This window comes from Bradyrhizobium sp. HKCCYLRH3073 (genome assembly GCF_051167995.1).
In the GTDB taxonomy this organism is placed as follows: domain Bacteria; phylum Pseudomonadota; class Alphaproteobacteria; order Rhizobiales; family Xanthobacteraceae; genus Bradyrhizobium.
The window spans coordinates 1-56,976 of the sequence record NZ_JBNPUD010000007.1 but is presented as its reverse complement, the minus strand read 5'-3'; the positions used below and the strand labels follow the sequence as shown (position 1 = coordinate 56,976).

Below are 56,976 nucleotides of genomic sequence, written 5' to 3'. Positions count from 1 at the left end.
CATGGGCCTGTCGGATCCGACCGGGCATTTCGAGGCCGTGCTGTTCTCGGAGGGGCTTGCACAATATCGCGACGTGCTCGAGCCCGGCGCGGCCGTGCTGCTGCAGCTCGGCGCCGAGCTGCAGGGCGAGGATGTCCGCGCGCGCGTGCTGCATGCCGAACCGCTCGATGATGCCGCCGCCAAGACGCAGCGCGGCCTGCGCATCTTCCTGCGCGACACCAAGCCGCTCGACTCCATCGTCAAGCGCCTGCAGGGGCCGGAAGGCACCGCGGCCAATGGCAATGGAGCGATCGCCAAGGGTGCGGCGCCCCCCTTGGCGCCCCGCACGGCAGCAGGCGAGGGCGAGGTATCGCTGGTGATGATGCTGGACCTCGAAACCGAGGTCGAGATGAAGCTGCCGGGGCGCTTCAAGGTTTCGCCACAAATCGCAGGTGCCATCAAGGCGGTGACCGGCGTGGTCGACGTGCAGCAGCTCTAAAGGCGATCGTTCCGCTGGAGCGGCTGCGTCCGGCGATCTTGCCGGTCGAACGGGGACGAGGAACAAAAAAGCTGCGCGTGGGCTGTACGGACATGCCTCCGTTCAACCGCGGTTCAGCCATTCTCCCGCTGAATCCGCGGCGGGTGCCTCGAAGGGGCTTGAACCATGCGCTTGGCCAAGATCACCGCGAAGATCGTCCTGAGTGTTTCGCTCTGCCTGCTCGCCTGGGCGGCCCTGCCGCGGCCTGCCGCAGCGCAGCAGCCCGGTGCCGAAAAGCGTATCGCCTTGGTGATCGGCAACGGGGCCTATGCCAAGGGCCCGCTGGCGTCGGCGGCCAACGATGCCGGCCTGATCGCGCAGACGCTGCAGGCCGCGGGCTTCGACGTGGTCGGCGCGCGCGATCTCGATGCAGACACGTTGCGCAAGAGCTTTCGTGATTTCATTCACAAGGCCCAGTCAGCCGACAACAACACCGTCGCGATGGTCTATCTCGCCGGCTACGGCATGCAGCTCGCCGGCGAGAACTACTTTCTTCCCGTCGACGCCAACATCGGCAGTGACGTCGACATTCCGACCGAGGGGCTGCGCCTCAGCGACTACATCCGCCAGCTTGCGGCGACGCCGGTGAAGGCCAGCGTCGTGGTGCTCGATGCCGCCCGCCAGCAGCCCTTCATCGCCAGCGGTCCGGCGATCGCCGGCGGCCTGGCGCTGGTCGAGCCCGATGCCAACATGCTGATCGCGTTCAATGCCGCGCCGGGCACGATCGCGCCGAACGAGACCGGCGCCTACGGCGTCTACGCGCGCTCGCTCGCCGAGATGATCCGCACCGGCGGGCTGTCGCTGCCGGAGGTGTTCGACCGGCTGCGGCTGCGCGTCAATGAGGAGACCAAGGGCGCGCAGGTGCCCTGGGACGCGCAGAAGATCCAGGCTGCCTTCACCTTCTTCGAGCGGGCGCCCGACGCCCCCGCCACGTCGGATTCGCCGGAGCAGAGCGCGGCGCTGCGCTCGCGCCCGATCCGCGAGCTGCCGGTGCAGGAGGCCTATGCCGCCGCGCTCGAGCGCGACACGCTGCAGGGCTATGAGGACTTCATCGCCGCCTATCCGAGCGACCCGCTGGCGCGGCGCGTGCGCGCCCTCGTCGCCGCACGCCGCGAGGCGCTGACCTGGCGGCGGACGTTCCGCACCGACAGTCCGGAAGCCTATTGGTCCTACCTGAAGCGCTATCCCTATGGCGCGCATGCCGAGGACGCCCGGCGGCGGCTGGCGATGTTGTCCGCGCCGCCCGCGCCGCCGCCGACCTTCGCGATGATCGACTATGACGTGCCGCCGCCGCCGCTCGACGAGGTGATCTATGTCGAGCGCCCGGTGCTGATGTTCTCGGATCCCGAATTCGATTTCGTGCCGCCGCCCCCGCCGCCGGTCTACATCCTGCCGCCGCCTCCGCCGGATTTCGTGGAGCTGCCGCCGCCATTCGCCCCGGCGGGCCTGTTCATCCTGCCGCGGCCGGTGTTCGTGCCGATCCCGGTCTATGTCCGGCCGCCGGCCTTCGTTGCGCCGCCGCCGAACAACATCATCTACCAGAACATCCACAACACGACCGTCATCAACACCGTGATCAATCGTCCGGCGCCGCCGGCCGGACCGATCACTGCAGGCCCCGCGGCGGTGCCGACGCCGGCCGTGGCGGTGGCACCGGCCCTGCCGCCGGCTGTCGTGCAGCGCGCCACGCTGATCCAGCAGGGCAAGGTCCCGCCGCCGGGAGGACCGCTCGCCAATCCCGCACTCCGGCCCGGTGCGGCACCGGCCATTCAGGCCAACGCTCCGCCGGGTGGACCCTCGCCCGCCATGACAGGACCAGGGCAGGGGCATGCCAACGTCAATCCGCTGCCGGTGCCCGGTCGCGGTGGTCCGCCGGTGCCACCATCGGTTCAGACTCCTGGTCTGCGCCAGCCGGCACCGGCATCGCCCTCTGGCGCGCTGCCACCGCCCGCGCGCCAGGATCTGCGCGCGAACCGCACGCCGCCGGGCGCCGTCATGCCGCAGCCGGCAAGGCCATCGGCGATGCCGTCCCGTCCGGTCATGCCGTCAGCCGCTCCGCGCGGGCCTGAGGTGAGCCCGCGCGTTCAGCAGGCGACGCCACCGCAGATCCAGCGCCGCCCGCCGCCACCACCGGCGACGGCGCGTCTGAGTCCGCCGCCGGCGCCGCCACGACCGCCGGTTGCACCGATGGTTCGGGCGGCTCCGCCACCTCGGCCGGCGCCACCGCCGCCGCAAGTCATGCGTCCGTCCGCTCCGCCACCGATGGCGCGCCCTGCGCCTCCGCCGCAGATGGCGCGTCCCAGTCCGCCGCCGATGGCCGCCGTGGCCCGGCCGGCGCCGCCACCGCCGCCGATGGCACGGCCCGCGGCGCCGCCGCCACGTCCGGCGGCCCCGCCGCCGCCGGGCAAGAGATGTCCGCCGAACGTTCCGCATTGCTGAGCCGCCGCGCGTTGGCCTGACGCCGGCGCGGTTGCAACATCGGCCTGTTTTCGATATGGGCGGACCGCCGGACTGATCGATCGTGGGCGCAAGACGTCGACGGCCGACGACGTGTTGCGGGGGCTTCAGTGAAATCAGCGTTTGTCGGGACCTTGCGCACGCTGTCTTGGCGAAGCTCAATTTGGCGAAGCTCAATCATGGCCGCCCTTTGCAGCGTCGGTATCGCCGGCCTGCCTTCGCCAAGCGATGCGCAGGGGCTGCCGGGCGCCGAAGCCGTCTATGCCTCGGCGCCGCCGCGCCTGCTCCAGATCCGCACGCTCGTGGCCGATGCCGGCCGCCAGACCTCGACAGGATCCGGCTTTCTGGTCTCGGCCGACGGGCTCGCGGTCACGAACTATCACGTCGTCTCGGATGCAGCGCTCGAGCCGAAGACGTACCGGCTCGAATATACCGGAGCGGATGGCACGCAGGGCGGCGTCACGTTGCTTGCCGTCGACCTGCCCAACGATCTCGCGCTCGTTCGCGTCGACAAGCAGAACGCGCCGTTCTTCTCGTTCGACAAGGCCGCGCTCGACGGCAGCCTGCCGAAAGGCGAGCGGCTGTATTCGCTCGGCAACCCGCTCGACCTCGGCTTCACCATCATCGAGGGCACCTATAACGGCCTCGTCGAGCACAGCTACAACGATCACATCCATTTCACCGGCGCGCTCAATCCCGGCATGAGCGGCGGTCCGGCGGTCAATGCGCAAGGCCAGGTGGTCGGCGTCAACGTCGCCACGCGCCGCGGCGGCCAGCTCATCAGCTTCCTGGTGCCCGCGCGCTTTGCGGCCGCGCTGCTGGCGCGCGGCCAGGATGCCAGGCCGGCGGCGGCCGATCTGCGCAAGGACGTGATCGCGCAGCTTACGAGCTGGCGTGGAGCGCTCTACAAGTCGCTGGGCGAGGAGGGCTTCCGCGACCGCGTGTTCGGGTCCTATCAGGCGCCGGAGACGCGCGCGGGGTGGTTCGAATGCTGGGCGAGCACCAATGCCAGCGCGTCGCCGAAGCCGCGCGCCAGCATCAATTCGACCAGTTGCAAGGCCGAGGCCAGCGTCTATGTCGCCTCCGACCTCAACACCGGCGTGGTCGAGGTCAGCCACTCCTACGCGAAATCGATCGACCTCAATCAATTCCAGTTCGCGACCGTGCTGACGCAGCTCGCGCAGCCACGACTCACCCAGGGCGGCTCGTTCCGCAAATGGTACACGCCGCAGCATTGCCATGCCGATTTCGTCGGCGTGACGCCGGCGGCCGCTCATCCGCCGCTGCGCGTGCTGTGGTGCGCGCAGGGCTATCGCGAGTTCGACGGCCTCTATGATGTCGTGCTGGTCGCGGTGACGCAGGATCATGCCGACGAGGCGCTGGTGTCGCGGCTGAACCTGCAGGCGATCGCTTATGACGACGCCTTGCGCCTCGGCAAGAGCTTCCTCGAACGCCTGCAGGTCGCACGATGATCTGGATCGAGATCCTCTCCAAGCATCGCGACGTCGCCGGCCGCTTCCGTGTCGATGCCGCCGAGATCAGCATCGGCCGCGGCTACGACAATCACGTCATTCTCGACGATCCCTATGTCGCCGCGCGCCATGTGCGAATTTTCCGCGACGGCGAGGGGCGCCTGGTCGCCGAGGATCTCGGCAGCGCCAACGGCCTCTTTCTCGATCGCGGCAAGAGCCGGAAGCCGCAGCTCGTTCTCGACGGCACCAAGCCGATCCGGATCGGCCAGACGCTGCTTCGGATCCGCGACGCCGGCCATGCCGTCGAGCCGGAGCGGCTCGCGGGCTCCGAACGCGGGGCGCTGCCGATCATCGCCGCGATCGCCCTCGGCGTCGTCCTGCTCGCAATCAACGCGGTGATGACCTGGTTTGCGCAGACCTCCGAGGCGCATCTGTCCGATTATCTCGTGCCGACCGTCACGATGATCGGGGTGGTCGTCGCATGGGTTGGCGTCTGGGCGCTGCTGGCGCGGTTGTTTTCCGGCCGCTCGCATTTTCTGCGCCACCTCCTGATCGCGCAGGCGGGTCTGATCGCGTTCTGGGTCTACAGCGAGTTCGCCCAGATTGCCTCGTTCGCCCTGACCTGGACCGCTGTCTTCACCTACGGCTACCTCGTCTCGTGGATCGTTCTCGCCGCGACCTGCTTGCTGCATCTGCGTGAGGTCGGACGCAGCCATATGCTCGCCAAGGGCGTGGTGGTCGGCCTTCTGCTGGTGGTCGCGATCGCGATCCAGACCGTGCAGCGGTCGGAGGCGCTGGCGAATTCCGGCCGTCCCAATGTGAGCCACGTGCTGATGCCGCCGTCCCTGCGCCTGGTTCCGGTGCAGGACGAGCAGACCTTCTTCGAAGACGCCGCGCGGCTGAGGGCGAAGCTCGATGCGGACCGCGCCGCGCTGGCGCCGGCCGGTGTGGAGCGCTGATCACAGTTCCATTGTCTTTGCTCCCCGAGATTGAAAGTTCCCTGGTTCCCGTCATAGCCTTGAAGCCCGGGTTTCTACGGGGAGGGGGCGATGAACAGGCGAGCGCTGCTGGGACTGGGAGCGGCATTTCTGGTATCAGGATGCCTGACAGGCAAGGAAGGCACCGAATACGCCGTGGTGTCACAGAAGATCGGGGCGCCGCGTCCCGGGCAGTCCCGCATCATCATCATGAGCTTGAAGGATGCCTGGCTGGACAGGACCACGTGCGACGCCAAGGTCGACGGCGTCGCGCTGAGCCGCCTGATCCCCGGGACCTATGTCTACATCGACCGGCCGGCCGGTCCGCACCACCTCGTCGCCACCCAGACCCTGTTCCCGGGCGACTCGGTGCTCGATTTCAACACCGAACCGGGGCGGACCTATTTCTTCTCGATCAGGCCCAGCGACCGGTCCAGGGCGATGCAGGGCGGCGGCATGGCGTTCGGTCTGCTCGGCATGGGCGTGATGGCCGCGGCCTCGTCCGGCGCCGACAACAAGGGCCCGGTCGACTTCGTTCCGCTCCAGGAGGGCCAGGCCCGGATGGTGATGGCCGAGCTTCTGCAGGCGGAATGAGCCCATTTTCCTTGCGTTGCGCCAAAATCCGGCTATATAGCGCGCCATCTCACACGGAAACTTGGCTCTCTTAGAGGGCGTCCGGTGGCAAGCCGGGCCTTGACGGCCCGTTTTTGCTCACGCGTTTCCGGAGGAATCAACCGGAGAATATCCAATGGCGCTGCCTGAATTCACGATGCGCCAGCTGCTCGAAGCTGGCGTTCACTTTGGTCACCAGTCTCACCGCTGGAATCCGAAAATGGCCGATTTCATTTTCGGAGCCCGCAACAACATCCACATCATCGACCTCGCCCAGACCGTGCCGATGCTGCACACGGCGCTGCAGGCCGTCAGCGACACCGTCGCCAAGGGCGGCCGCATCCTGTTCGTCGGCACCAAGCGTCAGGCACAGGACAACGTGGCCGACGCAGCCAAGCGCTGCGCCCAGTACTTCGTCAATTCGCGCTGGCTCGGCGGCACGCTGACCAACTGGAAGACGATCTCGGCCTCGATCAAGCGCCTGCGCCATCTCGACGAGGTGCTGTCCTCGGGCGAAGCCAACTCCTACACCAAGAAGGAGCGCCTGACCCTGCAGCGCGAGCGCGACAAGCTCGACCGCTCGCTCGGCGGCATCAAGGACATGGGCGGTCTGCCCGACATGATCTTCGTGATCGACACCAACAAGGAAGACATCGCGATCCAGGAGGCCCAGCGCCTCAAGATCCCGGTGGCCGCGATCGTCGACACCAATTGCGACCCGAAGGGCATCACCTATGTCGTGCCCGGCAATGACGACGCCGGCCGCGCCATTTCGCTGTACTGCGACCTGATCGCGCGCGCCGCCATTGACGGCATCTCGCGCGCGCAGGGCGAGCTCGGGATCGATGTCGGCGCCTCGGCGGCTCCGCTCGAGGAGGATCTTCCGGCTGCGTCCGCTTCGACGTTCCAGGGGTTGCCTGGTCCGCGCGGCACGGCCGACGACCTCAAGAAGCTCACCGGCGTGTCCGGTGCGATCGAGAAGAAGCTCAACGACCTCGGCATCTTCCACTACTGGCAGCTCGCCGAGCTCAACCACGACACCGCGCACCAGATCGGCGAAGAGGTCGGTCTTCCGAGCCGGGCCGATGCCTGGGTCGCGCAGGCCAAGTCGCTCGCCGACGCGTAAGACGACACAACACCATTCTGGCCGGCGTCGCACGCCGGCCATCGCGACTGAGATAGGTTTTCCTGGCAGCGGGCGGCGGCGAGCCATCCGCTGCGTCGCGCTTTGGACAGGCAAAAGGACGTTCAACAATGGCGAATATCACCGCAGCGATGGTGAAGGACCTGCGCGAGTCGACCGGCGCGGGCATGATGGACTGCAAGGCCGCGCTCACCGAGAACGGCGGCGACATGCAGGCCGCGCAGGATTGGCTGCGCAAGAAGGGCCTGTCGAAGGCCGCCAAGAAGGCCGGCCGCGTTGCGGCTGAAGGCCTGATCGGCGCGCTGACCTCGGGCAAGAAGGGCGTGGTCGTGGAGGTCAACTCCGAGACCGACTTCGTCGCGCGCAACGAGCACTTCCAGGGCCTGGTCAAGATGATCGCCCAGGTCGCGCTCGACGTCGGCGCCGACGTGGAGAAGATCAAGGCCGCCAAGGTCGGCAGCATCACGGTCGAGGCCGCGATTGCCGATTCGATCGCAACCATCGGTGAGAACCAGACGCTGCGCCGCGCGGCCTCGCTCGAAGTGAGCGAAGGCGTCGTGTCGAGCTACGTCCATGGCGCCGTCATCGAAGGCGCCGGCAAGCTCGGCGTCATCGTCGCGCTGGAGTCGCCCGGCAAGACCGACGAGCTCGCCGTGCTCGGCCGTCAGCTCGCGATGCATGTCGCCGCGGCCAACCCGCAGGCGATCGATGCGGCGGGTCTCGATCCCGAGCTCGTCAAGCGCGAGAAGGACGTGCTCGCCGACAAGTATCGTCAGCAGGGCAAGCCGGAGAACGTGATCGAGAAGATCGTCGAGTCCGGCCTGAAGACCTACTACAAGGAAGTCACCCTGCTCGAGCAGGCCTTCATCCACGACAGCGGCAAGTCGGTCGCGCAGGCGCTGAAGGAAGCCGAAGGCAAGGTCGGCGGTCCGATCAAGGTCGCCGGTTTCGTCCGCTATGCCCTCGGTGAGGGCATCGAGAAGGAAGAGACCGACTTCGCGGCCGAAGTCGCCGCTGCGAGCGGCAAGAAGTAACGACTGGGCACAGTCACGATCCGGCGCGGCGTTCGCGCCGGATATCAACGCGCGGGATAGGAGAGCATTGGCACATGGCTGAGCCGGTCTATCGTCGCGTCGTGGTGAAGCTGTCCGGCGAGTATCTCGCGGGCCCTCATTCCTTCGGCATCGACCAGCCGACCGTCGATCGGATCGCCGACGACCTCATCGCAGCGCAGAAGCTCGGCATCGAGATCGCCGTCGTGGTCGGCGGCGGCAACATGGTGCGCGGCGTCGAGGTGTCGTCGCAGGGCGTGTCGCGTCCGACCGGCGACACCATGGGCATGCTCGCCACCGTCATGAACTGCCTGGCGCTGGAAGCCGCCATCCAGCGCAAGGGCACCCCGGCGCAGGCGCTCTCGGCGTTCGTCATGCCGGAAGTGTGCGAGCTGTTCACGCGCGCTGCGGCGCACAAGTCGCTGGCCGAGGGACGTATCGTCGTGCTCGGGGGCGGCACCGGCAATCCCTATTTCACGACTGACACCACGGCGGTCTTGCGGGCCGCCGAGATCGGCGCCCAGGCCGTGCTGAAGGCTACGAACGTCGACGGCGTCTACAGCGCCGATCCCAAGAAGGATCCGGCCGCCAAGCGCTTCGACCGGCTGACGCATTCGCAGGCCATCGAAGGCGGCTACAAGGTCATGGACGCGACCGCATTCGCCCTTGCCCGGGAAACATCGCTGCCTATCATTGTGTTCTCCATTGCCGAACCGGGCTCGATCGGCGCGATGTTGCGGGGCGAAGGGCGCGGTACCATCGTCGCGGGGTGAGCCGCGGCGCCGCTGGCGGCCGGTGTTGGACCGGCTTCGAGCCTGCGGTAGAAGCGTAAGCGAGACAGGAATTCGTCCGGGAGTCGCCCAAGTCCGACCGCAGGCCTTTCGAGGCCCGGCAGAGCCGGCCGCAGGCCCCCCGGATTGCAGAAAGGAAAGCGTGATGAGCATGGGCAATTTCGACCTCAACGAACTGAAGCGCCGCATGCAGGGCGCGACCCAGGCGCTGAAGCACGAGCTCGGCGGCCTGCGCACCGGCCGCGCCTCGGCATCGATGGTGGAGCCGGTCCAGGTCGAGGCCTACGGCTCGCACATGCCGCTCAACCAGCTCGCGACCGTCTCCGTGCCCGAGCCGCGGCTGCTCTCGGTGCAGGTCTGGGACCGCTCCATGGTCAAGGCCGTCGAGAAGGCGATCGTCGATTCCAACCTCGGCCTGTCGCCCGCGACCGAAGGCCAGGTGATCCGGCTGCGCATTCCCGAGCTCAACCAGGAGCGGCGCAAGGAGCTGGTCAAGGTCGCGCACAAATATGCGGAAGCTGCCCGTGTCGCCGTGCGTCACGTGCGCCGCGACGGTCTCGATACGCTGAAGAAGCTCGAGAAGAATCACGAGATGTCCGAGGACGATCAGGAGCGCTTCGCCGGCGACGTGCAGAAGGCGACCGACAGCGTGATCTCCGAGATCGACCAGTTGCTGGCGGCGAAGGAAAAGGAAATCCTCACCGTCTGAAGGATGCGCTTGATGTCGAAAGCCGCGGCCCCGGTGACGGAGGCGCCGGACCGGTCCGACGCACCGGCCCATGTTGCCATCATCATGGATGGCAATGGCCGCTGGGCTGCGGCCCGCGGGCTGCCGCGCGCGGAAGGGCATCGCCGCGGCGTCGAGGCGTTGCGCCGCGTGGTGCGTGCCTCGCATGAGCTCGGCATCCGCTATCTCACCATCTTCTCGTTCTCGTCCGAGAACTGGTCGCGTCCGGCCAGCGAGATCGGCGACCTGTTCGGCCTGTTGCGCCGCTTCATCCGCAACGATCTCGCGACCCTGCATCGCGACGGCGTGCGTGTCAGGGTGATCGGCGAGCGCGACGGGCTCGAGCCCGACATCTGCGCGCTTCTCAGCGAAGCCGAGGATCTCACCCGGGGCAACACCAAGCTGACGCTGGTGGTTGCCTTCAACTACGGCTCGCGCCAGGAGATCGCGCGCGCGGCGCAGCGGCTGGCGCGCGAGGTCGCCGAGGGTCGGCGCGATCCGGCGTCGATCGATGCCGATGCCATTGGCGCCCATCTCGATGCGCCCGACATTCCCGATCCCGACCTCATCATCCGCACCAGCGGCGAGCAGCGGCTGTCGAACTTCCTGATGTGGCAGGCCGCCTATAGCGAGCTGGTGTTCGTGCCGATCCATTGGCCCGACTTCGATAAGGCGGCGCTTGAGGGTGCGATCGCCGAGTTCGGCCGGCGTGAACGCCGCTTCGGCGGCCTCGCGGCGAAAACCGCCTCGTGACCAAACCGGATACCGCAGCCGTGGGAGACGCCGCCAACGCCGCGCAGCGCAACGAGGGTGCGCAACCCACAAAGGCTGCGGCCAGCAATCTAGTGATGCGGGTGGCGGCAGCGCTGGTGCTGGTGCCGCTGGCGCTTGGCGCCGCCTATGCCGGCGGCATGTTCTGGACCGCACTGGTCACGGTGGTCGCGGTCGGCCTGTATCTCGAATGGTTGATGGTGGTAGGCGAGATCCGCACCGCCAGCGTCGGCACGGCCGGGGCCCTGGCCATCGGCATTGCCGGCGTCTGCTGCGCCTATGGCTTGATCGACTTCGCCGTCGTCGTGCTCGGGCTCGGTCTGGTCGCCGCTACGGCGCTTGCTGCGGGGCGTCGCACCTGGGTGGCCGCCGGCTTCGCCTATGCGTCGGCGGCCGAGCTCGGCTCGGTGCTGGTGCGCTTCGATGCCGCCGAGGGATGGCACGCGCTGGTGCTGGTGTTTCTCGTCGTCTGGGCCAGCGATATCGGCGGCTATGTTGCCGGCCGCAGCATCGGCGGGCCGAAGCTCGCGCCGCGGATCAGCCCGAACAAGACCTGGGCCGGCGCAGTCGGCGGCTTCGTCGCCAGCCTCGTCGCCGCGGCCGCCTGGTCGATGGCCGGCGCCGGCGGACTGGTGACGACGCTCATGCTGGCCGCGACGCTGTCGGTGGTCTCGCAGCTCGGCGACCTCGCCGAATCTGCGGTGAAGCGGCACTTCGGGGTCAAGGACTCCAGTCACATCATTCCCGGCCATGGCGGCCTGTTGGATCGCCTGGACGGCTATGTCGCGGCCATCGTCGTCGCCGCATTGCTCGGTTTGCTGCGCGGCGGCCTCGATGGGGTCGGCCGCGGTCTTCTGGTTTGGTGACCGTCGGCGCAGCCGACCGGTCGATAATGTTTGGTGAGAACATGAGCGCAGTGCCATTGCGGAACAACAAGGCCGGTGTCGCGGAGATGCGCAGCGTCACCGTGCTCGGCGCCACCGGCTCGATCGGCGATTCGACCATGGACCTCGTGCGCGGCGCGCCGGAGCGCTACCGCGTCGAGGCGCTGACCGGCAACAGCAACGTCCAGGGCCTGGTGAAGCTGGCCCGAGAGTTCAACCCGCGCTTCGTGGCGGTGGCCGATCCGGCGGGCCTCGACGAGCTGCGCGACGCGCTGGCCGGCACCGGGATCGCATGCGGAGCAGGGGAGAGCGCCATCATCGAGGCGGCAGCCCGTCCCGCCGACTGGGTCATGGCCGCCGTCTCCGGCGCCGCCGGCCTCAAGCCGGCGCTCGCCGCAGTGGACCGCGGCGCGACCGTGGCGCTCGCCAACAAGGAATGCCTGGTCTGTGCCGGCGATTTCTTCATGGAGCGGGCCGCCCGGGCCGGCGCTTGCATCCTGCCGGCCGATTCGGAGCACAACGCGCTGTTCCAGGCGCTGTCCTCGGGCAATCGCGAGGAGCTGGTGCGGGTGATCATCACCGCCTCCGGCGGCCCGTTCCGCACCTGGGCGCCGGCCGATATCGAGCAGGCGACCTTGGCCCAGGCGCTGAAGCATCCGAACTGGAGCATGGGCCAGAAGATCACGATCGATTCGGCCTCGATGATGAACAAGGGCCTCGAGGTGATCGAGGCGTCCTACCTGTTCGCGCTGGCGCCAGACGAGATCGACGTGCTGGTGCATCCACAGTCGATCGTCCACGGCATGGTCGAGTTCTCGGACCGGTCAGTGGTGGCGCAGCTCGGCGCGCCGGACATGCGGATCCCGATCGCCCATTGCCTCGGCTGGCCGGAGCGCATCAAGGGTCCGTCGGCCCGACTCGATCTCGCCAAGATCGGCACGCTGACCTTCGAGGCCCCGGACTTCGAGCGGTTCCCCGGTCTGCGGCTGGCCTATGATTCGCTGCGCACCGGGCGCGGCGCGACGACGGTGTTCAATGCCGCCAACGAGGTCGCCGTCGCGGCCTTCATCGGCGGCCACATCCGCTTTGGTGCGATCGCCCGCCTGGTCGAGGCGACCCTCGAGAGCTGGACGCGTTCAGGTAATTTGGCACCTCTGACGTCCGCGGACGACGCCATCGCCATTGACCATGATGCGCGAAAAAGGGCCGCCGGCCTCTTGCCTCAAATCGCCGCAAAAGCATCTTAACGGGTTGGATGGGCCGCTGGCCCGTCGGGAAGGTCATCGATGTCCGAATTTTTCCACCATATCTTCAATACCTTGAGCCACGGCCTTCTCGGCTACATCGTCCCGTTCCTGTTCGTGCTGACGATCGTGGTGTTTTTCCACGAGCTCGGCCATTTCCTGATCGCGCGCTGGGCCGGCGTGAAGGTGTTGACGTTTTCGCTCGGATTTGGCCCAGAACTGATCGGTTTCAACGACCGACACAACACCCGCTGGAAGATCTCGGCGATCCCGCTCGGCGGCTACGTGAAGTTCTTCGGCGACGAATCCGAGGCCTCGACGCCGTCGGCCGAGGCGCTTGCGAAGATGACGGCCGAGGAGCGCGCCGACAGCTTCCACCACAAGACCGTCGGCCAGCGCGCCGCGATCGTCGCGGCCGGCCCGATCGCCAACTTCATCCTGGCGGTCATCATCTTCGCCGGCATGGCGCTGTATTTCGGCAAGCCGAACACGACCCCGCGGGTCGATGCGGTGCAGCCGGACAGCGTCGCGGCCGCCGCCGGCTTCAAGGACGGTGACGTCATTGCCGCCATCGACGGCCGGGCGATCGAGACCTTCGCCGACATGCAGCGCGTCGTCTCGGTCAGCGCCGGCACGGAATTGTCCTTCCTGGTCAAGCGGGACGGCACGGAACTCACCCTCAAGGCGACGCCAGCGCTCAAGGAGGTCAAGGACCTGTTCGGCAACAGCCACCGGATCGGCGTGCTCGGCATCCAGTACAACGCCAAGCCGGACGAATCGCGGTCGATCCCGGTCGGGTTCCTCGAATCGATCAAGATCGGCTTCGAGCAGGTCTGGTTCATCATCTCCACGACCTTCAAGTTCATCGCCTCGCTGTTCGCGGGTGCCGGGAGTGCCGGCGACGTCGGCGGTCCGATCCGAATCGCTCAACTCTCGGGACAGGCGGCCAGCCTCGGCTTCCAGTTCGTTGTGCAACTGTGCGCGACGCTGTCGGTCTCGATCGGGCTGCTGAACCTGTTCCCGGTTCCGCTGCTCGATGGCGGACACCTGTTGTTCTACGGGGTCGAGGCCGTCCGCGGCCGGCCGCTGTCGGAGCGGGCGCAGGAGATGGGGTTCCGAATCGGCCTCGGGCTGGTCCTCATGCTCATGGTCTTTGCAACCTATAACGATATCCTTCACCTCGCCGGGTCCTGAGCGCGGCTTTTTTACGACGTGGCCGTTAGGCAACGTTTTGAAACGAATTTGAAAATTCAGAGAGATCCGGCGTTTGCCGTCGGGTCCAAATTGGCTACAAGCGAACGACAAATGGGAATCTGTCGGGTTCGTAGGGGTACGGAACCGGCAACGGAATATAAGGGCGCGTAGCGCATGAAGTTCGGATTGCGGGTGCGGGGGGGCTTGGCGGCCGCCTTTATCATGTTCGCCGGACCGGTGGCTTTGCCGCTGGCGAGCGTGGTTCTTTCGTCGCCAGCTGCGGCGCAGACGGTCAACTCGATCGAAGTGGTCGGCAACCGCCGTGTCGAGCTGGAGACCATCCGCTCGTACTTCAAGCCGGGCCCCGGCGGGACGCTCGACGCCGGCCGGGTCGATGACGGCCTCAAGGCGCTGATCGAGACCGGCCTGTTCTCGGACGTGAAGATCAACCGCCAGGGTGGGCGGCTGATCGTGACCGTCGTCGAGAACCCGGTGATCGGCCGCGTCGCCTTCGAAGGCAACAAGAAGGTCAAGGACGAGCAGCTCCAGGCGGAAGTGCAGTCGAAGCCGCGCGGCACGCTCTCGCGCCCGATGGTGCAGTCCGACGCCCAGCGCATTGCGGAGATCTACCGCCGTTCGGGCCGTTACGACGTGCGCGTCACGCCGGAGATGATCGAGCAGCCGAACAACCGCGTCGACCTGATCTTCACGATCGAGGAAGGCGCCAAGACCGGCGTGAAGTCGATCGAGTTCGTCGGCAACAACGCCTTCTCGTCCTATCGCCTCAAGGACGTCATCAAGACCCGCGAGACCAACCTCCTGAGCTTCCTGGGCTCGGGCGACGTCTACGATCCGGACCGTGTCGAGGCCGATCGCGACCTGATTCGCCGCTTCTACCTGAAGAACGGTTATGCCGACGTGCAGGTCGTGGCCGCGCTCAGCGAGTACGATCCGGAGCGCAAGGGCTTCCTCGTGACCTTCAAGATCGAGGAAGGCCAGCAGTACCGGGTCGGTTCGGTCGACTTCCAGTCGTCGATCGCGACGCTCGACGGCAACACGCTGCGCGGCTATTCGCGCGTCAGCGTCGGCTCGCTCTATAATGTCGAGAACATCGAGAAATCGGTCGAGGAGATGCAGATCGAGGCCTCGCGGCGCGGCTACGCGTTCGCGGTGGTCCGCCCGCGCGGTGATCGCAACTTCGAGGCCCACACCGTGTCCGTCGTGTTCGCCATCGACGAGGGCCCGCGCACCTATATCGAGCGCATCAACATTCGCGGCAACACCCGCACCCGCGACTACGTCATTCGCCGCGAGTTCGACATCTCCGAGGGCGACGCCTACAACCGCGCCCTGGTGGACCGTGCCGAGCGCCGCCTGAAGAACCTCGACTTCTTCAAGGACGTAAAGATCGTCACCGAGCCGGGCTCGTCGAGCGACCGGGTGGTCCTGAACGTCAACCTCGAGGAGAAGTCGACCGGCGACTTCTCGATCTCCGGCGGCTATTCGACCACGGACGGCGCGCTGGCCGAGGTCTCGATCTCCGAGCGCAACTTCCTCGGCCGCGGCCTGTTCGCCAAGGCGTCGGTGACCTACGGCCAGTTCGCCCGCGGCTACTCGCTGTCGTTCGTCGAGCCCTATCTGCTCGACTACCGGGTTGCGCTGGGCCTGGACCTGTATCAGCGCCAGCAGCTCGCCAACAACTTCATCTCCTACGGCACCAAGACGCTCGGCTTCAGCCCGCGCCTCGGCTTCCAGCTGCGTGAAGACCTGTCGCTGCAGCTGCGCTACTCGATCTACCGCCAGGAGATCACGCTGCCGCAGACGCTCTCGAACTGTAACAACGGCGGTGGCGGCAGCCCATTGCCCTTCAATCCGACGCCGGCGTTCATCAACGCCAATCCGGGTAATGCACAAGCGCAAGCGATTTCTGCGGCAACCGGTGGTCTCGGGTGCTTCTCCGACGGCGAAGCTTCGCTGCCGGTTCGCCAGGAGCTGGCGGGGGGGGCAACGCTGACCTCGGCGCTCGGCTACACGCTGAACTACAACACGCTCGACAATACCAAGAACCCGACCGACGGCCTGCTGGTCGACTTCAAGCAGGACTTCGCGGGCGTTGGCGGCGACGTGTCGTACCTGAAGACCGCGTTCGATGCGAAGTACTTCACCCCGCTGGTGTCGGACATCGTCAGCATCGTCCATCTCCAGGGCGGCATCCTGAACAAGGTCGGCAACACGCAGTTGCGCATGCTCGATCACTTCCAGATGGGTCCGAACCTGGTTCGTGGTTTCGCTCCGAACGGCATCGGTCCGCGTGACATCAATCCGTTCGGTACCCAGGATGCGCTGGGCGGCACCAAGTACTGGGGCGCTTCGCTCGAATTGCAGATGCCGTTCTGGTTCCTGCCCAAGGAGACGGGCCTGAAGGGCGCTGTTTACGCCGATGCGGGCGGTCTGTGGGGGTATCAGGGGACGACGGGCTGGGCGCTGACAGGTGAAACCAACCAGGCTGGCTGCACCCCGCCTAAGCGTAATCCGAACAATGCCGGCACCTGCCTCGGCCTGCAGTTCAACGACCAGAATACGGTCCGGACCTCGGTCGGTGTGGGTCTGGTGTGGGCGTCGCCGTTCGGTCCGCTGCGCTTCGACTACGCGATCCCGCTCACCAAGGGCCAGTTCGACCGGACGCAGGAATTCCGGTTCGGCGGCGGTACCTCGTTCTGAGCCTGGGCCGATCGAATCCGGGTTGGCGTCGACCAACCCCGCCGGTGTAAGAGATGGGAGCTCGGTTCCGGGACACCGGAGCCGGGCTCTGACTTTTTGTCCTGAGAGTACGACTTGTCCCGAGAGTACGACGGAATGGCCCAGCCGACCTTCTTCCACTCGCCGCCGCCCACGACGCTGGCGGCGATCGCAGCCGCCGCCAAGGCCACCCTGGTCGACCCATCCCGCGGCGAGCAGGTGATCAAGGGACTGGCGTCGCTCGACGAGGCCGGCCCGATGCATCTGGCGTTCTTCGACAACCTCAAATACGCCGACCAGCTCGCCGGGACCAAAGCGGGCGCCTGCCTGGTCAGTCCGCGATTCGAGGCGCGCGTGCCGTCCCATGTCGCTGTGGTCAGGGCCAATCAGCCGTTCCGCGCCTTCGTGCAGCTTGCGCGCGAGTTCCATGCCGACGCACTGCGGCCGCAACCCTGGTTCGGCGACGATGGACTCTCGCCCCAAGCCATCATCGATCCCACTGCGCGGCTGGAGGACGGCGTCGTCGTCGAGCCGCTGGCGGTGATCGGCGCCCATGTCGAGATCGGCTCGGGCACGATCGTTGGTGCGGGTGCGGTGATCGGCCCCCACGTCAAGATCGGTCGCGACTGCAATGTCGGCGCCCGCACCGTCATTCAGTGTGCGCTGATCGGCAATGACGTCCTGATCCATCCCGGCTGCAGCATCGGCCAGGACGGCTACGGCTTCATCTTCTTCGGCGCGGATGGGCACACCAAGGTGCCGCAGACCGGGCGGGTGCTGATCCAGAACCACGTCGAGGTCGGCGCCGGCACGACGATCGATCGTGGCAGCCTGCGCGACACGGTCATCGGCGAGGGCACCAAGATCGACAACCAGGTGCAGATTGGCCACAATGTCACAATCGGGCGGCATTGCCTGCTGGCGGCCCAGATCGGGCTGGCAGGCAGCCTCACGATCGGCGACAACGTCGCGCTTGGAGCGAAAGTCGGTATCAACAATCACCTGACGATCGGCGATGGTGCCCAAGTGACCGCGATGAGCGGCGTCAAGGACGACATTCCGCCGAACGGCCGGTGGGGCGGCTTCTTCGCCAAGCCGACCAAGCAGTGGTTCCGCGAGATCGTCGCCGTGGAACGGCTGGTGCGCGATCAGACGGCGGCGAACAGGGACGAGGGGCGGGAGTGATGGACGAGTCACCCATCAGGTTTGCGGACATCGATATCAACGAGATTCTGAAGACGCTGCCGCACCGTAACCCGTTTCTCCTGATCGACCGCGTGAAGAACATCCGGGCCGACTACAGCGGCATCGGCGTCAAGAACGTCTCGTTCAACGAGCCGTGCTTCCAGGGCCATTTCCCGGAACGGCCGGTCTATCCGGGCGTGCTGATGATCGAGGGCATGGCGCAGACGGCGGGCGTGATCGGCATCAAGTCGGTCGAGGGCACGGAAAAGCCGCGCGCGGTGTATTTCCTCACCATCGACAAGTGCAAGTTCCGGAAGCCCGTGCTGCCCGGCCAGACCATCGAGTACCACATGCGCTCGATTGGCCGGCGCAAGACGATGTGGTGGTTCCACGGCGATGCCAAGGTCGACGGCGTCGTCGTCGCCGAGGCCGATGTCGGCGCGATGCTGACCGACTGACGGACTGGTAGAAAGTTGATTGCGTCGAAATGAGCAAGATTGATCCCACCGCACGCGTCGAGGATGGCGCCGTCATCGGTGAGGGCACCGTGATCGGTCCTTACTGCATCGTCGGCCCCAACGTCGTGATCGGGGCCAACTGCAAGCTGATCAGCCACGTCCAGATCATGGGCCACACCACGCTCGGCGATGACAACGTGATCTCGCCCTTTGTTGTGCTCGGCGGCGCGCCGCAGGATCTCAGCTATCGCGGCGAGCCGCATCGGCTCGAGATCGGCTCCGGCTGCACCTTCCGCGAAGGCGTGACGATGAACATCGGCACCACCAAGGGCGGCGGTCTCACCAAGGTCGGCAATGCCGGCTTCTTCATGAACAACGCCCATGTCGCCCACGATTGCGTGGTCGGCGACAACGTCATCTTCGCAACCTCGGCCACACTTGGCGGCCATGTCGAGGTCGGCGATTCCGTCTACATCGGCGGCCTGTCCGCGGTGCATCAGTTCACCCGCATCGGCCACGGCGTGATGGTCGGTGGCGTCTGCGGCGTACGCGGCGATATCATTCCGTATGGCCTCGCCAACGGCCAGTATGCCGCGCTCGAAGGTCTCAACGTCATTGGCATGAAGCGCCGCAAGTTCACCCGTGAGCGCCTCGCCACGGTGCGGGCGTTCTATCAGAAACTGTTCCACGGCCCCGGCGTGTTCGCCGAGCGGCTGGCGGCCGTGCGGCCAATGGCCGGCGAGGATCCCGCCATCGCCGAGATCCTCGCCTTCATCGATGGCGGCCGACATCGCGCCTTGTGCCTGCCCGAGATCGGCAGGCCGGCCATCGAGCCGTAGCGCCATGGCGCCCGCCGCCGACACCTCTCCGCCGATCGGCATGATCGCCGCGGGCGGGGTGCTGCCTTTCGCGGTCGCCGACGCCATCGTCGCGCGCGGCCAGACGCCGGTGCTGTTCGCCCTGAAGGGCATCTGCGATCCAAAGCCGCTGGCGCGCTTCCGGCATCACTGGATCGGCCTCGGGCAGCTCGGCAATGCCCTGAAGCTGCTGAAGGCCGAGGGCGTCCGCGATCTCATGTTCATCGGCAATCTCGTTCGTCCGGCCGTGTCGGAGATCCGCTTCGACTGGGGCACGCTGCGCGAGCTGCCCTACATCTGGTCCGCCTTTCGCGGCGGTGACGATCATCTGCTGTCCGGCGTCGGCCGCATCTTCGAGCGCCACGGCTTTCACATGATCGGCGTCAAGGACGTCGCCCCCAATCTGCTCGTGCCCGAAGGGCGGCTGACCCGGAGCGGGCCCACCGATCTGGTGACCGGAGACATCGCCAAAGGAATGTCCGTGCTCCGCGCCATGGCGCCGTTCGATGTCGGGCAGGCGGTGGTCGTGATCGACGGCCACGTCGTTGCGCTCGAGGATATCGAGGGCACCGACGGGCTGCTGGCCCGCGTGGCGCGGCTGCGTGCCGATCGCCGCATTCGTGCTGCCGCCGGGCGCGGCGTGCTGGTGAAGGCGCCCAAGGCCGGCCAGGATCTCCGCTACGACCTGCCGACCATCGGACCGCGCACCGTCGAGGGGCTTTCAGCCGCGGGTCTCGCCGGAGTCGCCGTGGCTGCCGCCTATACCCTGCTCGCCGATCCCCAGGAGACGGTGGCTGCCGCCGACCGGGCAGGCGTGTTCATCACGGGTGTCACGGCGTGACGTTCCGGCCTCCGGCAGGCCCGGCGATGCGCAGGATCTGCCTGGTCGCGACCGAAGAGTCCGGTGATCGCCTCGGCGCCAGCCTGATGAAGGTGCTGCGCCAGCGGCTCGGCGACGGCGTCGAGTTCTCCGGCGTCGGCGGTCGCGGCATGACACGCGAGGGGCTCGCCTCGCTGTTTCCGATCGAGGAGCTCTCGATCGTCGGTTTCGCGGCGGTGCTGAAGCAGCTGCCGAAGATCCTGCGCCTGATCCGCGGCACGGTGGACGCGATCGTTGCAGCTCAGCCCGACGTGCTCGTCATCATCGACAGCCCGGATTTCACCCAGCGGGTGGCGAAGAAGGTTCATGCCCGCGACGCCACGATTCCGATCGTGAACTACGTCGCCCCCACCGTGTGGGCGTGGCGGCCGGGCCGTGCCAGGGCGATGCGCGGCTATGTCGACCATGTGCTGGGGCTGCTGCCGTTCGAGCCGGAGGCGTTCCGCAGGCTCGGCGGCCCGCCTTGCACCTATGTCGGCCATCCCTTGATCGAGCAGCTTGCAACGCTCCGGCCGAATGCGGCTGAGCAGCAACGTCGCGACGGCAAGCCGCCGGTTCTTCTCGTGCTGCCCGGGAGCCGGCGCAGCGAGGTCGCCCGTCACATCGCCGTGTTCGGTGAGACGCTCGCGCGGTTGCGCGCGCAGGACGTCGCGTTCGAGGCCGTGGTGCCGACCACGCCACATCTCGAAGCCGCGGTCAGGGCAGGGGTGGCGAACTGGGAGGTCGCGCCGCAGATCGTCACCGCCGAGGCCGAGAAGCGGGCCGCTTTCAGGAGCGCCCATGCGGCGCTCGCCAAATCCGGCACGGTCACGCTGGAGCTCGCGATCTCCGGAGTGCCGATGGTCACGGCCTATCGCGTCGGCGAGGTCGAAGCCTTCATCTTGCGACGTCTCATCAAGGTCCAATCCGTCATCCTCGCCAATCTCGTGCTCGGCGACAACGTCATCCCGGAATTCCTGCAGGAAGCCTGCACCGCCGACAATCTCGCGCCCGTGCTGGCGGATCTGCTGAGCAACGGCCCGATCCGCGCGCGTCAGGTCGAGGCGTTCAATCGCCTCGACGCCATCATGTCGACCGGCGCATCGTCACCGAGCATGCGCGCCGCCGACATCGTGCTGGAGACGATGCGCGGGGGACGGCCAGGGAACTAATCAGGTCGAGTCCGAGCTACAGTCTAAGCGCCGCGAGAGGTGTAAAACGATGGTCGACCAAGACGATCTCCCCTGGGAGGGACAATGCGCCGATGCCGCGTACACGTTCGCATTGCGATGCGCGGAATTATCTGCGCGAAACCCTCACAGTTTGCCTGCGCCGCTGAACGAGATCATCGGCACCTTGATGACAGAGCTATGGGACCGGAATTTCAGCCAAACTGACATCCGTGTGGCCTTCGACGCAGCCGTGCGAGGTATGCCGCGTTACGCCGCGGGATCAGAGCGACGCAGCCCGACGTCCACAAGGTTGGCGACCGACGATTGGCGTGCCGCCGACGGATAGGCGATGAGTCCAGCGACTCGCCGACAGAACGCGCCGCGCGACGGTGGGCCTGCTGCCGCCTTGCGGCGACCGCTTTGCCCACCTACGGCGGCTTGCCGAGTCGCTCACTTCAACTGCTCCACAAGAAAGCTGGTCGTTCGTGTGAGCGCGTCCGTTGCCTTGGACACTTTTAACGGGCTGTCGCGGCTCAATCGGCAGTCGGCCTTTGTTCCGCGGCTCGAAGCTCTAAGAGTGCACCATTCGCACGAGGTCTTTTCCGAGCTGTTCCAAGCTCAGAAACAAATTTGAGGCTTCGGCCAAAAAAACGAAAAGGAATGCATGCACCAGATACATGCGGTTGCCGAGCGTAACGAGCATACGTTCGATGACGACGCGCGGATATGAAGGCCTGGTGAAAAGCACGACGAATGCTACGCCAAGGACCAGCGAGCCGATCACGTCGCTTGGATAGTGAAACGCAAAGGCGACCCTGGATAGCGCAACGACGACGGTCGCCCAAAGAAAGCAAAGCCATCCAGCCCATCTGTTCTCGATGAACACCACCGTCGCGAGGCCGAAGAACAACGTCGCGGTGTCGCTGGGAAACGAACTCTGGCGGTCCCAGCTCCAGGGTACGGCGACGGAGTTCACATGAAGCGCCGGGTCCAGGAGAGGACGCGTGTGGACAAAGACGTGAAACTGGAGCCAGACAGACAGCATCGTCGCCAAGCAGACTCCGAACAGTCCTGCCAGCATACGACTCCGGCGCTTTGCACAATCGTCCACGAACCACAGCGCGACAAGCGAGCCGAATATCGGAATTCCTCTGAACAGGGAATTGGTCGCAAGCTCATAGAGACCGGCATGCGTTCCGGCGAGCGCGTTTATTCCAAGCAACAGGTCCTGATCCAAATTGCCAGTCATCTCCTTAGCCAAGTCTAAATATAACTGCGGGACAGCCATCACTCGCAGACTGCGTCAATCGGCAGCAAGCAGAACATGCGATTTTGGTTAACCCTGCCGCCCGCGGCGTCGTCGTATGCCCGGTCCCCACATGATCATGTCTCCGGCATCAGCCCGAGACGGTCCTCGTCGAGAGGCTACGCCGTGGCGCCGTCCCCCCGTCTTGCTGATCGGTTCGCCGATCGACGGTTGGGACTGCCGCGTTGCCGATCTTTGCGACGCATCCCAAGCTTCGGCGCAAGAGCATCCAGCCGTAACGAAAAAGGCCCATCCAGCGTGCTGGACGGGCCTTTGGTGATTTGATGTCTCGCGGCGGGCGCGATCAGCCGCGCTTGTCCATCTCGACGTAGCTGCGCGTGGTCACGCCGGTGTAGAGCTGGCGCGGACGGCCGATCTTCTGTTGCGGATCCTCGATCATCTCGCTCCACTGGCTGATCCAGCCGACGGTGCGGGCGACCGCGAACAGCACGGTGAACATGGAGACCGGGAAGCCCATCGCCTTCAGCGTGATGCCCGAGTAGAAATCGACGTTCGGGTACAGCTTGCGGTCGATGAAGTACTGATCGCTGAGCGCGATCTTCTCCAGCTCCAGCGCGACCTTGAGCATCTGATCGTCGGCGTGGCCCGTCTCCTTGAGCACCGCGTGACACATCTTCTGCATGATCTTGGCGCGCGGATCGTAGTTCTTGTAGACGCGATGGCCGAAGCCCATCAGGCGCACGTCGCTGTTCTTGTCCTTCACCTTGGCGATGAATTCCGGAATCTTGTCGACGGTGCCGATCTCGGCCAGCATGTTCAGCGCAGCCTCGTTGGCGCCGCCATGCGCCGGGCCCCACAGGCAGGCGATGCCGGCGGCGATGCAGGCGAACGGGTTGGCGCCCGACGAGCCGGCGATGCGCACCGTGGAGGTCGAGGCGTTCTGCTCGTGATCGGCGTGCAGGATGAAGATCTTGTCGAGCGCGTCGGCGAGCACCGGGTTCGGCTTGTACTCCTCGCACGGCACGGCGAAGCACATGTTCAGGAAGTTCTCGGCGAAGGACAGCGAGTTCTTCGGATAAACGAAGGGCTGGCCGATGGTGTATTTGTAGGCCATCGCCGCCAGCGTCGGGATCTTCGCGATCATCCGCATCGACGCGATCATGCGCTGCTTCGGATCGTTGATGTCGGTGGAGTCGTGGTAGAACGCGGCGAGCGCGCCGACCGAAGCGACCATGACCGCCATCGGATGCGCGTCGCGGCGGAAGCCGTGGAAGAAGCGCGACATCTGCTCGTGCACCATCGTGTGGTGGGTCACGCGATAGTCGAAATCCTGCTTCTGGGCCTTGGTGGGGAGCTCCCCGTACAGCAGCAGATAGCAGGTCTCCAGGAAGTCGCCCTTCTCGGCGAGCTGCTCGATCGGATATCCGCGGTATTCGAGGACGCCGGCGTCGCCGTCGATATAGGTGATCTTGGACTGGCAGCTGCCGGTCGAGGTGAAGCCGGGGTCATAGGTGAACATCCCGGTCTGGGCGTAGAGCTTGCCGATGTCGATGACGTCGGGACCCACGGTGCCGCTCAGGATCGGAAGATCGAAATTCTTGTTGCCGACGGTGAGCGTCGCGGTCTTGCTTGCGGATTTTGCGTCCATCGTTTGTCCCCGATGAGATCGTTAGGCTTGGCCCTTGTTCTTTGTGAGAGATGGCAGGGCGGGTGGACTTTATCTAGTGCGGCGGCTTTGACATTCGCGTCACTGTCGCTGCCAACAGCTTAAGAAGGTCAAATCCGAAACCGTACTGGAATCTTATGCTTACTAGTGTCCTTCGGCCCAAACATCGCTCAACGAGCCCGCCGCAACGTGTGAAGAATGTCCGAGCCGGGAAAACCAGTGGGTGCCGCGCAAATGCGTATCGTATTGCCCTGTGCGCTGCAAGATGGGGGTCCATGAGACCTTATGAGGTGGTCTGGTCCTCCAGGCGGCCCAAGGATTCATCACGCCCCAGGATCGCCAGAACGTCGAAAATGCCGGGTGAGGTGGTTCGGCCGGTCAGCGCCGCGCGCAGCGGCTGCGCCACCGCGCCCAGCTTGAGATTGTTGGCCTCGGCAAACGCACGCAGCGCGGCTTCCGTGGCCGGTCCGCTCCAGGACTCGACAGCGGCCAGCGCCTCATGCAGCCGGCCGATCAAGGCGCGGCTGTCCGGCGTCAGCAGGGCGGCGGCCTTGGCGTCGATCGGAAGCGGCCGGTCGGCAAAGATGAAGGCGGCGCCGTCGATCAGCTCCAGCAAGGTCTTGGCGCGCTCCTTGAGGCTCGGCATCGCCAAAGTGAGCTGCGCCCGCGTGGCGTCGTTGAGCTTCGTCTTCAGCGCCGCGCCGTTCGGCACATAGTTCAGTACGTCCTCGAATTGCCGCACCAGCGCCGCATCGTCGCTGTGACGGATGTAGTGGCCGTTGAGGTTCTCGAGCTTGGCGAAATCGAAGCGCGCTGCCGAGCGGCCGATCGCCGGCAGGTCGAAAGCTTCGATCATCTCCTCGGTGGAGAAGATCTCCTGGTCGCCATGGCTCCAGCCGAGCCGTACCAGGTAATTGCGCAGCGCCGACGGCAGATATCCCATCGCGCGGTAAGCGTCGACGCCGAGCGCGCCGTGGCGCTTCGACAGCTTCGAGCCGTCGGGCCCGTGAATCAGCGGGATGTGCGACATCGACGGCACCGTCCAGCCGAGCGCATCGTAGATCTGCTTCTGGCGCGCGGCGTTGATCAGATGGTCGTCGCCGCGGATGATGTGGGTGACGCCCATGTCGTGGTCGTCGACGACCACCGCCAGCATGTAGGTCGGATTGCCATCGCCTCGCAGCAGCACGAGGTCGTCGAGGTTCTCGTTCTGCCAGACCACGCGGCCCTGCACCTGATCCTCGATCACGGTCTCGCCGGTCAGGGGCGCCCGCAGCCGGATCGTCGGCTTGACGCCTTCGGGCGCCTCCTTCGGATCGCGGTCGCGCCACAGCCCGTCATAGAGCCGGGTGCGCCCTTCCGCGCGCGCCTTCTCGCGCATTGCCGTCAGCTCCTCGGCGGTGGCATAGCAGCGATACGCCATGCCGCTGGCGAGCAGTTGCTCGGCGACCTCGCGATGGCGCGCGGCGCGGCTATATTGGTAGATGACCTCGCCGTCCCAACCGAGCTCGAGCCATTTCAGCCCGTCGAGGATGGCGTCGATCGCCGCCGTCGTCGAGCGCTCGCGGTCGGTGTCCTCGATTCTGAGCAGCATCTTGCCGCCGCGGCCCCGCGCATACAGCCAGTTGAACAGGGCCGTCCGGGCACCTCCGATGTGGAGAAAGCCGGTCGGAGAGGGGGCAAAGCGTGTGACGATCGGGGAGGTCATGGGCGGCAGCACGAAATCCAGGCAGGGGCTATGAAGGGCGGGGGGTGTATAGCAGGCCTATCGCATAACTAAAGCCTTCCTTGGGGGAGGCGGATTTGGCAGATAGGCTGCCAAATTCCGGAGCAGGATATTCTTGATGACCACGACGACAGACACGGCGGCGACGGCAGAGGCAGGGCGCGACTTCATCCGCGACATCGTCCAGGCCGATCTCGACAGCGGCAGGCACAAGACGGTCGTCACCCGGTTCCCCCCGGAGCCGAACGGCTATCTGCATATCGGCCATGCCAAGTCGATCGGTCTCAACTTCGGCATTGCCCAGGAGTTCGGCGGCCGCTGCAATCTGCGCTTCGACGACACCAATCCGACCAAGGAAGAGCAGGAATACATCGATTCCATCCAGGCTGACGTGCGCTGGCTCGGCTATGACTGGGGCGACAACCTGTTCTTCGCCTCGGACTATTTCGAGCGGCTCTACGACTGGGCCGAGGGCCTGATCAAGGCCGGGCTCGCTTATGTCGACGACCAGACGCAGGAGGAGATCCGGCTGTCGCGCGGCACGCTCACCGAGCCCGGCAGGAACAGCCCGTTCCGCGACCGCTCGGTCGAGGAGAATCTCGACCTGTTCCGGCGCATGAAGGCCGGCGAATTCCCAAACGGCGCGCGCGTGCTGCGCGCCAAGATCGACATGGCCGCCGGCAACATCAACCTGCGCGACCCCGTGCTGTACCGGATCCTGCACGCCCATCACCCGCGCACCGGCGACGCCTGGAAGATCTATCCGAGCTATGATTACGCGCACGGCCAGTCTGACGCGATCGAGGGCGTGACGCACTCGATCTGCACGCTCGAATTCGAGGATCACCGACCGCTCTACGACTGGTTCCTCGACAAGCTGCCGGTGCCGTCGCATCCGCACCAGTACGAGTTCGCGCGCCTCAACCTCACCTACACGCTGCTGTCCAAGCGCGTGCTGACGCGGCTGGTGCAGGACGGCCACGTCTCCGGCTGGAACGATCCGCGCATGCCGACGGTGGCGGGCCTCAAGCGGCGCGGCGTGCCGCCGGCTGCGGTGCGTGAGTTCATCAAGCGCATCGGCATCGCCAAGGCCAACAGCATCGTCGATGTCGGCATGCTCGAATTCTGCATCCGCGAGGAGCTAAACCGCACGGCACAGCGGCGCATGGCGGTGCTGCGGCCCTTGAAGGTGGTGATCGAGAACTATCCGGAAGGCCAGGTCGAGGAGCTGGAGGCGATCAACCATCCCGACGATCCCGCAGCCGGCACGCGCAAGATCTCCTTCGGCCGCGAGCTCTATATCGAGCAGGACGACTTCATGGAGAACCCGCCGAAGAAGTTCTTCCGCCTGTCGCCCGGCAACGAGGTGCGGCTGCGCTACGCCTATTTCATCAAGTGCCGCGAGGTCATCAAGGACGATGCCGGCGAGATCGTCGAGCTGCGCTGCACCTACGATCCCGCGACCAAGGGCGGCAACGCGCCGGACGGGCGCAAGGTCAAGGCGACGATGCACTGGCTGCCGGCCGCGCAGTCGCTGAAAGCCGAAATCCGCCTCTACAATCAGCTGTTCGCCAATCCGAGTCCGAACGCCGCCGACTTCACCGCCGATCTCAATCCGAACTCGCTGGAGGTCCTGACCGACGCGCGCATCGAGCCGGCGATCGCGGCGAGCAATTCGGATGCGCCGATGCAGTTCGAGCGCCAGGGCTACTTTGTGCGCGATCCGGACTCGACGCCCGACAAGCTCGTGTTCAATCGTACCATCGGCCTGCGCGACACGTTTGCGAAGGAGGTCGCCAAGGGCTGAGGCGAGCGGAAGCCGCGGGACGCTTGCAGCTCAGCTGATCGCGTCCTGGCCGGCGTTCGTCAGGGTCGGTACACCGTCGGTGAGCTCGACGAGCCCGCGCTCGGCGAGGAGCGAGAGGTCTTCCTCGGCGACTGGGGACAGCGTGAGCCGGTGGGCCTTGATGTCCCGGAGAGTCCAGCGGAGGTGGATCGCCCTCTCGAGCGCGAGATCGGCGAAGGGGTCGTCAATACCTTTAGCGTCCATACCCCAATAAGCGCGTGCGATGCGAAAAGTTCCAAGCCAGGTGCGCGTGCAGAAAGCCAGGATTCCCGTTTCGTTCTGCTAGGCGGCCTCGCGCAGCTTCCGATAGCCTTCCCGCCCGGTCGGGTCACGGGTGGTGTTGGCAATGGCGGAGCCGGTCAGGCCGCCAGCAGGACGTCCAGGAGGGCGGCGCGGGATCGCGGGCGTGATGGCCGACGTCTGGCCGCCGCGGGGCGCGCTGGCCGGCGGCTGGCCCGCGATCCGGCCCGGCGCGTCATCGGCGTTCGCCGCGCGCCTCAAGATCTGGGCGGCCGAGGAGGCCGGCGCGGGGCGGCTGCTGCCCTGGGTGCCGGTGGCATTCGGGGCCGGCATCGCGCTGTATTTCACCGCCGATCACGAGCCTGTGCTCTGGATCGCCGCCATCACGGCGGCGCTGCTCTGCCTCGTCGCCATCATGATGCGGCGGCATCGGCTGTTTCCGGCGGCCGTGATGATCGCGGCGGCGGCGTGCGGCTTTGCCACCGCGACCCTCAAGACCGCGCGGGTGGCGCATCCGGTGCTGGCGCGGCCGCTGTATTCGGTGGCGCTGTCCGGCTTCGTCGAGGCGCGCGACATCCGCGAGCGCAGCGACCGCATCGTGCTGCGCGTCACCGCGATGGAGAGCCCGCGCAACGCGATCACGCTGGCGCGGGTGCGGCTCGCGGTGCGCAAGGGCACGGCGCCCGAGGTCGGCAGCTTCGTGCAGCTCAAGGCGCGGCTGCTGCCGCCGATGGCCCCGGTGCGGCCGGGATCCTACGACTTCGCGCGCGACATGTTCTTCCAGGGCATCGGCGCCTCCGGCTTCGTGATGGGCGCGATCACGACGGCGCCGCCGCCGCAGGCCGCCGGCTTCGGCCTGGGCTATGCGGCGGCCATGCAGGGCCTGCGCGATGCGATCGATGCGCGCATCCGCGGCCGGCTGTCGGGTGACGAGCGGGCGATTGCCACCGCGCTGCTGACCGGCCGGCGCGACGCCATCACGCCCGATGTCAACGACGCGATGTTCATCTCCGGCCTCGGCCATGTGCTGTCGATCTCCGGCTATCACATGGCGGTCGTCGCCGGCGTCGTGTTCTTCGCCGTGCGCGCGCTGCTGGCGCTGATCCCCGGCCTTACCGTCAGCCTCCCGATCAAGAAATGGGCGGCGGCCGCGGCGCTGGTCGCGGCGGCGTTCTATCTGTTGCTCTCAGGCGCGGAGGTCGCGACCCAGAGGTCGTTCTTCATGACGGCCGTGGTGCTGATCGCGGTCATGGTCGACCGCCGCGCCGTCACTTTCCGCACGCTCGCGGTCGCGGCGATGATCGTGCTGATCGCAGCCCCCGAGGCGCTGGTGCATCCGAGCTTCCAGATGTCGTTCGCGGCAACGCTCGGCCTGGTCGCGCTGGTGCAGTTCGGCCTGCCCAGGCTGTTCGCGACGCCGGACAGCTCCACGACGCAGCGCGTCGCGCTGTGGGGCGGGCGCGAGCTTGCGATGCTGCTGCTGGCCTCGCTGATCGCGGGGCTCGCGACCACGCCCTATGCCGCCTTCCATTTCCATCGCGTGACGCCCTATGGCGTGCTCGCCAATCTCGCGGCGATGCCGGTGGTCTCGGCGCTGGTGATGCCGGCCGGCCTGATGGGCTTGCTGGCGGCGCCGTTCGGCCTGGATGGCGTCTGGTGGTCGCTGATGGGCCTCGGCATCGACTGGATGATCGCGGTGACGCGCTGGGTGGCGGCGCTGCCGGGCGCGGTCGGGCGCATCCCGGCCTTCGGCATCGGCCCGCTGATCCTGGCCAGCCTGGGCGTCATCCTGATCGGCCTGCTGCGCACACCGCTGCGCTGGTTGGGCGCCATGGGGCTTTTGGCCGCCACCGCCTGGGCGGCCGCGACGCCGCTGCCCGACGTCCTGGTCGCCGGCGATGGGCGCGCGGTGGCGGTGCGCGGCCGTGACGGACGCCTGCATGTGATGCGCGCCGGCAAGGATGTGTTCGCCACCAAGGAGTGGCTCGCGGCCGACGCCGATGCCCGGCTGCCGGCGGACGCCTCGCTCGCCGATGGCGTCTCCTGCGACGAGGCGGGCTGCGTGGTCGCGATGGCCGACGGCCGCTTCGCCGCCATGACCTTGCGCGCTGAGGCGCTCGCCGACGATTGCGCCCGTGTCGCGCTGATCGTCACCGCGCGCGCCGCGCCGTCATCCTGCGCGGCGGCCGTGATCGATCGCGAGCGGCTGCGGCAGCAGGGCGCCTTGTTGCTGGTGCAGCAGGGCATAGGCTTCGCCGTGACGCCGGCGCGTGCCGGCGGCACCGACCGCCCATGGTGGCCGGCACCCGCCGAGGCCGGCGCGTTCGACACGACGCTGACGCCGCGTGCGCCGGCCGCGCCGCTTCAGGACGCGACGCCGCCGGAGACCGAGCAGAGCGAGCAGGATTGAGTGCCGGGCAGCTCGAACGTGCCGAGATGATACTCGGTGTCGTCTGGTCCATCGAACAGCGATGGACCTTCGACCAGCGTGAACGCGGCGCCCGGATAGCGTTGCCAGATGGCGACGTCATCAGCCGTGACCGTCAGCCATCCGAACGCAAGCATGTAGCGGCCGGGCTCGGTGATCCGTCCGGCCTTGTTCCAATCGATCTTGTTGACCACGGCGGCAAGCTCCCCCGGCAAACAATGCCGGCCGAGGGATGTCGTTCCTATCCGATGCGATGCCGGACGTTCGCCCGAGAGGACTTTGCGCTTGCAGAACCCAAGTTGACCAAGTCTCCCACCGTCGAAAGCGCGCTCACGACCGACAGAAATGCCGACGCGCAGGCCCTCAGGTGATGCTGATGCGGCGAATCGGTGTGGCATGCGACGTCGGCACGTCCTCGCCGATGTCCGGGCGACGCTCTGCCGGCTGCTTGCTGACCGGCAATTGCAGCACGGTGACGCGCTGGCCCTCGCAGAGCTGGGTCACCAGCACGTGGCGGCCGTCGGCGAACTCGATCGCGTCGTGATGGCGATCGGGAATGTGGGTCTCGATGCTGTTGAACTTTGCGACGCGCTCGCGGATCGTCCGGGTCCAGAGCCAGCGGCTGTCGTAGCGGACGTCCTCGGCGAAGGCCAACTCGGTGCCGGGCATCATGCAGACTGCGACGGTCGGCTCGCTCTCCAGGGCGAAGCCGCGGGTGGCGGTGCCACGGAAGGTCATCGAGATCAACGTCTCGCCGACCTTGGCGGGACGGGACGCAACCGCATGGAGGCTGTAGTCACACATCGGATCGCTCCTCGTTGAGAGATAGCCGACCCACGCTCCCCCCGGACAGGCGCAGGCCTCTATCAGAGTGGACATCGATGGTGATGTTAGCGCGCGCTTCGCGGCAATTCTGCGCTGATCTGCATCGCGTGTGCCCGCGGCCGATCACAAGCGTTTGAGCATGCCGCGCTGCACATCATGAAGTGCATTCGCGTGTGGCGTATTTTGCTGGCTGCTTCCAGCTTGGCTGGCTTCTCGCTCGGCGGCGACAGCGCGTGCGCCCGCCGCCGATCGACCGATCCCATTCGCGATCAGTACTTGCGGTACAGCCCGACCAGCTTGCCTTGGATCTTCACCCGGTTCGGCGGCAGGATGCGCACCTCGTAGGCGGTGTTGGCCGGCTCGAGCGCGATCGATGCGCCGCGGCGGCGGAAGCGCTTCAAGGTCGCTTCCTCATCGTCGATCAGCGCCACCACGATGTCGCCGGTGTCGGCGGTCTCGTTGCGCTGGATCAGCGCCATGTCACCGTCGAGGATGCCGGCATCGACCATCGAGTCGCCGCGCACCTCGAGCGCATAGTGATCGCCGTTGCCGAGCATGTCGGCAGGCACGCTGATGGTGTGGCTGCGCGTCTGCAGCGCCTCGATCGGGGTACCGGCGGCGATGCGGCCCATCACCGGCACCGCGACAGGGCGCTCGCCATCGTCTAGCGCGGGAGTGCTGGTGCGCACCTTGCCGAGATTGCCTTCGATCACCGACGGCGTGAAGCCGCGACGGTTGCCCGCGGCCTGCGACAGCTCGGGCAGCTTGATCACCTCGATCGCGCGGGCGCGATTCGGCAGCCGGCGGATGAAGCCACGCTCCTCGAGCGCCGTGATCAGGCGATGAATGCCGGACTTCGAACGCAGATCGAGCGCATCCTTCATCTCGTCGAAGGACGGCGGCACGCCGGCTTCCTTGAGCCGCTCGTTGATGAACCGCAGAAGTTCGTACTGTTTGCGCGTCAGCATTTCGACCTGGTCCCCGGTTTGTTGTTGTCCGAGTCCAGGAGCTGCGCCTTGAGCACAAGCCGGCTGAGAGCGCCCTGGAGTCGGACCGTCATCGCGTCGCCCGCAACATACTAAAAACAAATCATGAACGGACACTATATGTTCGATGTGTGTTCCGCAATCCTAAAAATATGATGAACGGACCGGGCTTTACCGGGGAAGCGGCTCAGTTCGGCAGGCGCAGGATCTCGCACGGGCTGCCGGCAGGCGCCTTCGGCGCAAACGCCGGCCGGATCACCAGCGCCTGCGACAGCGCGAGGTTCCCGAGCAGCGACGAATCCTGCTGGCTCACTGGGGTGGCTACCAGCGTGCCGTCGGCGCGCTCCTCGAGCTGCGCCCGCAGATAGTCCTCGCGCGAATCGTTCGCCCCCAACTCGCGGCCGAGCAGGGCGGTCTCGCGCGGCATCACGGCCTCGTCGCGGCCGAGCAGGCGCCGAATCAGCGGCACCATGAACAGGATGGCGCAGACATAGGACGACACCGGATTGCCGGGCAGTCCGATCACCCTGATGTCGCCGAGCCGTCCGTGCATCATCGGCTTGCCCGGCCGCATCGCGATCTTCCAGAACGCCATTTCGACGCCCTCGGCCTCCAGCGCCTGCTTGACCAGGTCGTGATCGCCGACCGAGGCGCCGCCGGTCGTGATCAGGACGTCGGCCTCTGCCGCGCGGGCGCGCCGGATTCCAGCGACCGTCGCCGCCATCGTATCCGCGGCGATGCCGAGATCGATCGGCGTCGCGCCCTCGCTGCGCACCAGCGCCCGCAGCGCGTAGCCGTTGGAATAGACGATCTGCCCCGGGCCGGGCGTCGAGCCCGGCATCACCAGCTCGTCGCCGGTGGCGAGCAGCGCCACCTTCGGCCGCCGCCGCACCGGCAGCGCCGGATGATTCATGCTGGCCGCCAGGGACAGGTCGCGGTCGCTGAGCCGGCGCCCGGCCTTCAGCAGCACCATGCCCTGGTGGAAGTCGACGCCGGCCGGCCGGATGTGCCGGCCTGTGATCGCGGCCTCGGTGATCACGACATGGCCGTCCTCGGCGATCGTGTCCTCCTGGATCACCACCGCGTCGGCGCCTGCGGGGACAACGCCGCCGGTGAAGATCCGCGCCGCCTCGCCGGGCCCGACCACGCGATCGAACGGCCGTCCCGCCGCGACCTCGCCGATCACCTTCAGCCGCGCCTTGGCCTTGGCTGCGTCGGCCGCGCGCACCGCATAGCCATCCATCGCCGACATCGCCTCGGGCGGCTGCGTCCGCAGCGCCGCGAGGTCGCGGGCCAGGATGCGGTGATAGGCCTCGTCCAGCCCGACCATTTCCTCAGCCAGCGGCTCGGTGCCGGCGAGCACCGCGGACAACGCATCGGAGACCGGCATCAGGGCCATGGGATTACCTTCGGACGAAGACGGGCAGATCGACTGAATCGCCTTCTAACCGAACGCGCACGGGGTGGCCAAGAGCCTAAGCCGCTCCCGGCTTTCCGATCGTCTGAAGGTGCGTCGCGTGGCCCGCCGCCTCACGATCGCGCGAGAAACTCTGCAATCATGCCGGGGGGGGGCAGTCGCGATCTGCTCACGTGCACACGGAGTCCAGACGGAGCTATCCGGCAGCCGCGCGACAGGCGGCGCGCTCGGTGGTGTGCAGGATGTTTGCCACCATGTTCCGCAGCCAGACCGATGCGGCATCGCGGTCGAGCTGCAGCGGCCAGACCATCGAGACCGCCGGCAGCCGCAACTTCAACGGCGCCGGACAGAGCGCCAGCCCAAACCGGGGTCCGTAGAGCCTTGCCATCCGGGTCGGGATCGTGGTGATCACCGGTGACGCGGCCACCGTCGCCAGCACGCTGAGGAAATCCGAGGAGGCCGAGACCACGTTGAGCTCGGTGCCGATCTCATCCAGCGCCGCCTCCAGGCAGCCCTGCAGGCTGTTGGTCAGCGTCACCAGTGCGTGCGGAAGCGACAGATAGGCATCCAGGCCGATCGGTGTTTTCATCGCGATGCGCTTTGGATTGTAGACGCAGCTCAGCGCCTGCTCGAACAGGAACTGGGATCGGTGCCGCAGCGCCACCGCCTCGAAGCAGCCGACGCCGACATCCAAGGCGCCCTCGTCGAGCAGACGATGCACCTCGTTGCGTTCGGTCGGACGGCTGAGAAGCCGCACGCCGGGCGCCGTTCGACGCAGCTCCGCCGTGAGTTCGGGGATCAGCAGCAGCTCGACCTCGCTCGAGAATCCCAAGCGGATGGTGCGCTGCTCGGTCGCTGGGTCGAACTCCGGTGCGGCGTGCAACGCAGCCTGCATCTGGGCCAACGCCGCCCGAACCGGTCCGGCCAGCACCGCAGCCTTGGGGGTCGGCTGCATGATCGTGCCGACGCGGACGAACAGCTCATCCTGCAGCAGCACGCGAAGCGTCGACAGCGAATGGCTCATCGCCGGCTGCCCCACCTTCAGGCGCGCCGCCGCGCGTGTCACGCTGCGCTCCTGCATCAGCGCGTCGAACGCGACCAGCAGATTGAGGTCGAAGGAGCGAAGATCGAAATGATCGATGGACTGCATGAGTTGGATCGATTTGAGGAATGCATGACCTAATCGTAGATCTCGGCCCAGACAAGATCACCGTTCGGATCGAGGCCGCCAAACATGCAGGACATCACGACCTATCGCGTCGGGGACGCCACCATCAGCAGGATTTTCGAGATCGGTCTCGATGCGGTCGAGGGCGAGTTTCTGTTTCCAGGCGTGGACGCCGCCAGCATTGCCCGCGAACGCGGCCGTTTCGGGCCGGGATCGGTCGATCCGCGCACGGGATCGCTGCGCCTGAGCATCCATAGCTGGCTGGTGCGGACGCCGGAGCGGGTGGTGCTGATCGACACGGCCACCGGCAACGACAAGGAGCGGCCCGGCGCGGCCGTTCTGCATCGCCTGAACGAGCCGTTCCTCGACCGATTGCGGGCGGCCGGCGTCGCCCCCGACGATGTCGACCTCGTCCTGATGACGCATTTGCATGCGGATCACGTGGGCTGGAATACGCAGCTTGCCGATGGCCGCTGGACGCCGGTGTTTCCGAACGCCCAGCACGTTTTCTCGGGCCGAGAGCGCGCCTATGTCGCCGCCCTCTCGGCCGGCGACGGCTCGGACGCCGCGATCAGGGACGCGGCCGGGCTCGGACCCATGCTGCATCCACCGATGCCGGGGGTCTACGAAGACAGCGTGCTGCCGATCGTCGAGGCCGGCCTCGCGCGCGAGATCACGGTCGATGGCAGCGAGGTCGTCGACGGCTTCCGTTTTGTGCCGAGCCCCGGTCACAGCATCGATCACGCCTGCATCAGCTTCAGCTCGCGTGGCGAGCGCGCGCTGTTCTGGGGCGATGTGCTGCATCATCCGATGCAGGTCGCGCATCCGGACTGGAATTCGGTCTATTGCGAATTCCCGGAGGCGGCGCGGACCTCACGGCTATGGGCGATGAACCATGCCGCGGAGACCGGCTCCCTCGTGTTCACCACCCATTTCGCCGAGTCCTCGGCCGGGCGCGTCAGCCGCGACGGCGACCGGTTTGCCTGGCACTTCGCCTGATCCGAGATGGCCATGATCGATAATGCAACGTTCTCCTCGCGCATCGTTTCCGAGCGCCGCCTGATCGAAGGTCCGGTGTCCGACGTCCAGCTTCAGCTCATCAACAAGCGCCGGCACGACCTGCAACGCTTCTCGGCCGAGCGCACGCTGGTGATGATGCACGGCGCCACCTTTTCGTCCGCGAGCCTGTTCGACGTCGCGGTCGATGGTGCCTCCTTCATGGATGTGCTGGCGCAGGCCGGCTACGACGTCTGGGCCGTCGACGCGCGCGGCTACGGCGGCTCCAGCCGGCCGCCGGAGATGTCGCGCGCGCCAGAGGAAGGTTCTCCATTGGCCAATGCGTGGACCGCCGTGGACGATTTCTCTGCCGCAGTGGATTTCATCCGCCGGCATCGCGATATCCCGCGCGTCAATGTGCTCGGCATGTCCTGGGGCGCCACGATCGCCGGCATGTTCGCGAGCGCGGCGAACGCGAAGCTCGAGAAGCTGATCCTGGTGACGCCGCTCTGGCTGTCGAGCGAGCCGCTGCGCATCGACGCCGGCGGACCGCTCGGCGCCTATCGGATCGTCACCCCGCGCGCGTTCGAGGCGGCATGGCGCGGCGCCGCTCCGGAGCACGCGCGGGACAAGCTGATTCCGGACGGCTGGTTCGAGACCTGGGCGCAGGCGACGCTCGCGACCGATCCGGACTCGCCGTACCCCGACGCGATCCGCGCGCCCTCGGGCGCGGTACAGGACGTCCGCGCGCATTGGACCGCGGCCAGGCCGACCTATGATCCCGGCAGCATCAACTGCCCGGTTCTCCTGCTCTCGGCGGAATGGGATGTGGATGTCAGCTTCGAGATGGCGCACGACCTGTTCGTTCGACTCGCGAGCGCGCCGTACAAGCGCCTGGTCGAGATCGGCCAGGGCACGCACATGGTCCTGATGGAGCGGAATCGACAGCAGGCGTTCGATGCAGTGATCGGATTTCTCGACGAACGCGCCGTGCCGGCGCGTTGATCATGGCGCGGACGATCTGCAACGGGCGGACGGCTTTCGTGCGGTCTGTTAGAGCGGATGTCGAATCCAGACATTCGGCTCGACATAGGCGGCATGGTCGTGCGCGACCGACGCGAGCACAGGCACGAGAGCACAGGGGATCTCGATCTCACCCGATCGATCGAAGGTCACGCCGGTCCATTGCGACCACTCGGCGAGCGTGCCGACGATGGTCATCGAGCACGGCGCGATCTTGACGATCTCGCCGCCGATGCGGATGTGCGTGCGCAGCCAGGAATCCGCGAGCTGGCCGTCTTCGCGCCGCTGATCGAGATAAGCGCGCATCGGCGTCCGCGGCACCAGATGCTTCTGGTTCGGCCGCACCGGCGCGTACAGCTCGGCAAAGCCTTTTGCGCGCGCGCCGTCCTTCAGCGCCGCCAGCATGGCGAGCGAGCTGCCGGGCACGCGCGCCTTCGGCAGCAGCGCGATCTCGAGCGCGCTCATCGTCGTCGGCTGCCGCCCCAGCAGGCGATCCTCGTGACCCCAGCGGATCACCTCGTCCCAGCCCGCATCCGGCAGCGTCCGGCGGCCCTCGATGCCAAAGGCGAAGGGAATGGCGAAGCCGCGTCCGACCACCTCGTCACCGGCCAGCGCCGCATAGGCGCAGTCCAAATAGTGGTCGAACACGGGCGGGTCGAAGTACAACATTGCGGTCCGGTCCTGACGCATGAAGGGGGGCCAAAGACCATCGAGCTCGGGCGAGAACACGCGCGGGATCGGGTCGGGCCGGTCACGCAAACAGATGATGTCGAGGGGCATTCGGTTCTTCCGGGCGGCGGGCGTGCAGGAGCGGACAGCTTAGGCGGTCGGGCCGTCCGCGGCCAGCGGACGCGCCGGGAGGCGGGCCGGACGGCGCCGTTGCCGGCGGCCGAATTTAGGATTCGCTTTTTCGGAAAAGTCTGCTATGCTGATTTGGTCCCGTGCTCGACAGGAGGGGCGCTTCGCGATCGTCACGGACGTGGAGCGCGGGATGCGGTGGCCGCGACGTGTCGCAGCGTGCTTCGGCATGTGGACGGACGGCATGGCGCGGACGTGAAGTCGCGTGGTCCTGGCATCCCGACGCTGATGCCAAGCCGGCGGGTGATGATGAGCCCGACGGCGACGGTGGCCAACAAGCCGGAGCACCGGGGAGAGCGCGAAGTAAGCGTGAAGACCATCGCGCAGGGAATGCCGGATGTCGGCTGGACCTGTGGTGACTGCCGCCTGCTTTTTTTCTGCAGGCGGGCCATGGGTTGCGGCCTGCAGCCCGGCATTCCCTGCGCCCTCCGACTTCGAGGGTGAACGACAGCAGCATCACTCGGGCTCACCGTGCCGCGAGAACAATTTCGCATGAGTGGACGTCGTGATTGCGAGCGCAGCAACTCAGAATTTTTCCGCGGTGGGACTCCGTTTTTGCGCGGTGATCGAGAAGCGGAGTTTTCGTCTTTGCGAATTCCTCGTGCCTCTCTCACCGCCTCAAGCCTGTATGAGCTTCGATCCAGCGCCGCCCTCCGCTGTCGTCCCGGGCAAGTCACGACGCCGCGCCAGCGGCGGCGGGGCGCCGACCCGGGATCCATAGCCACAGGGAGATGTTTTGCGCACGATATCGAACGAGTCTTGCCAGATCATGGCTGCCGGTGGCTATGGGCCCCTGCGTTCGCAGGGGCGACAGCGGAGGTTGTGGCGGAGTTGCGGGCCCGAGCCTCGTTGATACGCCGCCGCCGGCCATGACGCGTCCTTCCGACAAACGCCTAGATCCCCAGCGCCTCCAGCGCCGCGGCGACATCGGCTGTCGAGCGCACCAGCACCGCATTCAGCCCGCTGGCCTGCGCGCCCTCGACGTTTTCGGCGAGATCGTCGAAGAACACGATCCGCTTGGCGGGCACGCCGATCGCTCGCACCACGTGATCATACGCCTCGGCATCCGGCTTGCGCAGGCCGATCGACGACGACAGGAAGATCTCGCGAAAGTGACCGAGCAGATCGGCGTAAACAGGCGAGAAGTGATCGATGTGCGGCTGGTTGGTGTTGGAGAAGGCGTAGAGCGGCAGCTTTTCCGCCGCGCGTGCGAGCAGCGCGGCGATGCCCGGCATCGCGCCGACGAAGATCGCGTTCCAGCCATCAAGAAACTGCGCGTCGGTGATGTCGATGCCGAGCTGCTGGCGCAGGTTGGCGAAGAACGCGGCGTCGGAAACGGTGCCACGCTCATGGCCGTGATAGATCTCGTCGCGCACGAAGCGCGCCGCGATCTGCTCGGGCGGACAGCCGGCATGCGCCGCCCAGCGCGAGACCACCTGGACGAAATCGATGTCGATGACGACGCGGCCGAGATCGAACAGCAGCGCATCGGCCGCGCCGGGGTGGAGAGCGGAGGAGGGCATGGACAGCGGCGGCGGTGCCTGGTGTGGAAGCGACGGAGCGCTTCCTTAATAGCGATAGGGCTCGATGTCGACCAGCGGAAACGCGCTGACCACGCTCGGCAGGTTGGTGGCGGTCGCCGGATGCAGATAGGATGCGTTCAGCTCCGCGAACGAGGTGACGCCGAGCAGGCCGAGCGCGCGGATGACCTCGTCCTCCAGCAGCTCGAGCATGCGCAGGATGCCGTCCTCGCCGGCGGCCGCCAGCGCCCAGCATTGCAGCCGGCCAATGCCGACGAGATCGGCGCCGGAGGCGATCGCCTTGACGATGTCGGTGCCGCGGCAGAAGCCGCCGTCGACCATGATCCTGGCCCGGCCCTTCACCGCCGCGACGATCTCCGGCAGCACGTGCATCGCGCCGCGGCCATGATCGAGCTGGCGGCCGCCATGGTTGGAGACGTAGATCCAGTCGACGCCGTGATCGACCGCGATCTGCGCGTCCTCGGCGGTCGCGATGCCCTTGATGATCAGCGGCAGCTTGAACTTGTCCTTGATCAGCCTGACGGTGTGCCAGCTCAGCGCCTTCTGATGATCGCCGCCGGTCGCGCGCAGCCGGCTTTCGCGCACATAGCGCTTGGCGATGTCGCGCTCGCGCCGGCTGTAGTGGGCGGTGTCGACGGTGAGGCAGAACGCCGTGTAGCTGTTGGCGACGGCGCGGCTCACATAGTCCTCGACGAAGGCGTCGTCGCCGCGGACATAGAGCTGGAAGATGCGCAGCGCGTCGGGAGCGGCCTCGGCGGTCTTCTCCAGCCCGGGCTCGGACACCGAGCTCAGCATATGCGCGGCCCCGAATCGTCCGGCGCCCCGAGCGACGCTGGCGGCCCCTGCCGGATCGAAGATTTCGAGCGCGCCGACCGGGGCCAGAACCACCGGCAGGCGCAGCCTGCGGCCGAAGGTTTCGACCGAGGCATCGACCCTGGAGACGTCGCGCAGCACGCGCGGACGGAACGCGATCTCGTCGAGCGCCATCCGGTTCCGGCGCAGCGTGGTCTCGGTTTCGGCGCCGCCGATGATGTAGTCCCAGGCATTCTGGTTGAGCTGGGCGCGGGCCTTGCGGATGAACTCGTGCAGGTTCTGGAACTTCTCGTCGCTCGAGCCGAGCTCGACGTTCCGCCACCCGGCCTCGATCGGGGACTGTTGGTTCATGGTTGCCTCCCAGCGACTGTCATGTTTCCCGGTTTTGCCGCGGAGCATCGCCCATCGTGCGGTCCGGGTGCAAGCCATTCCGAACTGGAGTTCGCCGGGCGTGCAAAGGCGGTCGCCGCAGCCGCCGGCGGTCAAATTGCGTCATCTTCCGCGGCTCGTCGAAATGTGATGAGGGGTGCCCGTGAAAGACCGGATATGTGCAGTCGGTCCCTGGAGGACAGGCGCAGCCCTGATCTTGATTTCAGCCTGCGAACGTCCATTTCGGATGCGGGCGCCGGCGGTCGGGCTCCGGTACGGCGGCGCAATATCGGCCTTGAAGAAACCGGAAATGTGGTGTGAGTTCGCAACACAAATCGCGCCGGCGACGCGTGCGGACCCTGTGATCGACCGGCCATCCAACAAACGCTCGGGAAGCAAACAATGCGGAAAAACTGGCTGTTCTTGGCGGGCACGATGACCGGCGTCGGTCTGACCCTGATGGTGACGGGTCCCGACGGCGCGCAACTCGTGGCGAAGGCCAAGGCCGCGGCCGGCATGGCCGACACCTATTCGCAGCTCAATTTGTTCGGTGCGGTGTTCGAGCGTGTCCGCGCCGACTATGTCGAGAAGCCCAGCGATCCCGCGCTGATCGAAGGCGCCATCAACGGCATGGTGTCGTCGCTCGATCCGCACTCGCGCTACATGAATGACAAGTCCTGGCGCGACATGCAGGAGACGACGTCCGGTGAGTTCGGCGGACTCGGTCTCGAGGTCACCATGGAAGAGGGCCTGGTCAAGGTCGTCGCGCCGATCGATGACACGCCCGCGTCCAAGGCCGGCATTCTCTCCGGCGATCTCATCGCCAAGATCGACGGCGAAGCCGTGCAGGGACTGACGCTCGAGCAGGCCGTCGCCAAGATGAAGGGCGGCGTCAACACCAAGACCAAGCTCACGATCATGCGCAAGGGCAAGGAGTCGCCGCTCGACGTCACGCTGACGCGCGAGATCATCAAGGTGCGCCCGGTACGCTATCACACCGAAGGCGGCGACATCGGCTATATCCGCATCACATCCTTCAACGAGCAGACCACCGAGAGCCTGCGCAAGGCCGTCGCCACCATCTCCAAGGAGATCCCGCAGGAGAAGCTCGCCGGCTACGTGGTCGACCTGCGCAACAATCCGGGCGGCCTGCTCGACCAGGCGGTGTCGGTCTCCAGCACGTTCCTGCCGCGCGGCGAGGTGGTTTCCACCCGCGGCCGCAATCCGGAAGAGACGCAGCGCTTCACCGCCCGCGGCGGCGATCTCACCAAGGGCAAGCCGCTCGTGGTGTTGATCAATGGCGGCTCGGCCTCGGCCTCGGAGATCGTGGCCGGCGCGCTGCACGATCACAAGCGTGCGACGCTGGTCGGCACGCGCTCGTTCGGCAAGGGCTCGGTGCAGACCATCATTCCGCTCGGCGCCGGCAATGGCGCGCTGGCGCTGACCACGGCGCGCTACTACACGCCGTCGGGCCGCTCGATCCAGGCGCAGGGCATCGCGCCGGACATCGAGGTCAAGCAGGACGTGCCGGACGAATTCAAGGATCGCGGCGATCTCAAGGGGGAGGCCGGCATGCGCGGCCATCTCTCGGCCGCCGACGGCACCGAGCAGACCGGGTCGCAGTCCTACGTTCCGCCGGACGAGAAGGACGACAAGGCGCTGCACGCCGCATTCAACGTGCTGCGGGGCGTCACGGTGAACGCCGATGTCCGCGCCAAGGCGGCGGTGCCGAACTGATCTGCGAAGTGGGCGGGTGCGCGGCTTGCGACGCTCGATGCTCACACCCGACGGGGCGGCCCTGAGGCCGTCCCGCCGTGGTTTTCGACCAGCGTGTACTGGCGGACACGGAGCATGTCCGTCTGTGTCCGATAGATCATGGCGGAGCTGTGGACTTCAAGCGGCGAACGGGACGACTGGTCGGCAGGGTTTGAATCTGGCTTGCGGAAACGCCTCAAATTGCAACGGTATTTATCGGTTCGGAACCGGCTCAGGCGGCGTCCGAGCGCGAACGGCGGCCGGATGAGCGATTGGTGCGCTGCGCGGCGAACAATTGCCGCACGTCGGCCGCCGGCTTCGGAGGGCTGAAGAGATAGCCCTGCATCTCCGAGCAGCCGAGCCGTTTCAGCACCTGGCGCTGCGCCTCGGTCTCGACGCCCTCGGCGGTCGTCGACATCTTGCGGATGGCGGCAATGTTGACCACGGCCTGCACGATCGCCGCGGAGCCCTCGCTCTCGGTGATGTCCTGGACGAAGCAGCGGTCGATTTTGATCTTGTCGAACGGAATGCGCTGCAGATAGCTGAGGCTCGAATAGCCGGTGCCGAAATCGTCGAGCGCGATGCGGACGCCGAGCGCGCGCAACTGGTGCAGGGTGTCGAGCGCGTCGTCGTCGCGGATCAGCACCGCTTCGGTGATCTCGAGCTCCAGCCGATGCGGCGGCAGGCCGGAGGTCGCAAGTGCGTTGGCGACCTTGAGCGCCAGGGTGCCGCTCTTGAACTGCACCGGCGAGACGTTGACGGCGAGCCGGATCTCGTCCGGCCAGCTCACCGCCTCGGTGCAGGCGACCTGGAGGACGCGTTCGCCGAGCAGGTTGATGAGGCCCGTGTCCTCGGCGATCGGAATGAACTCGGCCGGCGAGACGGTGCCGCGCACCGGATGCTTCCAGCGCACCAGTGCCTCGCAGCCGACGATGCGGTCGTCCTGCAGGCTCAGGCAGGGCTGGTAGTAGACCTCGAGCCGATCGTCGGCGATGGCTTGGCGCAGGTCGACCTCGAGCTGGTGGCGCGCCTTGACCTGGGCGTCCATCTCGGGCTCGAAGAAGCGCCAGGTGCGCCGTCCCGCGCCCTTGGCGGCGTACATTGCCAGATCGGCGTTCTTCATGATCTGGTCGAGATCGGTGCCGTGCTCGGGGATCAGCGCCACGCCGATCGAGGCGTCGGCGGTGAGCTGATGGCCGAGGCAGTCGCGCGGCGCGCGGATCGCGCCGAGAATGTCCTCGATCAGCTGTTCGACGTCCTCGCGGTTGCGGATCGCCGTCTGAACCACGGCGAACTCGTCGCCGCCGAGGCGGGCGACGAATCCCGTGGTGCCGACACAGGCGCTCAGGCTCGCCGCGACGGACTTCAACAGCTCGTCGCCGACGAGATGGCCGAGCGAATCGTTGACGCCCTTGAACTCGTCGATGTCGATGTAATGCAGCGCGAGGCGCCGGCCTTGGGGGACGCCGGTCAGCTCCTCCTCGAGGCGCTCGTGGAACAGGGTGCGGTTCGGCAGATCCGTCAGGGCGTCGTAGTGCGCCAGATGCGTGATCTGCTCCTCGGACCGTTTGCGCTCGGTAATGTCCTCGTGGGTGGCGAGCCAGCCGCCGCCCGCGATCGGCTCGTTGACGATCTGGATCCAGCGACCGTCCGTGGTCTCGATGATCTGCGAGGTCTTGCGGCCGATGTCGCGCAGCACCGCATCGGCATATTCGCCGTCGTCGCCCGCGAGCGAGCCGGTCGCCTTGCGGTGCGCGATCAGCTCGCGGAACGTGCAGCCTGGTTTCACGACGTCGGCCGACAGGCCGTACATGTCGACGTAGCGCTGGTTGCTGATGACCAGGCGCTCCGATGCGTCGAACAGCAGGAGGCCCTGGGTCATGTTGTTGACGGCCTTGTCGAGCCGTTCCTTCTCCAGCGTCAAGCGGCGGCTCGAAATGTCGTGGTCGCTGATCAGCCGGCGCACCACGACGTAGAGCATGCCGGCGATCAGCAGCACCGATGTCACGCCGACGGCGATCAGGAAGCGCATCTGCTCGCGCCAGTCAGCGAGCGCCGCCGAGACCGTCGTCGTCGCGGTCACGATCAAGGGATAGCTCGTCAGCCGGTGCGATGCGCCGATGCGGTGCTCGCCGTCGACGGGGCTGCTGAAAATGCCCGTGGTGTTGCCATCGCCGGCCAGGATCTGGCGGAAGATCGGCGCGTTCTTGTAGTTCTGGTTCTGCATGCCCTCATGGCGTGGATGGCGGGCCAGAAGGGTTCCGTCGCGATGCATCATCGAGATCGCTGCGTCGGGCCCGAGCGCAACGGAGGCGAAGAACCGCTCGACATTGATGGGTTCGAGACTGCGGCTGATGATGCCCAGGAACTCGCCGCTGGGACTGGTCAGTTTCAGGGCGATGACCGCGACATAGGTGCCGGTGATCCGGCCCACGACCGGTTCGATCAGCAGTTGCGGCGCAGTCGGATCGGATTTCAGCCGCTTGAAAAATGTGCGATCGGCAATGTTGACGGGCGGCACCGGCCAAGCCGCTCCGGAGTTGATCAGGTTGCCCTCGGCGTCGAAGATGTTCAAACCGCCGACATAGGTCACCGCGCTCAGCTTGTCCTTCAGCATGGCATTGACGGCGGCACTTCCCATCTGCTCCTTGAAGCGGGCGCCGGTGTCGATGTGGTTCTGTCGGACGTAGTTGGCGAGATCGCGCTGGATCGCGCCGAGATCCTCCATCTGCTGATCGAAATGACGCGCCAGCAGAAGGACGGTGTTCTCCAGCTCGCGCGTCGCGCTGTTCAGCGCGCGTTCCCGGAAACTGTCGGCCATGATGGTCGTGCCGATCGCGATGGCTGCAATCAGCACGAGGCCTCCGCCGACCAGCCAGCGGATCGGTCCACCGCGGTCGGTCGAAGCTCTGAGGGCATTCCGTGGACTGGCGTTGGTCGTCATCGGCCCCTGAATACGCTTGCGATAGGCGCTTCGGGATGGACCGCTACGACGTCCCTCCCACAACCATTGCTATAGGCCCGCTATGGAAGTGAGGTTAGGAAGTTGAGTTAGCGAACAATTAATTCGAAGTTGTATTTGACTTGGTAATCTCTTCAGGCGCGATAGTGCCCGGACTTGCCGCCGATCTTCTCGGTCAAGTGGATACCTTCGATGCGTACGCCGCGCTCGGCCGCCTTGATCATGTCGTAAATGGTCAGGCAGGCGACGGACACGGCCGTTAGGGCTTCCATTTCCACGCCGGTCGGCCCGGTCACCTTGACGGTGGCGCTGACGATGCAGCCGGGTAGCGCGGCATCGGGCGTGATGTCGACGGTGACCTTGGACAGCGCCAGCGGGTGGCACAGGGGAATCAGCTCGGAGGTCCGCTTGGCGGCCATGATGCCCGCGATGCGGGCAGTGCCGAGCACGTCGCCCTTCTTGGCGTTGCCTGACAAAATGAGCTCGAGCGTCGCCGGGCTCATGACGACGCGGCCCTCGGCGGTCGCGGTTCGCTCGGTCGCGGCCTTGTCCGACACGTCGACCATGCGGGCTTCGCCGCGGGCGTCGATGTGGGTGAGGGCGGGAGCGTCGGGCGACTTGTCGGACATGGTCACTCAGCCGCGCTGGCGGAGGCGGCATTGCGCGCGAGCAGCGCGCGCGTCGCCGCCGTGACGTCCGCCTGCCGCATCAGGCTCTCGCCGACCAGGAAGGTCTGGATGCCGACGCGCGCCAAGCGCGCGAGGTCTGCGGGCGTGAAGATGCCGCTCTCGCCGACCAGCAGGCGCTCCTTCGGCACCAGCGGCGCCAGCGCCTCGGAGGTCGCCAGCGTGGTCTCGAAGGTGCGCAGGTTGCGGTTGTTGATGCCGATCATCGGCGAGCGCAGCTTCAGCGCGCGATCGAGCTCGGCGCGATCATGGATTTCGATCAGCACATCCATGCCGTGGGCGAGCGCGGCAGCCTCGATGTCCGCAGCGGCGGCATCGTCCAGCGCGGCCATGATGATGAGGATGCAGTCGGCGCCGTGAGCACGCGCTTCGATCACCTGGTAGGTGTCGAACATGAAGTCCTTGCGCAGCACGGGCAGGGCGGTCGCGGCCCGCGCGGCGACCATGAAGTCGAGATGGCCCTGGAACGATGGCGTGTCGGTCAGCACCGACAGGCAGGCCGCGCCGCCGGCCTCGTAGGCCTTTGCGAGCACCGGCGGATCGAAATCGGCGCGGATCAGTCCCTTGGACGGCGAGGCCTTCTTCACCTCGGCGATCAGCGCGTAGTCGCCGTTTACGTGCTTGGCTCGGATCGCCGCCACGAAGCCACGCGGCGGCGAAGCGACGCGCGCGCGGGCCTCGAGTTCGGGCAGCGCGCATGCCCGCTTGGCTGCCGCGATCTCCTCGCGCTTATACGCTTCGATCTTGGTCAGGATGTCCGACATGGCACGCTCCGGTGGATCAGCTGTTGGAGACCTCGATCAGCTGCTTCAGCCGCGCCGCCGCGGCGCCGCTGTCGAGCGAATCGCGGCCGATTGCGACCCCGTCCTTCAGCGTCTTGGCACGGCCGGAGACGACCAGCGCCGCCGCAGCGTTCAGCAGAGCGACGTCGCGATAGGGGCTCGGCAGGCCGTCCAGCACGCTCTGCAGCGCCACCGCATTGGCCGCAGCGTCGCCGCCCTTCAGACCGTCGCTGCCGCACAGGCCAAGCCCGGCCTCCTCGGGCGAGACCTCGAAGGTGCGGATATGGCCGTTCTCCAGCGCGGCGACGAAGGTCGGGCCAGTCAAGGTGATCTCGTCGAGCCCGTCGGAGCCGTGCACGACCCAGGCGGCCTCCGAGCCGAGATTCTTCAACACGTGGGCCAATGGCTCGACCCATTGCCGCGAGAACACGCCGACCATCTGGCGCCTGACGCCGGCCGGATTGGACAGGGGACCGAGCAGATTGAAGATCGTGCGGGTGGCGAGCTCGACCCGGGTCGGTCCGACGTTCTTCATCGCCGGATGATGCGCGGGCGCGAACATGAAGCCGATGCCGGCCTCGTGCACGCATCGTCCGACCTGGTCCGGCTTCAGGTCGATCTTGACGCCGAGCGCGGCGAGCACGTCGGCGGCGCCGGACCGCGACGACAGTGCGCGGTTGCCGTGCTTGGCGACCGGCACGCCGGCGCCGGCCACGATGAAGGAGGCGCAGGTCGAGACGTTGACCGAGCCGGAGCCGTCACCGCCAGTGCCGACGATGTCGACCGCGCTCGCCGGCGCATCGACGCGCAGCATCTTCGCCCGCATCACGCTGACGGCGCCGGTGATCTCCTCGACCGTCTCGCCGCGCACGCGCAGCGCCATCAGCAGCGCGCCCATCTGCGACGGCGTCGCCTCGCCCGACATCATGCTGTCGAAGGCGGACGCCGCCTCCTCGCGGGACAGCGGCGCGCCGGTCGCGACCTTGCCAATGATCGACTTGAGATCGTCCATCACGCGTGCCCCTAGCAAACCGTCACTGATTGTTGCCGCCGACCACCTGGGCCACGGCGGCCTCGTTGATCGTCGTCCCGATGTCCTTCTCGAGCTTCATGACATAGGCCGTGCCTTGCTCGTCGGCGAGCGCGCGCTGCAACTGGTCCTTCAGCTTCTTGGTGTCCTCGGACGCAAGGTCGACCTTCGGATCGATGATGTCGGTGACTCGGAACACGATCCACTGCCGGCCGCCATCAGCCTCGGTCTGGCCGACGCCGTCCTTGGCGGTGCGGAACGCGGCGGTGATCGCTCCGGTGGGGACGCCGGGCACCGAGGCGTCGCGCTTGAACGCGCTGGCCGTCTCGATCTTCACGCCCAGCGATGTCGCCTCATCGGCGAGCTTGCCCCCCTCGTTGAGCTTCTTGACCAGCTCGGTGGCTTTGGCGCGCAGCTTCGCTGCGACCTCGTCGTCGCGCCAGCGCGCGGCGACCTGATCCTTGACCTCGTCGAGGGCGCGATCGCGCGGCGGGGTGATGCCGAGAACCTCGAACCAGACATAGCCGCCGCGGAACGAGATCGGCTCGTTGTCGACACCGACGTCGCTGGTGAAGGCCTGCGCAACGACATCAAGGCCAAGCGGGATGTTCGAAACGGGCTGGCCGTTGGGTTGCTTGCCGGACCTGTCGACCGCTTCGAGCGTAACGGCATTGAGACCGAGCTTCTTGGCGGCCTCGGCCACGCTGGCGCCGCCGCCGCGCTCATCTTCCATCTTGTCGCGAAGATTGGCGACTTGCGACTTGGCGCGGTCGGCTGCGATCTCTTTCTTGATCTCGGCAGCGACGCTCTCATATTCGGGCTGCTGGCCCGGCTGAATCGCGCTGACCTTGACCAGCGCCACGTTGAACGCGCCCTTGACCGGCTGGCTGACCTCGCCGGTCGGCAGCGAGAAGGCGGTATCGGCAACGACAGGGTCGAGAATCGCCGATTTCGTCACCAGACCGAGATCGAGATCGGCCGGGTTGAGGTTGCGCTCCTTGGCGAGCTCGTCGAACGTGACTTCACCCGCGGCGATCCGGGCGCGCGCCGCCTGTGCCTCCTCCATGGTGGGGAAGGTCATCTGCTGGACCTGGCGCTTCTCCGGCGTGCCCATCAGCGCCTTGCGCTGGTCGAACAGCTTCCTGGCGTCCTCGTCAGAAACGTCGGTCGACTTGCCGATCTCTTCGGGTGTCACCACGACGAACGAGATCTTGCGATATTCCGGCGCCTTGAACTGGGCTTTGTGCTCATCGAAATAGGACGCGAGAACCTCGGGCGAGGGCGCATCGATGGTGCCGGCCTGCGCCGCGTCGAGCTTGATGTAATCGATCGAGCGCTGCTCGTTCTGGAAGCGGCTCAGCGCCTCGAGCATCGTGTTGGACGGCTCCAGCCCGGCCGCGATCGTGCCGGTGATCTGCCGCCGCAGCGACTGTCGTCGCTGGTCAGCCAGATAGCGCTGCTCGGTGAAGCCGAAATTGCGGATGATGGCCTGGAAACGCTGCGGGTCGAATGCCCCGTTCGGGCCCTTGAAGTTGGGATCGCTGAGGATCACCCGCATGGTCTCCGCATCGGACTGGGCGAGACCGAGACGGCGAGCCTGCTCGTCGAGGGCGGCTTCCGCGATCGTCTGCTGCAGAACGGAGCGGTCGAGCCCGAACATGTGGGCCTGCTCGGTGGTCAGCGGACGGCCGAGCTGGCGGCCGATCTGCTGCAGCCGGTCGGTATAGATCTGCCGGAACTCGTTGATCGAGATCTCCGTGCGTCCCACGGTTGCAGCCGTCGACTGCCCGAAGCCGCGGAAGATGTCGGCGATGCCCCAGATGCCGAAACTGACGATCAAAACGCCCATGACCACCGCCATGATGGTCTTGCCGAGCCAGTTTGATGAGGCCTTGCGTAATCCTCGAAGCATGGGTCCAGTCTGTCTGCAGGAAAAAGGATGAAGAGGCCGCGCCTTAAAGCAGATTCCGCGAAAGGCCGTCGCCGAGTTGAAACGGCTTATAAAGAGGCAGCCGCCCGGTCGCAACCTCGGCCCTGAGGCCGATTGAAGCGGTGAGAAGACGGCTCCCGCTCTGGTGCTCCTCGAAGGGCTCTGCTAGCCGATGTCCGTCACAACATTTGCTGGAATCCCGCCATGACCGACCGCATCCGGCCGCTGATCGCCGGCAACTGGAAAATGAACGGCCTGAAGGCCTCGACCACCGAGTTCGACGCCATGCTGGCCGGAGCCGCCGAGGTCACCGGCAAGGCCGACCTGCTGGTCTGTCCTCCCGCCACCCTGGTGGCAGGCTTCGCCGAGCGGGCGCGCGGCACCCACGCGATCGCGATCGGCGCGCAGGACTGCCACCCTAAGGCCTCAGGAGCCCATACCGGGGACATTTCGGCGGAGATGCTGGCCGATGCTGGCGCCAGCGCCATCATCGTCGGCCATTCCGAGCGGCGTGCCGATCATGGCGAAAGCGATGTTGTGGTGCACCAGAAGACCGAGGCGGTGTGGCGCGCCGGGCTGGTCGCGATCGTTTGCGTGGGCGAAACCCAGCAGCAGCGCGATGCCGGACAGACGCTCGACATCCTGCGCGGCCAGCTCAACCTCAGCCTGCCGCAGGACTCACGGGCCGACAACCTGGTCGTGGCCTATGAGCCGGTTTGGGCGATCGGCACCGGCCTCACGCCGACCGCCAAGGATGTCGAGCAGATTCATGCCTTTATTCGGCAATTGCTGATCGACCGCTTCAAGGAGCAGGGGGCGCGCATGCGTATCCTCTATGGTGGCTCGGTCAAGCCCTCCAATGCGGCCGAGCTGATGGCGGTCGCGAATGTCAACGGTGCGCTGGTCGGCGGCGCTAGCCTGAAAGCGGCTGATTTTCTCGCAATTGCGAAGGGCTGTTGAGAGCCGAGGTGAGCCGGGCGCTCTGATACCCTGCGCCTCATGCCGCTTCTCCAATCCGCTTCCAATAGATCATCGTGCCGGTGAGGCCGCCATGCGGCTTCACGGCATAGTCTGGAATGATGCCGCTCAGCTGGAAGCCGACGCCTTCATAGAGTGATGAGGCGCCGCCATCTTCGGCGGTGTCGAGCACGAGCATCGTGCGGCCGTGCCCGCGCGCGAGGGTTTCTGCCGCATCCAGCAGAGCACGTGCGACGCCGCGCTTACGATGGCTCACGCGGGTCATCATCTTGGCGATCTCGGCGCGATGTGGCTGGTTCGGCGGCAGCTTCAGCTGCAGCGTCACCGTCCCGATCAGGTCCTGCCCGTCAAAGGCCCCCAGCACGATTCGTTCGCCGCGCTCCGCGGCCGCGAGCGAGTCCTGCCAGAAAGCATCGGCATCGCCGGAGCTGAGCGGGTGCATGAAGCTGACGGACCCGCCATGGGCCACTGTTTCGATCAGCATCGCGCTCAGCGCCGCGCGAATGGCCGGCGTGTCGGACAAGGCTGCGATTCGCGGTAACATGCTCAACTCCGGGCAAGCGCCACGACATAGACGCAGGGTGCGTCCGATTCGTTGGCAAAGGTGGTGTCGATCGGTGGGCCGAAGCCGAGGCAGTCGCCGGGGCCGAGGACGTGGCGGTCCGCGCCTTCCGTGATGGTCAATTGTCCGCTCTGCACCCAGAGAAGCTGGCGGATGTGGATGTATGAAGAGGCCGGCAAGGTCACGCTGCGGTGCGCCGGCATCTCGACCGTCACCAGCTCGATCGGATGATCCGGCCTGAGAAAGACCTGGCGCCTGACATAGCCCGTCTCCGGATCGCGCCAGACCGGCTGCTCGGCCGCCTTGGACAGGCGCTCCGACTGGGCTTCGGCGCGGAGCATCAGGCCGGCCAGCGTGAGGTCGAACGCGCTTGCGAGCTTCACCAGGATGACCGCGGTCGGGCTGACCTCGGCACGCTCGATCTTGCTGATGGTTGCCTTCGACACGCCGGAGCGTTCGGCGAGGTCGGCCAGCGACCACCCGCGGGCGTCGCGTTCCAGCAGCAGGCGGCGCGCGAGCCGTCGGCTGAAATCGTCCATTATTTGATCCATTCGTCTCTGATAATGGATATCGAGGCGGACGGCAAGGGGCGACCCCGAGGGCTACATCGGCGCTTGTGTGAAGCGTGCTTGCGATTATCTGCGGGGTGGCGTTGCGCGACACGATCGTGTAACACCGCGCAAATTTCCGAATAGCCCGCGAAGCTCTCGCGATCCCGGCCTCCGGCCGGGGCCTGCGAGGGCTTGTGACGGAAGGTCACCATGCAGACTGTCTTGATCGTCATTCACCTCATGATCGTCGCCGTCCTGATCGGCGCGGTGCTGTTGCAGAAGTCCGAAGGCGGCGGCCTCGGCATGGGCGGCGGCGCCGGCTTCATGTCGAGCCGCGGCACGGCGAACCTGCTGACGCGCACCACGGCGATCCTGGCGGTCGGCTTCTTCCTCACCAGCCTGGCCCTGACCTGGCTGGCAGGATACGATCGCAAGCCGGCCTCGATCCTCGGCACCGTGCCTGGGCAGACCCAATCGGGCGGGGCGACCCCGGTGGCGCCGACCAGCGGCGGCGTGCTCGACCAGCTCAAGAAGGCCGACGAGCAGCAGGCCCCCGCGGCACCGAGCGCGCCGCAGGCCCCGCAGTCGCAATAAAGCGGGCAAGCCATGCAGGAACGCAGTTGGCGTCCTGCATCATAAAGCGGTCTCAAGTCCCTGAGGCCATTCATATTTTGACGTCACCCACAGGCCCGCGACGACGTTGCGGGCCGACCACGATTCGTTTTGGCGAATCGCATCAGCGGCATTAAAGGTAGGGTCCCATGGCGCGGTACATCTTCATCACCGGCGGCGTGGTTTCCTCGCTCGGAAAGGGTCTGGCTTCAGCCGCGTTAGGCGCGCTGCTGCAGGCCCGCGGCTACAAGGTCCGGCTTCGCAAGCTCGACCCCTATCTCAACCTCGATCCAGGCACGATGTCGCCGTATCAGCACGGCGAAGTGTTCGTGACCGACGACGGCGCCGAGACCGATCTCGATCTCGGCCATTACGAACGCTTCACCGGGCGGCCCGCGACCAAGGCCGACAACATCACCACAGGGCGGATCTACCAGGACATCCTGACCAAGGAGCGCCGTGGCGACTATCTCGGCGCGACCATCCAGGTCGTCCCGCACGTGACGAACGCGATCAAGGATTTCGTCCTGTCCGGGAATGACGAGTACGATTTCGTGCTGGTCGAGATCGGCGGCACCGTCGGCGACATCGAGGGCCTGCCGTTCTTCGAAGCGATCCGCCAGCTCGGCAATGAGCTGCCGCGCCATCACGCGATCTACATCCATCTCACGCTGCTCCCGTACATCCCGAGCGCCGGCGAGTTGAAGACCAAGCCGACGCAGCATTCGGTCAAGGAGCTGCGCTCGATCGGCATCCAGCCGGACATCCTGCTGTGCCGCACCGACCGCCCGATCCCGAAGGAGGAACGGCGCAAGCTCGGCCTGTTCTGCAACGTGCGCGAAAGCGCCGTCATCGAGGCGCGCGACGTCGACAACATCTATGCCGTGCCCGAGGCGTATCACGCCGCGGGTCTCGACGACGAGGTGCTGGCCGCGTTCGGCATCGAGCCGCGGGTGCCGCCGGCGCTGTCGAGCTGGCACACGATCAACGAGCGCGTCCGCAACCCGGAAGGCGACGTGACGATCGCGATCGTCGGCAAGTACACGGGCATGAAGGATGCCTACAAGTCGCTGATCGAGGCGCTGTCGCATGGCGGCATCGCCAACAAGGTCCGCGTCAAGCTCGACTGGATCGAGAGCGAGGTGTTCGAGAACGAGGACCCGGCGCCGTTCCTCGAGCACGTCAACGGCATCCTGGTGCCCGGCGGCTTCGGCCAGCGCGGCGCCGAGGGCAAGATCCGGGCGGCGCAGTTCGCGCGGGAGCGCGACGTGCCGTATTTCGGCATCTGCTTCGGCATGCAGATGGCGGTGATCGAGGCCGCGCGCAATCTCGTCGGGATCGCCGAGGCCAACTCGACCGAGTTCGGTCCGACGAAGGAGCCGCTGGTCGGTCTGATGACCGAGTGGCTGCGCGGCAACGAGCTGGAGAAGCGCTCCAAGAGCGGCGATCTCGGCGGCACGATGCGGCTCGGCGCCTATCCCGCGGCGCTCAAGCGCGGCAGCCGCGTCTCCGAGGTCTATGGCGGCGCGACCGAGATCTCCGAGCGCCATCGCCACCGCTACGAGGTCAACACCGCCTACAAGGACCGGCTCGAGCAGCATGGCCTGAAGTTCTCCGGCCTGTCGCCGGACGGCGTGCTGCCGGAGATCGTCGAGTACGAGGACCATCCGTGGTTCATCGGCGTCCAGTTCCACCCCGAGCTGAAGTCGCGCCCGTTCGAGCCGCATCCGCTGTTCGCGTCCTTCATCCAGGCCGCGGTGGTGCAAAGCCGGCTGGTCTGAGCCAGACGCGAGGGGCGAGCGATCACGCCTCTCCATGAGCACGCTGCTCATGGCCAATGTGCAGCGCCGATTTCGGAGCCGGACCCTCATGGTGAGGAGCGTCGCCTTTGCGACGCGTCTCGAACCATGAGGCCAAGGTCCGGGCCTCGCCCTTCGAGACGACCGCCTGCGGCGGTCTCCTCAGGGTGAGGGTCGAACAACGTTCCAAGTGGCGCAAATCTCTCTCCACGAGCAAACGGCCCGTCGCCAAAGCGCAGCGGCAGGAGACGCGTTGAGCCATCTCCAACCCTGCGGCCACAGCGGTCACTCCGCCTTTGACGGCAGCAGTGATTGTTGCGACAACGCTCCCTGTTCACGCGAAGCAAGAACAGATCAGGGAGGATCACATGATCTATGAGAGCCGCATCTATCGCTGCATTCCCGGCCGCCTGCCGGCGCTGCTCAAGCGTTTCGAAAACACGACGCTGAAGCTGTGGGAAAAGCACGGCATCCGCCCGGTCGGCTTCTTCACCACCCTGATCGGCGAGTCCAACCAGGACCTGACCTATTTCCTCGCCTGGGAGTCGCTCGCCGAGCGCGAGACCAAATGGACCGCGTTCATGACCAATCCGGACTGGATCGCGGCGCGCGCCAAGAGCGAGGAGGACGGCCAGATCGTCGCCAACATCACCAGCCAGTTCCTGGTGCCGACCGCGTTCTCGGCGCTGAAGTAGAGGCCGGGGAGGGGCGGGGATGACCGATCCCCGCAACCCTGCTATTCGCGGGGCCGCGCCGGGTTGATCCGGCGGCCTGCGCCGGGTCATGGTCGCGCGCACGAAGAGGATGAAGTTGTGAACGCTCCGATCTCCGCCGCGCCGGTCGTCAGCCTCGGCTCCGTCAAGTTTGGCAATCATCTGCCGCTCGCGGTCATCGCCGGGCCGTGCCAGCTCGAGAGCCGCGCGCACGCGCTCGAGGTCGCCTCGGCGCTGAAGGAGATCGCGACGCGCCTGAACATCGGCCTCGTCTACAAGACCTCGTTCGACAAGGCCAACCGCACCTCTGGCTCCGCCGCGCGCGGGCTTGGCCTCCAGCAGTCGCTGCCGATCTTCGCGGAGATCCGCGCCTCGCTCGGCCTTCCCGTGCTGACCGATGTCCATGACGCGAGCCAGTGCGCCGAGGTGGCGCAGGCCGTCGACATCCTGCAGATCCCCGCCTTCCTGTGCCGCCAGACCGACCTGCTGCTCGCGGCCGCCGCGACCGGCAAGGTGATCAACGTCAAGAAGGGCCAGTTCCTGGCACCGTGGGATATGGCGAACGTCGTTGCCAAGATCACCGGCGCCGGCAATCCGAACGTGCTGGCGACCGAGCGCGGCGTCTCGTTCGGCTACAACACGCTGGTCTCGGACATGCGGTCGCTGCCGATCATGGCGCGCACGACCGGGGCGCCGGTCATCTTCGACGCGACGCATTCGGTGCAGCAGCCGGGCGGGCAGGGCACCTCCTCGGGCGGCCAGCGCGAATTCGTCCCGGTGCTGGCACGCGCGGCCGTCGCGGTCGGCGTCGCCGGCGTGTTCATCGAGACCCATCCCGATCCGGATCATGCGCCCTCCGATGGACCGAACATGGTGCCGCTCGCACAGTTCGAGGCCTTGTTGAAGACGCTGATGGACTTCGACCGGCTCGCCAAGGCGCAGACGGCAGACGCCATCAGCTGATGCACCAGCCCGTCGCCAAGCCCGCAGACAACAAGTTTCCGCCAGCCGTGAACATCATCGCGCTGGCGGGCTTCTCGGCGGCGCTGTCGACGCGGGCGCTCGATCCGGTGCTGCCGCATGTCGCCGAGGATTTTTCGATCAGCATTGCGACGGCGGCCGGCATCGCCGCCGGCTATGCGCTGATCTATGCGCTGATCCAGCCGGCGATCGGCGCCGCCGCCGATCTGTTCGGCAAGGCGCGCCTGATGACGCTGTGCCTCGCGCTGCTCGGCGTCGCCAGCATCCTTGGCGCGCTCGCGACCTCGTTTCCGCTGCTGTTCGCCTCGCGCATTCTCGCTGGCGTTGCCTCGGGCGGCGTGTTCCCGGTCGCGCTCGGATTGACCAGCGATCTCGTCGCGCCCGACAAGCGCCAGGTTGCGATCGGCCGGACGCTGGCGGGATCGATGGCCGGCAACCTGCTCGGCGCCACGGCATCCGGTATCATCGGCGACTTCATCGGCTGGCGCGGCGTGCTCGCGATCCTCGGCGCGCTCGGACTGATCGCCTCGCTCGCGGTGGCGGCCGGTTTCCGCGGCGCCAAGGTCACCCACGTGCCGACCACGGATCTCGCCGCGCTGAGGAAGGGCTACCGCACCATCTTCACCAACCCGAATGCGCGCTTCTGCTTTCCGGCGGTGTTCGTCGAAGGCTGCTGCGTGTTCGGGCTGTTTCCGTTCATCGCCTCGTTCCTGTTCGATCTCGGCGAGACCTCGCTGTCGATCGCCGGCATCGTCATCGCAGGCTTTGCCGTCGGCGGCCTGTTCTACACCTTCACGGTCTCGAGCTTCCTGCCGCGGCTCGGCGTCAAGGGCATGATGATCGTCGGCGCCGCCCTGGTGGCCCTGCAGCTCGCCGCGCTCGCCTTCGGTCCCGGCTGGAAGCTGCAATTCGCCTGCATGCTGATGATGGGCTGGGGCTTCTACATGATCCATGGCTGCCTGCAGGTGTTCGCCAGCGAGCTGTCGATCGGCGCCCGCGCCACCGCGATGTCGCTGCACTCGTTCTTCTTCTTCCTCGGCCAGACCGTCGGCCCCATCGCCTACGGTTTTGGCGTGGTCCATGGCGGCAAGCAGCCGACGCTGCTCGCCGCCGCTGTCCTGATGGTCGCGCTCGGCTTCGCCTGCGCCGCGCTGCTGCGCCAGCGGCCGCCGGCGGATGCGGCGGCGAGCTGACCGCCCTGTCGGGCACAGGTGCATGCTCATTGCATCTGAAGACACCGAGCCATAGCCGCAGGAACGCCTGCTCATTTGTTGCTCCGTCATGGCCGGGCTTGTCCCACGGCTGTCCGGTTCAGACAGACTGGACATGGTGCATGGCGTGGATTCTTCTGCGG

Annotated in this window: 49 protein-coding genes (1 of these 49 only partly in view); 30 read left to right on the top strand and 19 right to left on the bottom strand. The window is 66.6% G+C overall.

The features are described from left to right. From dnaE to lpxB, 19 genes are all read left to right on the top strand, one after another. Positions 1–478, top strand: the 3' portion of a protein-coding gene (dnaE, locus tag ACQR1X_RS17765) for a DNA polymerase III subunit alpha (protein WP_434899290.1). It extends 3,050 nt beyond the left edge of the window; the window shows 478 of its 3,528 coding nt (coding positions 3,051–3,528); the start codon falls outside the window, past its left edge; it ends in the stop codon at positions 476–478. Positions 479–643: 165 nt separating this feature from the next. After that, positions 644–2,956, top strand: coding sequence for a caspase family protein (locus tag ACQR1X_RS17760; RefSeq protein ID WP_434899289.1), 2,313 nt, complete (start codon positions 644–646; stop codon positions 2,954–2,956). 197 nt (positions 2,957–3,153) lie between these two features. Then, a complete protein-coding gene (locus ACQR1X_RS17755; protein ID WP_434840122.1) occupies positions 3,154–4,446 on the top strand; it encodes a S1C family serine protease in 1,293 nt (430 codons plus the stop codon). After that, complete coding sequence (locus ACQR1X_RS17750; RefSeq protein WP_315799726.1) at positions 4,443–5,405, top strand: FHA domain-containing protein; 963 nt, start codon at positions 4,443–4,445, stop codon at positions 5,403–5,405. Before ACQR1X_RS17755 ends, ACQR1X_RS17750 begins: the two co-directional genes overlap by 4 nt. Positions 5,406–5,495: 90 nt before the next feature. Further along, positions 5,496–6,017, top strand: a complete 522-nt coding sequence (locus ACQR1X_RS17745) for a hypothetical protein (RefSeq protein ID WP_434846892.1) — start codon at positions 5,496–5,498, stop codon at positions 6,015–6,017. 154 nt (positions 6,018–6,171) lie between these two features. Next, positions 6,172–7,161, top strand: a complete 990-nt coding sequence (locus tag ACQR1X_RS17740) for a 30S ribosomal protein S2 (protein WP_315799728.1) — start codon at positions 6,172–6,174, stop codon at positions 7,159–7,161. A gap of 128 nt (positions 7,162–7,289) precedes the next feature. Continuing rightward, positions 7,290–8,213, top strand: a complete 924-nt coding sequence (gene tsf, locus ACQR1X_RS17735) for a translation elongation factor Ts (protein WP_315799729.1) — start codon at positions 7,290–7,292, stop codon at positions 8,211–8,213. A gap of 74 nt (positions 8,214–8,287) precedes the next feature. After that, complete coding sequence (gene pyrH / locus ACQR1X_RS17730) at positions 8,288–9,004, top strand: UMP kinase (RefSeq protein ID WP_316181314.1); 717 nt, start codon at positions 8,288–8,290, stop codon at positions 9,002–9,004. A gap of 163 nt (positions 9,005–9,167) precedes the next feature. Beyond that, the gene (frr, locus tag ACQR1X_RS17725) at positions 9,168–9,731 is read left to right on the top strand and encodes a ribosome recycling factor (protein WP_434899288.1); all 564 of its coding nucleotides are present in this window, start codon (positions 9,168–9,170) and stop codon (positions 9,729–9,731) included. Between the two features lie 12 nt (positions 9,732–9,743). Then, entirely contained in the window at positions 9,744–10,502 is a 759-nt protein-coding gene (locus ACQR1X_RS17720) for an isoprenyl transferase (protein ID WP_315799732.1), read from the top strand. Then, positions 10,499–11,386 (top strand): phosphatidate cytidylyltransferase, encoded by an 888-nt coding sequence (locus ACQR1X_RS17715; RefSeq protein ID WP_434899287.1) that lies wholly within the window; start codon positions 10,499–10,501, stop codon positions 11,384–11,386. The genes ACQR1X_RS17720 and ACQR1X_RS17715 overlap by 4 nt, the downstream gene beginning before the upstream one ends. A 41-nt stretch (positions 11,387–11,427) precedes the next feature. Continuing rightward, positions 11,428–12,651: a 1-deoxy-D-xylulose-5-phosphate reductoisomerase gene (dxr, locus tag ACQR1X_RS17710; RefSeq protein WP_434899286.1), complete on the top strand. Its 1,224-nt coding sequence runs from the start codon at positions 11,428–11,430 to the stop codon at positions 12,649–12,651. Positions 12,652–12,690: 39 nt separating this feature from the next. After that, entirely contained in the window at positions 12,691–13,842 is a 1,152-nt protein-coding gene (gene rseP, locus ACQR1X_RS17705) for an RIP metalloprotease RseP (RefSeq protein ID WP_434846886.1), read from the top strand. A 174-nt stretch (positions 13,843–14,016) separates the two neighbouring features. Beyond that, entirely contained in the window at positions 14,017–16,563 is a 2,547-nt protein-coding gene (gene bamA, locus ACQR1X_RS17700) for an outer membrane protein assembly factor BamA (RefSeq protein WP_434899285.1), read from the top strand. A gap of 135 nt (positions 16,564–16,698) precedes the next feature. Next, a complete protein-coding gene (lpxD, locus tag ACQR1X_RS17695) occupies positions 16,699–17,766 on the top strand; it encodes a UDP-3-O-(3-hydroxymyristoyl)glucosamine N-acyltransferase (protein WP_434899284.1) in 1,068 nt (355 codons plus the stop codon). After that, on the top strand, positions 17,766–18,224 hold the full coding sequence (fabZ, locus tag ACQR1X_RS17690; protein ID WP_315799738.1) for a 3-hydroxyacyl-ACP dehydratase FabZ: 459 nt from the start codon (positions 17,766–17,768) through the stop codon (positions 18,222–18,224). The genes lpxD and fabZ overlap by 1 nt, the downstream gene beginning before the upstream one ends. A gap of 29 nt (positions 18,225–18,253) precedes the next feature. Beyond that, complete coding sequence (lpxA, locus tag ACQR1X_RS17685; RefSeq protein ID WP_434882415.1) at positions 18,254–19,063, top strand: acyl-ACP--UDP-N-acetylglucosamine O-acyltransferase; 810 nt, start codon at positions 18,254–18,256, stop codon at positions 19,061–19,063. A gap of 4 nt (positions 19,064–19,067) precedes the next feature. Continuing rightward, positions 19,068–19,922, top strand: coding sequence for an LpxI family protein (locus tag ACQR1X_RS17680; protein WP_316181304.1), 855 nt, complete (start codon positions 19,068–19,070; stop codon positions 19,920–19,922). 26 nt (positions 19,923–19,948) lie between these two features. After that, positions 19,949–21,112 carry a lipid-A-disaccharide synthase gene (gene lpxB / locus ACQR1X_RS17675; protein WP_434899283.1) on the top strand — a complete coding sequence of 388 codons (1,164 nt, stop codon included), beginning with the start codon at positions 19,949–19,951 and terminating at the stop codon, positions 21,110–21,112. Positions 21,113–21,683: 571 nt separating this feature from the next. Here the strand turns inward: lpxB and ACQR1X_RS17670 are convergent. From ACQR1X_RS17670 to gltX, 3 genes are all read right to left on the bottom strand, one after another. Beyond that, entirely contained in the window at positions 21,684–22,349 is a 666-nt protein-coding gene (locus ACQR1X_RS17670) for a phosphatase PAP2 family protein (RefSeq protein WP_434893437.1), read from the bottom strand. A gap of 373 nt (positions 22,350–22,722) precedes the next feature. Beyond that, the gene (gene gltA / locus ACQR1X_RS17665) at positions 22,723–24,027 is read right to left on the bottom strand and encodes a citrate synthase (RefSeq protein WP_315799743.1); all 1,305 of its coding nucleotides are present in this window, start codon (positions 24,025–24,027) and stop codon (positions 22,723–22,725) included. Between the two features lie 301 nt (positions 24,028–24,328). After that, positions 24,329–25,753: a glutamate--tRNA ligase gene (gene gltX / locus ACQR1X_RS17660; RefSeq protein ID WP_434874397.1), complete on the bottom strand. Its 1,425-nt coding sequence runs from the start codon at positions 25,751–25,753 to the stop codon at positions 24,329–24,331. Positions 25,754–25,889: 136 nt separating this feature from the next. Here gltX and ACQR1X_RS17655 point away from each other — a divergent pair, with 136 nt between their 5' ends. Continuing rightward, positions 25,890–27,578 carry a glutamine--tRNA ligase/YqeY domain fusion protein gene (locus ACQR1X_RS17655; protein WP_434864014.1) on the top strand — a complete coding sequence of 563 codons (1,689 nt, stop codon included), beginning with the start codon at positions 25,890–25,892 and terminating at the stop codon, positions 27,576–27,578. 30 nt (positions 27,579–27,608) lie between these two features. On the opposite strand, the gene ACQR1X_RS17650 is transcribed toward ACQR1X_RS17655, so the two are convergent. Beyond that, complete coding sequence (locus tag ACQR1X_RS17650) at positions 27,609–27,821, bottom strand: hypothetical protein (RefSeq protein ID WP_315799746.1); 213 nt, start codon at positions 27,819–27,821, stop codon at positions 27,609–27,611. A gap of 142 nt (positions 27,822–27,963) precedes the next feature. Between ACQR1X_RS17650 and ACQR1X_RS17645 the strand changes: the two genes are divergently transcribed. After that, the gene (locus tag ACQR1X_RS17645) at positions 27,964–30,267 is read left to right on the top strand and encodes a ComEC/Rec2 family competence protein (RefSeq protein ID WP_434899282.1); all 2,304 of its coding nucleotides are present in this window, start codon (positions 27,964–27,966) and stop codon (positions 30,265–30,267) included. Here ACQR1X_RS17645 and ACQR1X_RS17640 read toward each other — a convergent pair. The 5 genes from ACQR1X_RS17640 to ACQR1X_RS17620 form a co-directional block, all read right to left on the bottom strand. Beyond that, positions 30,222–30,479 carry a hypothetical protein gene (locus ACQR1X_RS17640; protein ID WP_434899281.1) on the bottom strand — a complete coding sequence of 86 codons (258 nt, stop codon included), beginning with the start codon at positions 30,477–30,479 and terminating at the stop codon, positions 30,222–30,224. The genes ACQR1X_RS17645 and ACQR1X_RS17640 overlap by 46 nt on opposite strands. Before the next feature lie 169 nt (positions 30,480–30,648). Beyond that, positions 30,649–31,089: a hypothetical protein gene (locus tag ACQR1X_RS17635; RefSeq protein WP_434882410.1), complete on the bottom strand. Its 441-nt coding sequence runs from the start codon at positions 31,087–31,089 to the stop codon at positions 30,649–30,651. A gap of 290 nt (positions 31,090–31,379) precedes the next feature. Further along, on the bottom strand, positions 31,380–32,078 hold the full coding sequence (gene lexA / locus ACQR1X_RS17630; RefSeq protein WP_006611089.1) for a transcriptional repressor LexA: 699 nt from the start codon (positions 32,076–32,078) through the stop codon (positions 31,380–31,382). Positions 32,079–32,283: 205 nt separating this feature from the next. After that, a complete protein-coding gene (locus ACQR1X_RS17625) occupies positions 32,284–33,495 on the bottom strand; it encodes a molybdopterin molybdotransferase MoeA (protein WP_316181289.1) in 1,212 nt (403 codons plus the stop codon). Between the two features lie 214 nt (positions 33,496–33,709). Beyond that, positions 33,710–34,663: a LysR family transcriptional regulator gene (locus ACQR1X_RS17620; RefSeq protein ID WP_434840109.1), complete on the bottom strand. Its 954-nt coding sequence runs from the start codon at positions 34,661–34,663 to the stop codon at positions 33,710–33,712. A gap of 84 nt (positions 34,664–34,747) precedes the next feature. Between ACQR1X_RS17620 and ACQR1X_RS17615 the strand changes: the two genes are divergently transcribed. Together ACQR1X_RS17615 and ACQR1X_RS17610 are read left to right on the top strand one after the other, a co-directional pair. Continuing rightward, positions 34,748–35,680: an MBL fold metallo-hydrolase gene (locus tag ACQR1X_RS17615; protein ID WP_434887155.1), complete on the top strand. Its 933-nt coding sequence runs from the start codon at positions 34,748–34,750 to the stop codon at positions 35,678–35,680. Positions 35,681–35,692: 12 nt separating this feature from the next. Beyond that, entirely contained in the window at positions 35,693–36,682 is a 990-nt protein-coding gene (locus ACQR1X_RS17610) for an alpha/beta hydrolase (RefSeq protein WP_434887156.1), read from the top strand. Between the two features lie 48 nt (positions 36,683–36,730). On the opposite strand, the gene ACQR1X_RS17605 is transcribed toward ACQR1X_RS17610, so the two are convergent. The 3 genes from ACQR1X_RS17605 to ACQR1X_RS17595 all read right to left on the bottom strand — a co-directional run bounded on the left by ACQR1X_RS17605 (position 36,731) and on the right by ACQR1X_RS17595 (position 40,263). Beyond that, on the bottom strand, positions 36,731–37,390 hold the full coding sequence (locus tag ACQR1X_RS17605; RefSeq protein WP_434846947.1) for a hypothetical protein: 660 nt from the start codon (positions 37,388–37,390) through the stop codon (positions 36,731–36,733). Between the two features lie 1,061 nt (positions 37,391–38,451). After that, positions 38,452–39,081, bottom strand: a complete 630-nt coding sequence (locus tag ACQR1X_RS17600; RefSeq protein ID WP_316183659.1) for an HAD family hydrolase — start codon at positions 39,079–39,081, stop codon at positions 38,452–38,454. A 45-nt stretch (positions 39,082–39,126) separates the two neighbouring features. Further along, on the bottom strand, positions 39,127–40,263 hold the full coding sequence (locus tag ACQR1X_RS17595; protein WP_434840505.1) for an alpha-hydroxy acid oxidase: 1,137 nt from the start codon (positions 40,261–40,263) through the stop codon (positions 39,127–39,129). Positions 40,264–40,683: 420 nt separating this feature from the next. On the opposite strand from ACQR1X_RS17595, the gene ACQR1X_RS17590 reads away from it, so the two are divergent. Further along, positions 40,684–42,018 carry a S41 family peptidase gene (locus ACQR1X_RS17590; RefSeq protein WP_315799756.1) on the top strand — a complete coding sequence of 445 codons (1,335 nt, stop codon included), beginning with the start codon at positions 40,684–40,686 and terminating at the stop codon, positions 42,016–42,018. 250 nt (positions 42,019–42,268) lie between these two features. Here ACQR1X_RS17590 and ACQR1X_RS17585 read toward each other — a convergent pair whose 3' ends face one another. The 5 genes from ACQR1X_RS17585 to ACQR1X_RS17565 form a co-directional block, all read right to left on the bottom strand. Continuing rightward, positions 42,269–44,980, bottom strand: coding sequence for a bifunctional diguanylate cyclase/phosphodiesterase (locus tag ACQR1X_RS17585; protein ID WP_434899280.1), 2,712 nt, complete (start codon positions 44,978–44,980; stop codon positions 42,269–42,271). A 152-nt stretch (positions 44,981–45,132) separates the two neighbouring features. Continuing rightward, positions 45,133–45,627: a cyclic pyranopterin monophosphate synthase MoaC gene (moaC, locus tag ACQR1X_RS17580; RefSeq protein WP_434899279.1), complete on the bottom strand. Its 495-nt coding sequence runs from the start codon at positions 45,625–45,627 to the stop codon at positions 45,133–45,135. A gap of 2 nt (positions 45,628–45,629) precedes the next feature. Next, positions 45,630–46,448, bottom strand: coding sequence for an indole-3-glycerol phosphate synthase TrpC (trpC, locus tag ACQR1X_RS17575; RefSeq protein ID WP_434848278.1), 819 nt, complete (start codon positions 46,446–46,448; stop codon positions 45,630–45,632). Between the two features lie 16 nt (positions 46,449–46,464). After that, on the bottom strand, positions 46,465–47,478 hold the full coding sequence (gene trpD / locus ACQR1X_RS17570; protein ID WP_315799760.1) for an anthranilate phosphoribosyltransferase: 1,014 nt from the start codon (positions 47,476–47,478) through the stop codon (positions 46,465–46,467). Between the two features lie 22 nt (positions 47,479–47,500). Next, positions 47,501–49,408 (bottom strand): peptidylprolyl isomerase, encoded by a 1,908-nt coding sequence (locus ACQR1X_RS17565; protein WP_316217892.1) that lies wholly within the window; start codon positions 49,406–49,408, stop codon positions 47,501–47,503. Positions 49,409–49,630: 222 nt separating this feature from the next. Between ACQR1X_RS17565 and tpiA the strand changes: the two genes are divergently transcribed. Continuing rightward, positions 49,631–50,386, top strand: coding sequence for a triose-phosphate isomerase (gene tpiA / locus ACQR1X_RS17560; RefSeq protein WP_316236379.1), 756 nt, complete (start codon positions 49,631–49,633; stop codon positions 50,384–50,386). A gap of 37 nt (positions 50,387–50,423) precedes the next feature. On the opposite strand, the gene ACQR1X_RS17555 is transcribed toward tpiA, so the two are convergent. Beyond that, on the bottom strand, positions 50,424–50,948 hold the full coding sequence (locus ACQR1X_RS17555) for a GNAT family N-acetyltransferase (RefSeq protein ID WP_315799763.1): 525 nt from the start codon (positions 50,946–50,948) through the stop codon (positions 50,424–50,426). 2 nt (positions 50,949–50,950) lie between these two features. Next, complete coding sequence (locus ACQR1X_RS17550) at positions 50,951–51,517, bottom strand: helix-turn-helix domain-containing protein (protein ID WP_434899278.1); 567 nt, start codon at positions 51,515–51,517, stop codon at positions 50,951–50,953. 210 nt (positions 51,518–51,727) lie between these two features. Between ACQR1X_RS17550 and secG the strand changes: the two genes are divergently transcribed. From secG to ACQR1X_RS17525, 5 genes are all read left to right on the top strand, one after another. Then, positions 51,728–52,111 (top strand): preprotein translocase subunit SecG, encoded by a 384-nt coding sequence (secG, locus tag ACQR1X_RS17545; protein ID WP_315799765.1) that lies wholly within the window; start codon positions 51,728–51,730, stop codon positions 52,109–52,111. A 167-nt stretch (positions 52,112–52,278) separates the two neighbouring features. Beyond that, complete coding sequence (locus ACQR1X_RS17540; protein WP_316183673.1) at positions 52,279–53,910, top strand: CTP synthase; 1,632 nt, start codon at positions 52,279–52,281, stop codon at positions 53,908–53,910. Between the two features lie 386 nt (positions 53,911–54,296). Then, the gene (locus ACQR1X_RS17535; protein WP_316183674.1) at positions 54,297–54,623 is read left to right on the top strand and encodes an NIPSNAP family protein; all 327 of its coding nucleotides are present in this window, start codon (positions 54,297–54,299) and stop codon (positions 54,621–54,623) included. Positions 54,624–54,740: 117 nt separating this feature from the next. Next, positions 54,741–55,604: a 3-deoxy-8-phosphooctulonate synthase gene (kdsA, locus tag ACQR1X_RS17530; protein ID WP_434899277.1), complete on the top strand. Its 864-nt coding sequence runs from the start codon at positions 54,741–54,743 to the stop codon at positions 55,602–55,604. Beyond that, complete coding sequence (locus ACQR1X_RS17525; RefSeq protein WP_434899276.1) at positions 55,604–56,815, top strand: MFS transporter; 1,212 nt, start codon at positions 55,604–55,606, stop codon at positions 56,813–56,815. Before kdsA ends, ACQR1X_RS17525 begins: the two co-directional genes overlap by 1 nt. Positions 56,816–56,976: the final 161 nt, after the last annotated feature.

What these genes read in the sequence shown, in the direction of transcription:
- lpxA (WP_434882415.1), top strand. Translation starts at nt 18,254, where the DNA reads ATGAGCAAGATTGATCCCACCGCACGCGTCGAGGATGGCGCCGTCATC.
- ACQR1X_RS17615 (WP_434887155.1), top strand. Translation starts at nt 34,748, where the DNA reads ATGCAGGACATCACGACCTATCGCGTCGGGGACGCCACCATCAGCAGG.
- ACQR1X_RS17595 (WP_434840505.1), bottom strand. Translation starts at nt 40,263, where the DNA reads ATGAACCAACAGTCCCCGATCGAGGCCGGGTGGCGGAACGTCGAGCTC.
- lpxB (WP_434899283.1), top strand. Translation starts at nt 19,949, where the DNA reads ATGCGCAGGATCTGCCTGGTCGCGACCGAAGAGTCCGGTGATCGCCTC.
- ACQR1X_RS17535 (WP_316183674.1), top strand. Translation starts at nt 54,297, where the DNA reads ATGATCTATGAGAGCCGCATCTATCGCTGCATTCCCGGCCGCCTGCCG.
- ACQR1X_RS17645 (WP_434899282.1), top strand. Translation starts at nt 27,964, where the DNA reads ATGGCGGAGCCGGTCAGGCCGCCAGCAGGACGTCCAGGAGGGCGGCGC.
- frr (WP_434899288.1), top strand. Translation starts at nt 9,168, where the DNA reads ATGAGCATGGGCAATTTCGACCTCAACGAACTGAAGCGCCGCATGCAG.
- ACQR1X_RS17550 (WP_434899278.1), bottom strand. Translation starts at nt 51,517, where the DNA reads ATGGATCAAATAATGGACGATTTCAGCCGACGGCTCGCGCGCCGCCTG.
- ACQR1X_RS17755 (WP_434840122.1), top strand. Translation starts at nt 3,154, where the DNA reads ATGGCCGCCCTTTGCAGCGTCGGTATCGCCGGCCTGCCTTCGCCAAGC.
- ACQR1X_RS17680 (WP_316181304.1), top strand. Translation starts at nt 19,068, where the DNA reads ATGGCGCCCGCCGCCGACACCTCTCCGCCGATCGGCATGATCGCCGCG.
- ACQR1X_RS17590 (WP_315799756.1), top strand. Translation starts at nt 40,684, where the DNA reads ATGCGGAAAAACTGGCTGTTCTTGGCGGGCACGATGACCGGCGTCGGT.
- ACQR1X_RS17635 (WP_434882410.1), bottom strand. Translation starts at nt 31,089, where the DNA reads ATGTGTGACTACAGCCTCCATGCGGTTGCGTCCCGTCCCGCCAAGGTC.
- ACQR1X_RS17760 (WP_434899289.1), top strand. Translation starts at nt 644, where the DNA reads ATGCGCTTGGCCAAGATCACCGCGAAGATCGTCCTGAGTGTTTCGCTC.
- ACQR1X_RS17540 (WP_316183673.1), top strand. Translation starts at nt 52,279, where the DNA reads ATGGCGCGGTACATCTTCATCACCGGCGGCGTGGTTTCCTCGCTCGGA.
- secG (WP_315799765.1), top strand. Translation starts at nt 51,728, where the DNA reads ATGCAGACTGTCTTGATCGTCATTCACCTCATGATCGTCGCCGTCCTG.
- ACQR1X_RS17565 (WP_316217892.1), bottom strand. Translation starts at nt 49,408, where the DNA reads ATGCTTCGAGGATTACGCAAGGCCTCATCAAACTGGCTCGGCAAGACC.
- ACQR1X_RS17625 (WP_316181289.1), bottom strand. Translation starts at nt 33,495, where the DNA reads ATGGCCCTGATGCCGGTCTCCGATGCGTTGTCCGCGGTGCTCGCCGGC.
- ACQR1X_RS17655 (WP_434864014.1), top strand. Translation starts at nt 25,890, where the DNA reads ATGACCACGACGACAGACACGGCGGCGACGGCAGAGGCAGGGCGCGAC.
- ACQR1X_RS17750 (WP_315799726.1), top strand. Translation starts at nt 4,443, where the DNA reads ATGATCTGGATCGAGATCCTCTCCAAGCATCGCGACGTCGCCGGCCGC.
- ACQR1X_RS17585 (WP_434899280.1), bottom strand. Translation starts at nt 44,980, where the DNA reads ATGACGACCAACGCCAGTCCACGGAATGCCCTCAGAGCTTCGACCGAC.
- ACQR1X_RS17720 (WP_315799732.1), top strand. Translation starts at nt 9,744, where the DNA reads ATGTCGAAAGCCGCGGCCCCGGTGACGGAGGCGCCGGACCGGTCCGAC.
- trpD (WP_315799760.1), bottom strand. Translation starts at nt 47,478, where the DNA reads ATGGACGATCTCAAGTCGATCATTGGCAAGGTCGCGACCGGCGCGCCG.
- trpC (WP_434848278.1), bottom strand. Translation starts at nt 46,448, where the DNA reads ATGTCGGACATCCTGACCAAGATCGAAGCGTATAAGCGCGAGGAGATC.
- ACQR1X_RS17525 (WP_434899276.1), top strand. Translation starts at nt 55,604, where the DNA reads ATGCACCAGCCCGTCGCCAAGCCCGCAGACAACAAGTTTCCGCCAGCC.
- ACQR1X_RS17605 (WP_434846947.1), bottom strand. Translation starts at nt 37,390, where the DNA reads ATGCGTCAGGACCGGACCGCAATGTTGTACTTCGACCCGCCCGTGTTC.
- lexA (WP_006611089.1), bottom strand. Translation starts at nt 32,078, where the DNA reads ATGCTGACGCGCAAACAGTACGAACTTCTGCGGTTCATCAACGAGCGG.
- rseP (WP_434846886.1), top strand. Translation starts at nt 12,691, where the DNA reads ATGTCCGAATTTTTCCACCATATCTTCAATACCTTGAGCCACGGCCTT.
- ACQR1X_RS17600 (WP_316183659.1), bottom strand. Translation starts at nt 39,081, where the DNA reads ATGCCCTCCTCCGCTCTCCACCCCGGCGCGGCCGATGCGCTGCTGTTC.
- ACQR1X_RS17740 (WP_315799728.1), top strand. Translation starts at nt 6,172, where the DNA reads ATGGCGCTGCCTGAATTCACGATGCGCCAGCTGCTCGAAGCTGGCGTT.
- ACQR1X_RS17620 (WP_434840109.1), bottom strand. Translation starts at nt 34,663, where the DNA reads ATGCAGTCCATCGATCATTTCGATCTTCGCTCCTTCGACCTCAATCTG.
- gltX (WP_434874397.1), bottom strand. Translation starts at nt 25,753, where the DNA reads ATGACCTCCCCGATCGTCACACGCTTTGCCCCCTCTCCGACCGGCTTT.
- ACQR1X_RS17555 (WP_315799763.1), bottom strand. Translation starts at nt 50,948, where the DNA reads ATGTTACCGCGAATCGCAGCCTTGTCCGACACGCCGGCCATTCGCGCG.
- bamA (WP_434899285.1), top strand. Translation starts at nt 14,017, where the DNA reads ATGAAGTTCGGATTGCGGGTGCGGGGGGGCTTGGCGGCCGCCTTTATC.
- moaC (WP_434899279.1), bottom strand. Translation starts at nt 45,627, where the DNA reads ATGTCCGACAAGTCGCCCGACGCTCCCGCCCTCACCCACATCGACGCC.
- pyrH (WP_316181314.1), top strand. Translation starts at nt 8,288, where the DNA reads ATGGCTGAGCCGGTCTATCGTCGCGTCGTGGTGAAGCTGTCCGGCGAG.
- tpiA (WP_316236379.1), top strand. Translation starts at nt 49,631, where the DNA reads ATGACCGACCGCATCCGGCCGCTGATCGCCGGCAACTGGAAAATGAAC.
- ACQR1X_RS17650 (WP_315799746.1), bottom strand. Translation starts at nt 27,821, where the DNA reads ATGGACGCTAAAGGTATTGACGACCCCTTCGCCGATCTCGCGCTCGAG.
- tsf (WP_315799729.1), top strand. Translation starts at nt 7,290, where the DNA reads ATGGCGAATATCACCGCAGCGATGGTGAAGGACCTGCGCGAGTCGACC.
- dxr (WP_434899286.1), top strand. Translation starts at nt 11,428, where the DNA reads ATGAGCGCAGTGCCATTGCGGAACAACAAGGCCGGTGTCGCGGAGATG.
- ACQR1X_RS17610 (WP_434887156.1), top strand. Translation starts at nt 35,693, where the DNA reads ATGATCGATAATGCAACGTTCTCCTCGCGCATCGTTTCCGAGCGCCGC.
- ACQR1X_RS17745 (WP_434846892.1), top strand. Translation starts at nt 5,496, where the DNA reads ATGAACAGGCGAGCGCTGCTGGGACTGGGAGCGGCATTTCTGGTATCA.
- gltA (WP_315799743.1), bottom strand. Translation starts at nt 24,027, where the DNA reads ATGGACGCAAAATCCGCAAGCAAGACCGCGACGCTCACCGTCGGCAAC.
- lpxD (WP_434899284.1), top strand. Translation starts at nt 16,699, where the DNA reads ATGGCCCAGCCGACCTTCTTCCACTCGCCGCCGCCCACGACGCTGGCG.
- fabZ (WP_315799738.1), top strand. Translation starts at nt 17,766, where the DNA reads ATGGACGAGTCACCCATCAGGTTTGCGGACATCGATATCAACGAGATT.